Source organism: Kitasatospora sp. NPDC089797 (genome assembly GCF_040684795.1).
Taxonomy (GTDB): Bacteria; Actinomycetota; Actinomycetes; order Streptomycetales; family Streptomycetaceae; genus Kitasatospora.
The window spans coordinates 1-55,342 of the sequence record NZ_JBFBGS010000038.1; the positions used below are offsets into that span (position 1 = coordinate 1).

Here is a 55,342-nt window from a genome sequence, read left to right on the forward strand (position 1 = left end):
GGTGGGGAAGAGGAGGGCCGGGCCGGAGGGGTCCTTGGAGTCACGGACCGGCATGACGCCGACGAACCCTTCGGCAACTTCGATGCAGGCCCCGCAGTTTGCGCTGCTGTGTGAGCTCTTGCGCCAGGAAGCGTTGGTCAGGTCGAGATCCATTCCAGGTCCCTCCTTGCTGCGCGGATGGAAGGCCGGAGATCCGGCCTGGTCGAGCGCATCGATCGCCGGTCGATCGTAGCTCTTGAGCACGGTGGCAACCGACTTGGTGCCGCGATCGACGAAGCTGCGCTGCAACTCCCGGCCGTCGAGCCGTATGAGCGGGCCCCTACCCGATGGTTGCGCAGGAAGTCGGCGGAGCTGCATGTGTATCGGCCGGGGTTGTGGCTGACCGTGCCTGGTGGTTGGGGGAGCGGAGTCGGCGCCGCCGCCCCGGGGGCCGGGGCGGCGGCGTTGCCAACTGTGCTCAGTGGGTTCCGAGTTCGCCGGTTCGGATGGCGGTGACGAAGGCCTGCCAGGCGTTGTTGGGGAAGAGGAGGGCCGGGCCGTGAGGGTCCTTGGAGTCGCGGACTGGCATGACGTCGACGAAGTTGTCGGCGACCTCGATGCAGGCGCCGCCGTTCGCGCCGCTGTACGAACTCTTCCGCCAGGAAGCGTTGGTCAGGTCGACATCCACTCCAGGTCCCTCCTTGCTAGCGGATGAAAGCCAGTGATTCGGCCAGGTCAAGAGCCTCGATTGCAACCTGCCATGTCGGCAAAGGAGGCAGAACCATGGGCTGGGTCAGTGGGTGTCGAGTTCGCCGGTGCGGATGGCGGTGACGAAGGCCTGCCAGGCGGCGGTGGGGAAGAGGAGGGCCGGGCCGGAGGGGTCCTTGGAGTCACGGACCGGCATGACGCCGACGAACCCTTCGGCAACTTCGATGCAGGCCCCGCCGTTTGCGCTGCTGTGTGAGCTCTTGCGCCAGGAAGCGTTGGTCAGGTCGAGATCCATTCCAGGTCCCTCCTTGCTGCGCGGATGGAAGGCCGGAGATCCGGCCTGGTCGAGCGCATCGATCGCCGGTCGATCGTAGCTCTTGAGCACGGTGGCAACCGACTTGGTGCCGCGATCGACGAAGCTGCGCCGCAACTCCCGGCCGTCGAGCCGCAGGAGCGGGCCCTTACCCGATGGTTGCGCAGGAAGTCGGTGGTGCCGACTTCCTGCGCGGAGCCGCATGTGCATCGGCCGGGGTTGTGGCTGACCGTGCCTGGTGGTTGCGGGAGTTGAGGTCGGCGGCGCCGCCAACTGCACTCAGTGGGCGTCGAATTCTCCGGTTCGGACGGCGGTGACGAAGGCCTGCCAGGCGGCGGTGGGGAAGAGGAGGGCCGGGCCGGAAGGGTCCTTGGAGTCACGGACCGGCGCGACTCCGGCGAAGTTGTCGGCGACCTCGACGCAGTTTCCGCCGCCTCCGCCGCTGTATGAACTCTTCCGCCAGGAAGCCTCACTCAGGTCGACATCCACTCCAAGTCCCTCCTCGTTGCGCGCATGAAGGCCAGTGACTCGGCCTGGCCATGGGCCTCGACCGCAAGCCGATCGTAGCTCCTGGTAAGTGCGGCAACCGACTTGGTGTCGCGATCGATGAACCCGCGCTGCTCAACCTCGCCGTATGCGAGAACTTTGCGGTTCGGCATGGTAAGGAGCGTCGCCATGTGGGTGAACGGCCGGTGCTCTCCCAGAGAGTACGGGACAACCTGAATGACCACATTGGGGCGCATGCTCATCTGTTCAAGATGGAGCAACTGTTCGATCATGACGTCTCGTCCGCCGATGATCCTCCTGAAGCAGCCTTCGTCCATCGCCACGTGCAGGAGCGGGGGAGCGGCCCGCTCGAGGATCTTTTGGCGGGCGAGTCGGAATTCGATGCGTTCTGCGGCGAGCTTCTCGCTCCCGCCGGTTTGCCGGGCGTGGCCCATTTCGATCGCTGTTGCGTAGGCCCGGGTTTGCAGAAGCCCGTTGATGACGTTGATCTCGATGGTCCGAATCTGCTCCGCGAGCGCCTCATAGTGGGCGAACTCCGGGAAACCCTCCAGGATCGCTGCGTTCTTCAGCTGATACCACATCAGCAGCATGGTGCCGCCGGTGTCGAGCGCGATGTCGGCCAGCTCGGCGAGCTTGCGACTCGGGGGCCGGTGCGCAAGTTCGACGTAGGACAGGTGCGAGGGGGAGCACTCCAGGAGGGGTGCGAGGTCGTCCAGCAGCAGGCCTCTGGCCTCGCGGAAGTTGCGGAGTTGGATCCCGAAGGGGGCCCACGGGCTGGACTCCGGGTCAATCTTTTTCTTGTTCATGGCAGTTCTCAACTTCCGGTGAACCCCGAGGCATGAAGCAGGCCACTTCCGATGCTAGGTGACTCCGGGCCACCATATGCAACAGAACGTGAAACTCCGATCGCAGAGAGTTCGACTGCCATGGCTCATGCCCAAGTCCCCCGTCTCCACGGCTACGGCGTCCTGTGGGACGCCGGTGACCGCTGCTACCGGGTGCGCAACGAGATGACCGACGAGTGGCTGCTGGACGCCGCCACCGGCGAGCGTGCCTGCTACTCCTCCTTCAACGCGGCCTTCAGCGCGTGGCGTTGCTTCGAGGTCCACAAGCGGCCGGGGGAGCGGTGACCCTCTCGCGGATCACGGCCGAGCAGCGCCGGCAGGCCGCCGCCGTCCTGGATGACCTGACCACCGTCCTCGCGCTCGGCCGGGTCCAACTCCCCACCCTCGAGGTCGACTGGGACACCGGCCGCCAGAGCTGCGAGTACCTGCTCCACCTCACCGCCCGGCCCCTCGATCTGCTGCGCGTCGTGGACCTGCTGCGCAAGGGCCTGCGCTACGAGCGCCTCACCTATGACGACTGAACTCCTCGCGCGCATCGCCTGGTTGGCCGCGTTCGGCGTCGTCCTCCTCTGTGCCCTCAGAAAGTGAACCCCCTCATGCACGACCCCCGTCTGCTCGCCAAGCCCCCGATCTGCCGGCTCGGCTGCCTCGTCCTGCTGCGCAACCAGCGCGGTGACGTCCTGCTCGTCGACCCCGACTACCTGGACGGCATGATCCTGCCCGGGGGCCCGGGCAAGGCCAACGAGCCCCCGCACCGCGCGGCGGCCCGTCACCTGCACGCCCAGACCGGCATCATCGCCCGCCTGACCCACGTCACGGCGCTGGACTACAACCCGGCCGACCGCAACCTGGAGCGCCTGGCCCTGGTCTTCGACGGCGGCACCGTACGCGACGAGCACCCGATCACCGTCCCCGCCCAGCACCGCAGCCGCCTGCACGGCGCCCGCTTCGTTCCGGTGCGCGAACTCCCGCGCCAGATGGCCCCCTCCCAGGCCGCCCGCGTCACCGAGGCCCTGGCCGGCCGCACCCTGCCCCTCCTCCAGCACGGCCAACGCCCCGACTGACCCGGCCGTCAGACACCCGCACCCGAACCGGAGGCCGGGGCCGGGTGCTGCGCGCCCAGCGCACTGCTGGTGGGCACCGGGTCGGGCCGCCCGTCGTCGCGCTGGCCGCAGGAACGGGCCAGGAACAGGCCCAGGCCCGTCGCCACGACCGCCACCGCGAGGACCGCGGCCAGCACCCGCCCCCCACCGCCCCGCCCGCCCCCGCCCTGCCCGCCCCCGCCGGACCCCGCACCCGAGGCACCGGACGCCGTCACCCCCGCCGCCCCCGCCGACGGCGCGGCGGGCCAGCGTGCCGCCAGCGCCCGGCCCAGGTCGGGGTCGATCGCCAGCAGCTCCTCCAGCGCCTCGGCCGCCTCCCGCCGCGCCCCCTCCTCGCCCGGCGCCTCACCCAGGCGCCGCAGCGCCCGCCGCCAGCGGGGCAGGCGCCCCAGCCGCTCCCGTACCGGCCCCAGCAGCGGCCCGAACGCCGCCTGCTCCGCGCCCGCGGCCCCCGCCGCCTGCTGCGCCAGCGCCGCCACCACCGCCCGGGCGAGCCCGCAACAGTCCCCCTTGGACATCCAAATCCCCCTGGAATAAACCGAGTTGGACCAACCCCCTACCCACCGTGCCCCGCCCCCGCACCCCGGGTGGCCGGTTTCGCCCTCTCGACAGATACCTCTCAATGAGAGCTAAAATCGGATTATGACAACGGGAACGAGACCAGAGCCCGAACCACCCGGGGACGACGCCCTCGCGGACGACTTCTCCACCCTCCTCATCGGCATCCAGCGCATGCTGCGCCGCCGCCTGCGCCAGGGCATGGAACAGCCCCGCCTGCGCGGCGCCCAGGTCGAACTGCTGCGCCTGGTCACCGCCACCCCCGGCCTGCGGGTCTCCGAGGCCGCCGAGGAACTGTGCCTGGCGGGCAACTCCGTCTCCACCCTGGTCAACCAGCTGGTCGCCCAGGACCTGCTGCGCCGCGAGGTGGACCCGGGCGACCGGCGTGCGGCCCTGCTCTACGCCACCGAGGCCGCCGAGCAGCGGATCGAGGCCTGGCGCGTGCGCCGACGTGCCCTGATGGGCGAGCTGGTCGCCGGCCTGCCCGCACCGGAGCGCACCGCGCTGGCCGCCGCCCTGCCCGCGCTGCGGGGCCTGGCCGAGGGCCTGCGCGCCCTGCCGGAGGAAAGCGCCCTGCCGGAGGAAAGCGCCCTGCCCGGGGAAAGCGCCCTGCCCGGGGAAAGCGCCGTGCCCGAAGGAAGCGCCCTGCCGGGGCAGCGCGCCTTGTCCGAGGAGGAGTGATGGACCCCAACGACCAGGACGCCGTGGTGTGCCAGGGCCTGGAGTACGTCTTCACCCACGGCCGCGGCAAGGCCACCCGGGCGGTGGACGGCATCGACCTGACGGTGCGCACCGGCGAGGTGTTCGGCCTGCTGGGCCCCAACGGCGCGGGCAAGACCACCACGATCCGCGCGATCACCACCCTGCTGCCGGTGGGCGCCGGCATGGTGCGCGTCTTCGGCCACGACGCCACCCGCCGCCCGATGGAGGTGCGGCGCCTGCTCGGCTACGTGCCCCAGCAGCTGTCCGCCGACGCCGGGCTGACCGGCCGCGAGAACGTGGCCCTGTTCGCCCGGGTCTTCGACGTCTCCCACGCCGAGCGCGCCCGGCGCGTGGCCCAGGCGCTGGCGGCCGTCGACCTCACCGAGGCCGCCGACCGGATGGCCGCCACCTTCTCCGGCGGCATGGTGCGCCGCCTCGAACTGGCCCAGGCCCTGGTCAGCGCCCCGCGCCTGCTGGTGCTGGACGAGCCGACCATCGGCCTGGACCCGATCGCCCGCACCGGGGTGTGGGAGCGGGTGGACGCCGTGCGCCGGGCCACCGGCATGACCGTGCTGGTCACCACCCACTACATGGACGAGGCCGACCGCCACTGCGACCGCATCGCCCTGATGGACCGCGGCCGCATCCGCGCCCTGGGCACCCCCGCCGAGCTCAAGGAGGAGGTCCGCCGCGACGGCGGCGCCCCCGACGACCCCGCCCAGGACGTGACCCTGGACGACGTGTTCCGCCACTTCGCCGGCCGGGACCTGGCCGACGCCACGGAAGGAGACTTCGGTGATGTCCGCCGTACCCGCCGCACGGCCAACCGCGTCGGCTGACCCCGTGCCGGCCGCCCCCGCCCCCCTGCCGGACCTGGACCTGCTGCTGATACCCCCGCGCGCCCGCACCGGCTGGCGCGTGGTGCCCGCCCGGGTCGCCGCGATGTGCGCGGTGGAACTGCAGAAGCTGCGCCACGACCGCACCGAGCTCTACACCCGCGCCGTCCAGCCCGCGCTGTGGCTGCTGATCTTCGGGGAGACCTTCACCCGGCTCAAGGCGATCCCCACCGGCGGCATCCCGTACCTGGACTACCTGGCGCCGGGGATCATCGCGCAGTCCGCGATGTTCATCGCGATCTTCTACGGCATCATGATCATCTGGGAGCGGGACTCCGGGGTGCTCACCAAGCTGCTGGTCACCCCGACCCCGCGCGCCGCCCTGGTCACCGGCAAGGCCTTCGCCGCCGGGGTCAAGGCCGTCATCCAGGCGGTGGTGGTGGTGCTGATCGCCGCCGCCCTCGGGGTCGCGATGACGTGGAACCCGCTGCGCCTGCTGGGGGTGGTGGCGGTGGTGCTGCTCGGCTCGGCGTTCTTCTCCTGCCTGTCGATGGCGATCGCCGGGATCGTGCTGACCCGCGACCGCCTGATGGGCATCGGGCAGGCGATCACCATGCCGCTGTTCTTCGGCTCCAACGCCCTCTATCCGGTGCACCTGATGCCGGGCTGGCTGCAGGCCGTCAGCAAGGTCAACCCGCTGAGCTACCAGGTGGACGCGCTGCGCGGGCTGCTGATCGGCACCCCCTCCCACCTGCCGCTGGACTTCGGCGTCCTGGCGCTGTCCGCGGTGGCGGGCATCGCGGCGGCCTCCGCCCTGCTGGGGCGCCTGGCCCGCTAGCGGACGGGGCCGCGCGCGGAGCCCGGCGCCGACCGGGCTCCGCGCGCGTGGTGGGGGCGGCTGGTGGTGGGGGCGCCCGCACCAGGACCGCCGGTCCCGGGGGCCGGAGACGGCCCCCGGGGGTCAGACGGTCACGGGGCTGCGCGCGGTCAGGCCGGTGACGAGCTGGTCGCGGATGCGGGCGGGGACCTGCGGGGCGAACCGGGCCAGGTAGTGGGCCAGGTGGACCGGGTCGCCCAGGAGGAAGGGCAGGTCGAAGACCAGCAGCTTGCGCACGGCCAGCAGCGGGACCGGGGCGCGCAGCGGGCGGAAGGCGCCGTTCCACAGGCCCGGTTCCTCGCACACCGGGTGGAACTGGCCGATCATCAGGCCCTGTTCGACGAACTCGTCCTTGGCGCTGCGCTGGAGGTCGTCCAGGACGGTGGAGTCGGTGCGGTCCAGCCGGGGCAGCACCAGCAGCACGGTGAGCAGCTCGCGGTCGCCCTCCTCGGTCAGGCCGGCCAGCAGGCGGTCGTAGTGCGCGCGCAGTTCGCCGACCAGGGCGGGCAGGCCGGCGCCGGGGCCGGTGCCGGTGCCAGGGACGGTCCCGGTGGCGGCGTCGGTGACGGCGAGGTGGAACAGGCCGCGGCGCAGCGAGGGCTGGGTGTAGGGGCAGACCGGGCCGCTGCGGCCCAGGTCGGGGTGGGCGGTGGTGAGGAAGCGGCGGGCCCAGTGCAGGACCTCGGCGGCCTCGGGGTGGGCGCGGGCGGCGCCGGCGTCGACCTGTTCGGCGCTGAACAGGCGCAGCGCGCCCGGCCCGGCGGCGGTGGCGGTGGCGGTGACGCGGGCGGGTGCGGGTGCGGGTGCGGGCGCCGTGCGGGCCGGGGGCGCGGGGGCGAGGGCGGCGGGGGCGGTCATCGGGGCCCCCGCCACACCGGGTTGAGGCGCGGTCCGCCGCCGGGCAGGGCGATGGCCTCGCCGAAGCGGGTGAAGCCGGCGCTGGCGCACAGGCGGGCGCCGCCCGTGGAGCTGGTCTCGGCGTAGGCGGCCTGGCCGTGCCGGTCGACCTCGGTGGTCAGGGCCTCGATCAGGGCCCGGCCGGCGCCGGTGCCGCGGGCGTCGGGGTGCACGCCGACGAAGGCGAGGTAGAAGTGCGGGCGGTGGCGGGGGTGTCGGCGTTCCTGGCGGCGGGTGATGGCGGCCAGCCGGCGGGCGCAGTCGGGGTGGCGGGCGGTGTCGATGGCCCGGTCCAGGGCGCGTTCGGCGGCCCGGTCGGCGGCGCGGTCGTGGTGGCCGGGGTCCTCCCAGGCCCCCGGCGGCAGGAACAGCAGCGCCCCCAGCGGGGCGGCGGTGGCGTCGGCGCCGTCGCGGGCGGTGAGCACGCCGTGGTGGGGCAGGCACCGGTCGAGGTGGAGGCGGAAGAAGGCGGGCAGCACCCGGGCGCGGTGCTCGGGGTCGGGGAAGGCCCAGCGGGTGAGCGGGTCCTCCTGGAAGGCGGCGGCCAGGACGCGGGACAGCGCCCCGGCCTCCTCGGCGCGGGCGGGGCGGGCGACGGCCCGGGCGGGCGGCGCGCCGGCGGGCGGTGCCGCGGCGGGTCGCACGGGGGCGGGGGCGGTGGTCAACGCGGGCTCTCCTCGGCAACGGACGGCGGGGCGGCGGCAACGGCGGTGGCGGCGGTTTCGGGAACGGCGGTGTCGGATCCGGAGGCAGCAGCGGAGGCGGAGGCGGAGGCGGAGGCAGCGGCAGTGGCGGCAGTGGCGGCAGTGGCGGCGGTGGCGACGGCGGCGGTGGCCTCGGCCGCCAGGGCGGCCACCCGCTCGTGCAGCCGCGGCACCCACCCCTCGGCCTCCGGCTTGATCAGCACGCTGCGCAGCACCCGCGCCCCGTCGGCGTCCGCGCGCAGCCCGGGGTGGCGGCGGGCGAGGTCGGCGGCGTCCACCCGCAGCGTGCTCAGGAAGACCGGGTCCTGTTCGTCGGCCATGCCCGCGCGCAGCACCCGCTCCACGGCCGCGTCCACGCCCGACAGCGCGGCGTGCGGGGCGCGCGGGGTGGGGAAGTAGGTGACGATGTCCAGCTGCGGCACCTGGTCGAGCGTCAACTCCTCGCTGGTGTCGATCAGTTCGGCCCAGGCCAGGGCGGCCCGGCGGCCCGCCGCCAGCACCCGGCCCAGCCCGTCGGCGGTCAGCGGCAGCAGTTGCAGGGTCAGCCACAGGGCGGCGGCCGAGGCGCCGGCGCGCGAGCACTCCAGGCTGATCTCGCCCAGGTGCAGTTCGGCGTCGGTGAAGTAGGTGTACGGGGAGTCGTGGGCGAAGTGGCGCCCGATCGCCGGGTCGGCGAACAGCACCGCCCCGCACCCGTAGGGCTGGAGGCCGTGCTTGTGGGGGTCGACGGTCACCGAGTCGCAGCCGGCGATCGCCCGCCACGGCGCCGGGTCGATGCCCAGCTCGGCCGCCTGCTGCGGGTCGCGGCCCAGCAGGGCGAAGAACCCGCCGTAGGCGGCGTCCACGTGCACCCGCGCCCCGTGGCGCCGGGCCACCTCCAGCACCTCGTGCACCGGGTCGACGGCGCCCTGCCCGGTGGTGCCGCAGGTGACCACCACCGTGCCCACCCGCCCGGTGCGCAGCAGCTCCTCCAGGGCGCCCACGTCCATCCGCCCGTCGGCGCCGGCGGGCACCGGGTGGCCCTGCAGGCCCAGCACGTGGCACATCCGGCTGTGGGTGTAGTGGGCCTGCGCGCCGTAGGCCACGCCCCGGTCGGGGTGGCACTGGCGGGCCACGTACAGGGCCTCCAGGTTGGCGATGGTGCCGCTGGAGGTCAGGTGGCCCACGTGCGCGGGCAGGCCGAACATGCCCGCCAGCGCCGCCACGCACTCGCGCTCCATGTCGTTGGTGGCCGGACCGCCCTCGTAGGCGTGGTTGTTGGGGTTGAAGCGCATCGCCGTCAGGTAGCCCACCACGGCCGCCGGGTGCGGGGGCTTGACCATCTGCCCGGCGTAGCGCGGGTGGAAGAACGGGTAGTTGCGCTCCAGGCGCCCGGCGAAACGCTCGAACGCGGCGGCGAACTGCGCCTCGTCCACCGCGTTGGCAGGGTGCGGGGTGTACGGCCCGAACCGCTCGCCCCACCGCTCGGCCACCTCGGCCGCCCTGGGCAGCCAGTACCGCAGGTCCACGGGGACCCTTCCTTCGCATCCGGCGGACTCCCTCGCGGGGCCCGGCTCTTGAGGGTTCTTCGAGTGCGTCCCGAGCAACCGTGACCGCCCCCGCGCAAGCCGTCCGCAACATCCGCAGCTCACCCCCGCACCGCCCCCGCACCCGCCCGCACCGCCGCCGAGCACCCCATCCAGGCCCCAACGGCACGTGAGGAGGCGCTGCTGCAATCACCCCGGAGCACGCCCCCGACCGGAGGGGCCGCCCGGCCCGCCCGGGCCGCACGTGCCGCACGGGGAGGACCTGAGGCGATGGTGACCAGACGCAGGATGATCGGCGCCGCCCTGGCGACCGGGGGAGGGGTCCTGCTGCTGCGCGCCACCGCGCGCCCGGCCCCCGACCAGGGCGCCCGCACCGCCGCGGCCGCCCACACCGCCGACCACCCGGACACCATGGCCGGCATGGCGGGCATGGACGGCACCGCCGCGGCACCGGGCCCCGACCCGGGCCCCGACACCGGCCCCGCCCTGGCCCCGAAGTTCACCGCCGCGCTGCCCCTGCCCCCGGTGCTCAGCCCCGTCGACACCGCCGGCGGCACCGACACCTACAGCGTCACCATGCTCCGCTCCTTCGCCCGCATCCTGCCCGGGCACCGCACCGAGGTCCTCACCTACAACGGCGCCTTCCCCGGCCCCGTCATCCGGGCCCGCTCCGGGCGCCCCGTCGTGGTGCGCCAGCGCAACCTGCTCGACGACCCGGTCTCCGTCCACCTGCACGGCGCCGCCGTGCCCGCCGACTCCGACGGCGGCCCGATGAACCTGCTGGCCGCCGGCGCCACCCGTACCTACACCTACCCCAACGACCAGCCCCACGCGAGCCTGTGGTTCCACGACCACGCCCACGGCCTGGAGTCCGAGCACGTCTACCGCGGCCTGGCCGGCAGCTACCTGCTCACCGACGCCACCGAGGAGGCCCTGCCGCTGCCCGCCGGCCGCTACGACCTGCCCATCGCCCTGCGCGACGCCCGCTTCGACGCCGCCGGACGCCTCGTCTACCGCATGGACGACCCCGCCGGGCGCGCCACCATCCTCGCCAACGGCCGCCCCTGGCCCAAGGTCGAGGTCGCCGCCCGCAAGTACCGGCTGCGCCTGCTCAACTCCTCCAACCTGCGCTTCTTCTCCCTGCGCCTGGCCGACGGCGGCCCGATCACCTGGATCGGCTCCGACGGCGGCCTGCTGGAGCGCCCCCACACCACCGACACCGTCGACCTCTCCCCCGGGGAGCGCGCCGACGTCGTCGTCGACTTCTCCCGCTACCCGGTGGGCTCCAGCGTCGTCCTCACCAACGCCATGCCGCCCGGACCCGCCGAACACGTCGGCGTCGTGCTGCGCTTCGACATCACCCGCGCCGCCCACGACCCCAGCTCCGTACCGCAGCGGCTGCGCACCCTGCCGGCCCCGCCCGCCGCCGTCGCCCGCGAGCGCACCGTCGTCCTGGAGGTCGACGAGACCCCCGGCGCGGCGCCGCGCGGCATGATCGACGGCAAGGTCTACGACCCGAACCGCGTCGACGCGGCGGTGGCCTTCGGCAGTTCGGAGATCTGGACCGTCGTCAACGCCAACAAGGACACCCCGCACAACTTCCACCTGCACCTGGTGCAGTTCCGGGTGCTGGCCCGCAACGGCAGGGCCCCCGGCCCCGAGGAGGGCGGCCTCAAGGACACCGTGCGCCTGCTGCCCGGCGAGAGCGTGCGCCTGCAGGCCGCCTTCACCTCCTACCGCGGCCGCTACCCCTACCACTGCCACCTGCTGGACCACTCCGCGATGGGCATGATGGCCCAGATGGAGATCGCCTGACCCCGCCGCCCCCGACGCTGGACGGCGGCGGGGGCGGCGGGGTCGGCGGGGTCGGGGTGCCGGGGTGGGCGGCGCGTCAGGAGGCGTGGATGCCCTGCCCCGGGGTCAGGATCCCCGCCGGGTCGTAGCGCCGCTTGGCCCGCCGCACCCGCTCCCACAGCCCCCCGTAGTGCCGCGCCCAGTCCGCGCCCGTCATCCCCGGCACCGCCCCGATCAGGTACCGCTTGCCGCCCAGCTCCACGGCCCGCTCGTACAGCCGCCGGTTGCGCTCCAGCATCCCCGCCACGTCCGCGCCCGGCGCGGGGAAGGCCAGCAGGTCGAAGTGCCAGCCCACCGCCTCCCCGGGCAGCACCGCCAGCGGCGTGCGCACCCGCTCGCGCGCGTACGGGTAGAACAGCAGCAGCCCCGCCCCCAGGTCCGCCGCCGTCAGCAGGGCGGCCGCCTCGCGCATGAACACCCCCGCCGTCGAGGCCGGCAGGAACAGGCTCAGCCACGGCTTGGGCAGCCCCCAGAACCCGGCCGAGCGCAGGTAGCCCGCGAACGCGTCCACCCGGAACGCGTACTCGCGCCAGCTCTGCTCCACCACCGACGTCTCACCCGCCACCGGCGACAGCCCCGCCAGCAGGCGGGCCCGGTCCACCGGGGCGCCGTCCGCCTGCCCGTACGCCACCAGCTCCGCCGTGTAGCGCCACCGCCCGCCGTCGGGGCTGCGCACCACGTTGCCGACCTGGAGGTCGAAGCGGCCGTCGGCCAGCACCGCCTGCTGGTCCGCCAGGTAGGCGTCCAGGTCGTCGTAGGCGAGGGTGAAGACGGTGGCGCGGGCGGGGGCGGGCACCAGGTCGAGCGTGGCGCGCACGATGATCCCGGCCTGTCCGCCGCCGGCCAGCACCGCCTCGAAGAGGTCCCGGTTGCGGGTGCGCGAGGCCGTCACCAGCTCGCCGGTGCCGGTGACCACCTCCAGTTCGCGCACGGTGTCCGTCTGCAGGCCGTGGTGCTGGACCGCGCCGCCGATGCCGCCCACGCTCAGCGTGCCGCCCACCGACAGGTGCAGGTAGTCCGTCAGCACCGGCGGCACCCAGCCGGCGGCCAGGCCCGCGTCGGCCAGGCGCGCCCAGGTGACGCCGGCCTCCACCACGGCCCGGCCCGGGCGCACCGAGACGATCCGGTCCAGGCCGCGGGCGTCGATCGCGATGCCGCCGCGGGGGTTGGCCTGGCCGTAGCTGGAGTGCGACTCCAGCCCCGCCGCGCCGAGCACCGCCGCGTCGCCGCTCTGGCCGTTGACCGCCACCGGGATGCGGTGGCGGCGGGCGAAGGCGAGGGCCTTCTGCACGTCCCGCACCGAGGCGGGGCGCAGCACCGCGCGGGGCGCGGCGCTGACCAGGTGCCCGAAGTCGCCGGAGAACCGCTCCAGGCCCCGGCCCGTGAGGGTCATGCTCCCCTCCAGGGCGGGCAGTTCGGCGACGTCGGCGCCGCTGTCGGCGGCCCAGGCGCCGGTGGCGGTGTTCCAGCCGACGACGGCGGCGCCGGCGCCGGCGATCAGGGCGCGGCGGGACAGGCCTGACCTGCTCATCTCGGGGTTTCTCCGATCAGTCGTCAAATAGGGATTGTTGTACCGCAACCATCGTGCGGGCGCCTACTGGTCCGTACGGCGCCGCCGGCCCTGCGGGCGCACGTCACCTCCCGTTCGCCCGCAGCCGCCGGGTCCCGCCCGGGGCGGCCCCGGGCGAACGGGAGGCGGGGGCTCAGCGGTCGCTCTGGCCCAGGCGGCGTTCGATGTGGCGCAGTTCGGCCATCGTGTGGTCCCACATGTGCCGCTGGTAGGCGGGCGCGTCGGCGGGGATGCGGGCGGCGACGGCCCTGGCCTCGTCCAGCAGGGCCTGGCGCGCGCCGGGGCGGCGGGCCGCGCGGGGGTCGGTCTCGCTCAGCTCGCGCAGGACGTAGGCGAGCCGGTAGGCGTGGACGCGGGGGCTGACGGTGTACAGGATCCGGTAGACCCACAGCCCCTCCTCGCCGGTGAGGATCCGCTCGTTGTGTCCCATCAGCCGCATCCGGGCCTTCAGTACCAGGTCCTTGTGAACGCTCAAGTCCCGTGTCCCCCTTCATCGTTGTGCTGTGTTCGGCCCGCTCCCCGCGGTGGCGCCGGGGCGCGACGGCGCGCGCGCCGGCCGCCCGGGCGAGCGGGCGGCGGCGCGTGGGCCGCGGAAGGGGAGGGGGTGTTGCACGAGTGTGCGGGGTGCGCGGGGCAGCGGGCAAGGCGCAGAAAGGGTGTGCTGCGTCCTACCGCAACCCTTGCCTGACCTGGCAGGATTGGGGTCGGCACCCTCCCGGGCCGGGCCGGCAGGCCGCCCCCGGGGGCGCAGTGCGCGCCCGCCGTCGCCGCCCGTGCCGTCCGCCCGCCGCCGCCGGCCCCCGGCCGACGCCGCTCCGCGCCGCGCCGCTCCGGTCCGCGCCGGTCCGCGCCGCTCCGGGCCGGAAAGCCCTCCCCGGCGCCCCGCGGCGGCCCGTACGGTTCGGGGCACCGCCGTGTTCTGGCTACGATCGGTCAGCGCGGGGCGAGGACGTATCGCGCGTTTCGGGAATTCGGCGGGAGTAAACGGATGGCACACGCACGGGCCGGGCAGCCGGCGCAGCCCGGGGACCTGGTGGACGTGGCGCGGCTGGTGACGGCCTACTACGCGCTGCGGCCGGACCCGCAGGAGGTGGCGCAGCGGGTGGCGTTCGGCACCTCGGGGCACCGGGGTTCCTCGCTGGACGCGGCGTTCAACGAGGACCACATCGCCGCGACCACGCAGGCGATCTGCGAGTACCGGGCCGAACAGGGCGTCGCGGGCCCGCTGTTCCTGGGCGCGGACACCCACGCCCTCTCGGAGCCGGCGAAGGCCACCGCGCTGGAGGTGCTGGCCGCCAACGGCGTGCACGTGCTGATCGACGCCGCGGACGGCTACACCCCCACCCCGGCGGTCTCGCACGCGATCCTGGCCCACAACCGGCGCAGCCCCCGGGCGCTGGCGGACGGCATCGTGGTCACCCCCTCGCACAACCCGCCGCGCGACGGCGGCTTCAAGTACAACCCGCCCAGCGGCGGCCCGGCCGGCTCGGCGGCCACCGGCTGGATCCAGGACCGCGCCAACGAGCTGATCCGCGAGGGCCTGCGCGGGGTGAAGAAGGTCCCCTACGCGCGGGCGCTGGCCGCCGCCACCACCGGGCGCCACGACTACCTGGGCGCCTACGTCCAGGACCTGCCCTCGGTGCTGGACCTGGACGCGGTGCGGGCCGCGGGGCTGCGCATCGGCGCCGACCCGCTGGGCGGGGCGTCGGTGGCCTACTGGGGGCGCATCGCCGAGGCCCACCGGCTGGACCTGACGGTGGTCAACCCGGTCACCGACCCGACCTGGCGCTTCATGACGCTGGACTGGGACGGGAAGATCCGGATGGACTGCTCCTCCCCGGCCGCGATGGCCTCCCTGATCGGCCGCAAGGACGAGTACGCGATCGCGACGGGCAACGACGCCGACGCCGACCGCCACGGCATCGTCACCCCCGACGGCGGCCTGATGAACCCCAACCACTACCTGGCGGTGGCCGTCGACTACCTCTACCGCCACCGCGCCGAGTGGCCCGGCGACGCGGCCGTGGGCAAGACCCTGGTCTCCTCCTCGATGCTCGACCGCGTCGCCGCCGACCTCGGCCGCCGGCTGCTGGAGGTCCCGGTCGGCTTCAAGTGGTTCGTCGACGGCCTGCTGGAGGGCTCGATCGCCTTCGGCGGCGAGGAGAGCGCCGGCGCCTCCTTCCTGCGCCGCGACGGCGGGGTGTGGACCACCGACAAGGACGGCATCCTGCTGGCCCTGCTCGCCGCCGAGATCACCGCCGTCACCGGCACCACCCCCAGCGCCCGCTACCGCGAACTGACCGGGCGTCACGGCGCCCCCGCCTACGCCCGCGTCGACGCCCCCGCCGACCGCGAGCAGAAGGCCCGCCTGGCCCGCCTGGCCCCGGAGCAGGTCGGCGCCGCCCAGCTGGCCGGGGAGAAGATCACCGCGGTGCTCTCCCACGCCCCCGGCAACGGCGCCGCCATCGGCGGCCTCAAGGTCTGCACCGACAACGCCTGGTTCGCCGCCCGGCCCTCCGGCACCGAGGACGTCTACAAGATCTACGCCGAGTCGTTCCTGGGCGCCGAGCACCTGGCGCGGGTCCAGCAGGAGGCCCGCGCGCTGGTCGGCGAGGTGCTGGACGCCTGACGGCCGAGGTCTGACGGCCTCCCGCTCCCGGTGCCCGGCCCCCGCGCGGGGGGCCGGGCACCGGCGTCTCAGGCGCCGGTCCGCGCCCGCCCCGAAGACCCCTCCCGGACCAGGGTCTCAACCTCAGGTTTAGGGTGAGACATGGCTCGGGATCCGGCCCCGGCCGGGGCGCCCGCGCGCCCGTCGCGGGTGGTCGCCGCCGCCGTCGCCCAGGCCACCAGCGCCAGCACCGCCGCCGCCAGCGGGAACCACCGCCCGCCCAGCACCGCGATCGCCGCCGACCCCGCCACCCCGCCCGCCGCCGTCCCCAGGTACAGGGCACTGCTGTTCAGCGAGATCAGCAGCGGCGCGTTCGCCGGGTCCAGCGAGGCCAGCCGGTGCGGCAGCGCCACCGACACCGCCCACCCCGCCAGCGGCACCACCGCCGCGTACCCCAGCGCCCCCGGCATGCTGCGCCCCAGCCAGGGCAGCGCGGCGAAGGCGCAGGCGGCGACGGCGGAGCCGGTCAGCAGCACGGCGCGCACCCCGGCCCGGTCGACCAGGCGCCCGCCCAGCCAGCTGCCGGCCACCGACATCACGCCGGTGGTCAGCAGGACCAGGCCGAGCCGGCCGGCGTCGCCGCCGGTGGCGCCGTGGACGGCGGTGGCGAGGTAGATGTAGACGCTCTGGAAGGCGAGGAAGAAGGCGAGGGTGGTGGCGGCCGCGCCGAGCACCCCGCGCCGGCCCAGCGGGGCCAGGCGGGCCCGGAGGGTGGGCGCGGCGGCGGGGGCCGGCAGGTCGCGCAGCAGGGCGGCGAGGCCGGCCAGCGCGGCCAGGCCCAGCCCGGTGACCAGCCACATGGTCAGCCGCCAGTCGGCGCGCCCGACCCAGGTGCCCAGCGGCACGCCCAGGGCGGTGGCCACGGTCATGCCGCCGAGCACGGTGGCCAGGGCGCGCCCGCGCCATTCGGGGGCGACCAGGGTGGTGGCGACCGCGTTGGCGGTGGGGGTGTAGAGGGCGGCGCCGGCGGCGGCCAGCACCCGGGTGGCCAGCAGCAGTTCGTAGGTCGGGGCGAGGGCGCTGAGGGCGTTGGCGGTGCTGAAGACGGCGAGCGCGGTCAGCAGCAGGCGCCGGCGCGGCCAGCGGGCGGTGGCGGCGGCCAGCGGCGGGGCCAGCAGTGCGTAGCCGAGCGCGAAGACGGTGACCAGCTGGCCGGCGGCGCCCACCGACACCCCCAGGTCGGCGGAGACCGGGCCGAGGATGCCGGCCACGACCATGGCATCGGTGCCCATGGCGAAGGTGCCGAGGGCGAGCAGGAGCAGGCGTACGGGCACGGGAGGCCCCCCGGGAGATTGTTGGACGGACATGCAACGGTTTGATGCTCGCCAAACAATCGAGGATGGGTGGATGATTGTCAAACCATCCCCGCCGCCGACCGCCCCCCAGCCCCAGCCCCCAGCCCCAGCCCCCAGTAGCCAGTAGCCCAGGACCGGAGCCGCCCCCATGACCGACGACGAGCGCCTGCCCCAACCCGCCACCGCCGACCTCGACCTCGTCACCGTCCTGCACGCCCTCGGCGACCCCGTCCGCATGCGCCTGCTGCTCAGCTACGCCGACGGCGCCGAACACTCCTGCGCCCCCCGCGACCTCGGCCTCGAGCACCTCCACAAGTCGACCGTCTCCCACCACATGCGCGTCCTGCGCGAAGCCGGCGTCACCACCACCCGCGTCGCCGGCCGCAACCGCTTCGTCCGCCTGCGCCGCACCGACCTCGACACCCGCTTCCCCGGCCTCCTCGACGCCCTCCTCGCCGCCGCCCCCACTCAGTAGGGGGACCACCGATGCCGATCAAGGGCGTGCTCTTCGACATCGACGACACCCTCTTCGACTACACGGGCACCGAACGCGCGGGCATCCTCGCCCACCTGTACGACACCGGCCTGCTCGACCTCCTCCCCGCCCCGCAGGACGCCGCGACCCTGTGGCACACCGTCATGCGCACCCAGTACGCCCGCTACCTCGCCGGCGAACTCACCTTCCACGGCCAGCAGTACGAACGCACCCGCCGCTTCCTCGCCCACCTCGGCCGGCCCGGCGCCGACCACCTCACCGACGCCCAGGCCGCCACCTGGTTCGCCGGCTACGCCGCCCACCGCGACGCCGCCCGGCACGCCTTCCCCGACGCCCTCCCCGCCCTCACCCGCCTCGCCCCCCACTACCGCCTCGGCGCCGTCTCCAACGCCGACACCGACCAGCAACGCCGCAAACTCGCCGCCGTCGGCCTGCTCGACCACCTCGGCGACGCCCTCGTCTGCTCCGACCGGCACGGCCAACCCAAACCCGCCCCCGGCATCTTCCACGCCGGCTGCGCCGCCCTGGGCCTGCCCCCGCACCAAGTCGCCTACGTCGGCGACGACTACGCCCTCGACGCCGAGGGCGCCCACGCCGCCGGCCTGCACGCCTACTGGCTCGACCGCGCCGCCACCGCCGCCCCGGTCGCCGAGGGCATCCGCGTCCTGCACACCCTCGACGCCCTGCCCCGGGCCTTCGCCTCCTGAGGGCTGCCGGGTGCCTGCGCGGGAAGTCGGCGGGGTCGACTTCTGGCGTGCGGGGGCGGGGGGTTCGAGGGCGTAGGCCCGGGCGGCGCGCACTCTCCGAGGGCTGCCCGGGCCCGGCCGACTTCCCGTGCGGGGGAGTGGTTGCCGTGCGCGGGCGGGGAGTTCGGCCGTTGCCCCTCCCGGCCGCGGGCTGTGTGCGTGGGAAGTCGGCGCAGCCGACTTCCCACGCACCGGGGGCCGTTACGGCGCCGGGGCGTCGGCGCCCAGGAGGGTGCGGCAGGCCGGGGTGAGGCCGTGGACCGCTACCGGGAAGGGCGGGCCCGCCCAGTGCTCGCGCGCCAGGCACAGCCGCCGGGTCTCCACCACCCGCCCGTCCAGGACGTCACGGCTGATCCCGTCCGGCAGGTAGCCCAACTTGCGGGAGACCGCCAGCGAGGCGTGGTTGTCCGTGAACGCCGCCGACGCCGCCGCGACCGCCCCCAGCTCCGCGAACGCCAGGTGCAGCATCGCCGCCCGCAGCACGGTTTCCGGCACCCGTGCACGGCCCAACTCCCCACCGCGCGGCCGACCGTGGGGCTAGGGTGGAACGATGGTTGCACCCTGCACACAAGAAGTGGCCGTGCCCGACCAGGAGTTCGTCAGCGCGCCCGCCCTGATCCTGCGCTCCCTCGCCTCCGACCCCGACCGGCGCGCCCTCACCACCGCCGACGGCGTCGAGATCACCGCCGGTGAGTTCGCCGCCGCCACCTACCGGCTCGCCCACGAGCTGATCGCCCGCGGCGCCGGCCGCGGCGCCACCGTCACCCTGCTCACCGGCAACACCCCCGAGGCGCTCAGCGCCCGCTACGCCGCGGGCCTGGCCGGCGCCCGGGTGGTCAACCTGTACGACGGCATGAGCGCCCCGGTCCTGGCCGAGATCACCACCAGCGTCGACACCACCGTCCTGCTCGTCGACGCAGAACGCCACGCCGACGCCCCCGCCCTGCTGTCCCTGCTCGACGGAGCGCAGCGCCCGACCGTCCTCACCCTGGGCCCCGGACCGAAGGAGCACGCCGAGGACTCCACCGAGGAGTCCGCCGGGGGCCTCGGCGAGGACGTCCTCGCCGCGTTCGCCCACCACCCCGCCGAGGACCCGGGCGTCCCGGTCGGCCCCGACGACGACCTCGGCATCCGCCACACCGGCGGCACCACCGGAATCCCCAAGGGCATCCTCAGCCTCCACGGCCCCTACCGCCGCGCCTTCGACGTCCCCTTCGGCGACGCCCGTCCCGGCGCCGGGCGGCCGCGCTTCCTCGCCGCCACCCCCCTCGCCCACCTGGCCGGCGTCCTGGCCGACCTGACCCTCCAGCACGGCGGATCCGTCGTCCTCCAGCGCTCCTTCGACCCCGGCCGCGTCCTCGCCGCGATCGAGCGCGAGCAGATCACCGACCTGTGGGCGCTGCCCCCGCTGCTCTACCAGCTGCTGGACCACCCGGACCTCGCCCGCACCGACCTGTCCAGCGTGCAGCAGGTCGCCTACGGTGGCTGCGCCGCCTCCCCGGCCCGCATCCGTGAGGCGATCGAGGTGTTCGGGCCCGTCCTGGTCAGCGGCTACGGCATGTCCGAGGCCCAGAACATCGCCGTCCTCGGCCCGCGCGAGCACGACCGCGTCGGCCCCGACGGCCGGCTCCCGGTGGGCCGCCCCCTGCCCGGCGTCCAGGTGGCGATCCGCGCCGCCGACGGCACCGACCTGCCCGCCGGCGAGCAGGGCGCGGTGCACGTGCGCTCGGCCACCATCATGGCCGGCTACTGGAAGCGCCCCGACCTCACCGCCCAGGTGCTGCACGACGGCTGGCTGGACACCGGCGACGTCGGCTACCTCGACGCGGACGGCTACCTCTACCTCGCCGACCGCCTCAAGGACCTGATCATCGTCGTCGGCGGCCACGTCTACCCCACCGAGGTCGAGGAACTGCTCCTCACCCACCCGGGCATCGCCCAGTGCGCCGTCTACGGCGTCCGCGACGAGCAGCAGGCCGAACACGTCCACGCCGCGGTCGTCCCCGCCCCGGGGCAGCGGCCGCAGCTGGAGGAGGTCCGCGCCTTCGTCACCGCCGCCAAGGGCCGCATCTTCGCCCCCGAAGCCCTCCACCTGGTCGACGCCATCCCGCTGACCGCCGTCGGCAAGCCCGACCGCAAGCGGCTGCGCGAGGGCCTCCCGCACTGATCCCGCGCCCGGCCCGCAGCGCGACCGCCCGCCCGTGCCGGGCGGGCGGTCAGGCGCGGGTGAAGGCCACGACGGCCGCCAGCGGCGGGTCGTAGCCGTGCCCGGTGTCCACCCGCAGGCGGGGGACGTCCAGGGAGAGCGGGGTGAAGTCGTCCAGGAGGTTGCCGGGGCCGGGCGGGGCGGCGAGCAGGGCCCGGTCGGCGTGGGCGGCCCGGTGGGGGTCGGCGGCCAGCCGCTCGGCGATCCGGCGCCGGGCCAGCGCCGGCTCCACCCGGCAGTGCACCACCCGCAGTTCGGTGCGCCCGGCCAGGGGCTCCAGGCCGGAGCGCCAGAGCCGGTCCTGGTAGGCGGCCTCGGCGACCGCGCTCACCCCGGCGTCCACCAGCACCTCCAGGACGCCGAAGAAGGCGGTGCGCACCCGCTCGTCGGGGGCCGGGGTGCGGGTGCCCGCGTGCCGCAGGCCCTCCTTCACCTCGTCACGGCTGACCGCCGGGCAGCCGAGCGCCCGGGCCAGGGCGTGCGCCAGGGTCGTCTTCCCGCTGCCCGGCCCGCCGCTCACCACGATCAGCACCGCCCCCACCCTCCCCTTGCGCACCGCAGCGGGGGCGCAACCCGCCGCACCGCCAACCCTGTTGGGGACGTTGTACCCGAAACCTCCGCCGCTCGGGGCTCGTTGGACCCCGTACGGACCAAACGGCCCGGGCGGCGCCGCGCCGGCCGGGCCCGGACGGAGGGGAAGTTCATGACCGACACCGAAGCGGGCCCCACCACGCGCAGCGGCAGCCCGGACTCCGCGGTCGACCGGGTGGCCGACTTCTACGGCGCCTACATCGACGCCGTCTCCGACGGCACCGACGACCTGTCGGACCGTCTGCGCGCCCACTACCTCACCGAGGACCTGCGCCAGCGGCTGGCCGCCTGGGAGGAGGCCAACCACGCCGACGGCGTGCTGCGCGCCCAGGACGTGCCGACCGCCTGGGAGGTGCAGTACCACGACTCGGGCGCCGGGCACCTGTTCACCACCGTCACGCTGACCTGGGGCACCGGCCCGGACGCCGGGCACACCCGGCTGGCGGTGCAGAGCGACCTGAGCACCAAGCTGCTCTCGGACATCGAGGACGCCCCGGCGGCCTAGCGAGGGAGCCTCGGCCGCCGCTCAGTCCAGGGCGGCGGCCAGGCGGGCGGGCAGGGTGGCGTAGGGCAGGCAGTCGACCACGGGCAGGTGGTGGGCGCGGGCGCCGTCGGCGAGCCAGTCGGAGTAGCGGGCGCTGACGGCGGCGCGGGCGTGCTGGGGGCCGGCCCCGGGTTCGCGCCGGGCGTAGTTGGCGGCGATGGCGGCCGGGTCGCCCTGGTGGAGGAAGAGCGCGCGCACCCGGCGGCCCAGGGCGGCGGCCTCGGCGGCGGCGCGGGCGGCGGCCCGGGGGGTGAGGTAGTCGCCCTCGACGATCGCGGGCACGTCGACGCTCAGCCGGTTGCGCACGACGCCGAGCAGGGCCTCGTCCAGGGCGTGGGCGGTGGCGATCTGGAGCTCCAGGACGCGGTCGGCGCCCAGCTCCCGCTCCGGGTCGCCGTGGGCGGCGAAGTGGTGCAGCCCGGGGTGGGTGGCCGCGGTGGTGGCGGCCTGGAGGGCGGCGACGACGTCGTCGAACTCGACGGTGAACGCGCCGTGCTGCGCGGCGAGGTGCTCGGCGGCGCGGCTCTTGCCGAGGCCGGAGGCGCCGCCGATCAGCAGGACGTCCCAGGGGCGGTGGTCGGTGTGCATACGGTCACATTACGGGGGCGGCGGGCAGCGGTTTCCGGGCCCAGTGGGCTCTGTGGGGTGAGGGAGGCGCCCGGTGGGCGGCGCCTCCCGGCCTGGCCCCCGGCGCCGGAAGCCGGTCCACGGCCCGGTCCCGGCACCGCCGGGCGCCCCTGCCCGGCAGGGGCGCCCGACGGCCACGGGAGCGTGCGGGCCGGTCAGCCCGTGGACAGCTGGAGGGTCTTGACGGCGATCAGGGCGACGGCGAGCAGCAGGTAGCCGCGCAGGGTGAGCAGTCCGGCCGTGCGCTGGGCGGACATCCGCGGCCGGGGGAGGGTCTCCAGGGCGGGGGTGCGCCAGCGGGTGCGGTCCTGGGCGAGGGCGGTGCGGCGTTCGGCGCGGTTGAGGGCGGAGCCGTCCGGGTGCTGGACCTGCATCAGCCAGGCCTCGCCGGTGGGGCCGGGGGAGGCCTTGGCGTGGCGGGCGAGGAAGGCGTCGATGCGGGCGGTCTGCTCGGTGTACTGGGCGTGCAGGGCGATGAGGGTGCCGCCGACCAGGCCGAGGAACGCGCCGGCGGCGAAGCCCCAGGTGAGTTGGGCGGTGGTGAGGTCGGGGAAGAGGGTCGCGGCGGTCAGGGCGAGGGAGAGCAGGACGAGGGTCCACACGATGACGCCGGCGGTGATGTTCTGGCGGCGGGTGTTGACCCAGGGGCCGAGCACCGGGCGGTCGTTGCACAGCAGGAGCAGGAAGACGGTGGCGGAGGGCAGCAGGACGCCGGCCAGGGCCTGGACGCCCTGGGTGATCAGGCCCTGGAGGTGGGCGTCGGCGCTGAGGCAGACGGCGGCGGCCAGGGCGATCGGGACGGCGTAGCCGGCGTAGAACAGCGGGGCCCGGAGCGGGTTCCAGTGCAGGGAGTGGCGGTGTCCGAAGGCGTCGCCGAGGGTGTAGCCGGTGGCCAGGCCCACGGCGTTGGCGCCGATGAGGGAGGCGTTGAGCAGGACGAGGGCGAACAGCACGCCCAGCGTGCGGCCGCCGTGGCGGCTCAGGCCCTCGGCGACGGCGCCGGCGTCGGTGAACTGCCCGGCGAGCTCGGTGGGGTGCAGGACGGAGGCGGCGGTGGCCATGAGGGCGACCGCGCCGCCGATGACGACGGCGATGCCGATGGCCAGGTCGGCGCGGGCGTAGCGGATCCAGCGCGGGGTGATGCGCTTGTCGACGACGTTGGACTGCTGGAAGAACAGCTGCCAGGGGGCGACGGTGGTGCCGACGACGGCGACGATGACCAGCAACAGGGTGGAGTCGAGCCCGCCGGGGAACCGCGGTACCAGGCCGGCCGCGCTCTCGTCGGCGCGGGGGTGGGCGAGCAGGGCCATCGGCAGCACGAGCGCGTCGAGGGCGATCAGGGCGAACAGGAACCGTTCCCAGCGCCGGAACGAGCCGCCGGCGACGACGGCGAGCAGCAGGACGGCGGCCAGCGGCACCGCCGCGGCCCGGGGCACGCCCAGGTGGCCCAGGGCCTGGGAGACGCCGATGAACTCGGTGACCAGGGTCAGGGTGTTGACCAGCAGCAGGTCGGCGACGCTGAACACGCCCCAGAACCGGCCGAAGCGCTGGAAGATCAGCCGGGCGTGGCCGGCGCCGGTGACCGCGCCCAGGCGCACCACCATCTCCTGGTTGACGTAGAGCACCGGGATCAGCAGGGCCAGCGTCCACAGCAGTGCCATGCCGTAGTTCTGGCCGGCCTGGGTGTAGGTGGCCACCCCGCCGGCGTCGTTGTCGCCGACCATGACGATCAGGCCCGGGCCCATCACCACCAGCAGGGCCCGCAGGCGCCGGCGCAGGCCGCGGGGGCGGGCGGGGTCGTCCCGGCGGATCGTGCCGAGGGCGCCGACGATGTCGCCGAGGTGGGCGCTGTCCGCCACCGCGCCGGCGGGGTCCGCACGGTGCGGGGGGTGCGGGGCGGGGGCCGGCGGCGGGGCGGGGGCGGTGGGGCGGAAGGCCATGGCGCCTCTCCTCGGGTGTCCTCGGTCGCGGGCAGGCCGAGGACGCGCCGGTGCCCGGGGCGGGGCGGCGCGGGGAGCGCGGGAGCGTGTCCGGCCTGGCCGTACGGGCGGTCAGGGTGCAGGTGCGCGGGCGCTCCCGGTGGGGCGGTGGCGCCGCCCCCGGGGCTGCCGGGCAGCGCCAGTATGCCCCTGACCGGCGGTGACCTGTCAATTTGTCAACTCGGCGCCTCCGGCTCGTCGACGGCACGTGAACGGCTCATCAACTCGGCCGTGGCGGAGGCGGGTTGGCGGCCCCGGCCGGAGCGCGGCCGGGGCGGCCGGGAGCGGTCAGGGGCGGTCAGGGGTGGTGGCGGGCGGCGCGGCGCAGTGCCCAGGGCAGGACGAACCACAGCACCGCGAAGACCAGTGCGACGACGGCGGTGACCGCGACGGCGGGCACGGTGCCCAGGACGACGTCCAGCACCAGCAGCACGGCGCCGGTCAGCGCGCAGGCGAGCAGCAGCAGGCCGTACTGGGCGATGCGGGCGGACACGTGGACGATGCGGGCCTTGCCGGGGTGGCGGTACAGGCCGCGGTGCAGGGCCACCGGGGTGGCCAGCACGGCGGCGGCCACGACGGTCAGCAGCAGGGTGGTCACGTAGATGTCCTGCTGGGCGTCGGAGAGTTCCGCGAAGCGCGGGGTGAAGGCCACGCCCAGCAGGAACGCGAAGACGATCTGCACGCCGGTCTGCAGCACCCGCAGCTCCTGCAGCAGTTCCACCAAGCGCCGGTCGGCCCGCACCGCCGGGTTCTCCCAGCCGGGCGGCAGCGGCGCGGACCGGCCGGGGTCGGGGCCGGGGTCGCCGGGGACGGAACCGGGGGCCGGGGCGGGGTCGGGCTCGGGCGGGGGAGGGGCGCTGCTGCTCATGGGTCACATTGTGCGGGTGCGGCGGCGGGCCGGGCCGGCGTGCGGTCAGTCGGCGGGGGCCGGGCCGTCCGCGGGGCCGGCGCCGTCCAGGCGGTGCTGCCAGGCGGCGAGCAGGGACTGCAGGGCGGCGGCCTCCGCGGGCTCCAGGAGGGCGAGCAGGCGGTGCTCGTTGCGCATGTGGGCGGTGAACGCCTCGTCGATCAGGCGCAGTCCGGCCCCGGTGAGGGCGACCACCCGGGCGCGCCGGTCGCCCTCGGCGGTGCGGCGGGTGACCAGGCCGGCCCGCTCCAGGCGGTCGACCCGCTTGGTCATCGCGCCGGTGGTGACCATGGTGTGCGCGGCCAGTTCCCCGGGGGCCCGCTCGTAGGGGGCACCGGCCCGGCGCAGCGCGGCGAGCACGTCGAACTCGCCCTCGCCCAGGCCGTAGTGCCGGTAGACGAGGGCGAGTTCGGCGCTCAGCCGGTCGGCGAGGCGGTGCAGGCGTCCGATCACGGCCTGCGGGGAGACGTCGAGGTCGGGGCGTTCGCGCCGCCACTCGGCCTGGATCAGCTCCACGCGGTCCCCGGGCCGCCCCGGCGCGGTGCGCTCCCCGGGGGCGGTGATCGGCCCGGGCTGGTTGTGCTCCATGGCCCCACCCTACCCGGACGGCTTCCCGGGAAGCTATATTGTCTTCCATGGAAGCCAATGTGCGGTGGGTGCTGCTGACCGCCCTCGCCCCGCTCGCCTGGGGCGCCAACTACTACGTCACCCACGCCTACCTGCCGGCCGACCGCCCGCTGTGGGGCGCCGCCCTGCGCGCCCTGCCCGCCGCCGTCCTGCTGCTCGCCCTGGCCCGCCGCCGCCCGCACGGGCCCTGGTGGTGGCGCAGCGCGGTCCTCGGACTGCTCAACACCGCCGCGTTCTTCGTCCTGCTCTACCTCGCCTCCCAACTGCTGCCCACCAGCACCGCCGCCACCGTCATGGCCGCCTCGCCGCTGGCCATGCTGCTCGCCGCCCGCCTCCTGGCCGGGCAGCACCCCCACCCCGCCCACCTGGCGGGCGCGGTGGCCGGGCTGGCCGGGGTGGCGCTGGCCGTGCTCGGCGCCACGGGCGCGCCCGACTGGGCCGGACTGGCCGCCTCGACGGGCGCGATGCTGGTCTCCTCGGTCGGCTACGTGCTCTCCGCCCGCTGGCGCGAGGGCGCCGAACCGCTGGCCGCCACCGCCTGGCAGCTGAGCGCCGGCGCCCTCGTCCTGCTGCCGCTGGCCGCCGCCGTCGAGGGGGCGCCCCCGCCGCTGGACACCCCCACCCTGCTCGCCTTCGGCTACAGCGCCCTGGTGGCCACCGCCCTCGCCTTCGCCTGCTGGTTCGCGGGACTGCGCCACCTGCCGGCCGGCACGGTCGGCCTGCTCGGGCTGCTCAACCCGCTGGCCGGGGTGCTGCTGGGCACCGCCCTGGGCGGGGAGGCGCTGGGGGCGCGCCAGGCGGTGGGGCTCGCGCTGGTCGCGGCCGGGATCCTGCTGGGCCGGCCCCGCAACCGCCCCGGCGCCCCGGCGGGCCCCGGCGAACCGGCCGACGGGGCGGCCGATCAGGCGGTCGATCAGCCAGCCGACGGGGCGGTCGGGGCGGTGGCCGTCCCGGCGGGGCCGGACTTGTCCGGGCGGCGCGGGCCGTGATCGGATGGGGCGCAGCATCGCGTGCCGGTGGCGGACCGCGCCAGACATGGAGGTGCGCAACCGAAGGGACCGCCCGCTCGTGGCCTCCCCCGTGACCAGCCGTACGGCCGCCCTCAGTCTCCAACTCGCCCAGGCCCACCGCGAACTGCGCCGCCGCCTGGCCGACGTCCGCGCCGCACTGGGCCGCCGCCCGCTGCCCGACGACGACCTGCCCACCCACTGCCTGGCCTTCTGCACCGCCCTGACCGACCACCACGAGGGCGAGGACAGCGGCCTGTTCGCCGCCCTGGTGCGGGAACGGCCCGACCTCGCCCCCACCGTCGCCAAACTCGTCGAGGACCACGGCATGATCGGCGGCATCCTCGCCCGGGTCCGCGAACTCGCCGAACAGGCCGCCCGGGAGGCCGGACACCCGGAGGCGGACCTGACGGCGATCGGACGCGAACTCGACGGCCTGGCCGCCATCATGGACTCCCACTTCGGCTACGAGGAACGCGCCATCGGCGCCGCCCTGGACGCCGGAGCGGCCGACGCGGGCGACGGCGCCTGGCGGGAGCCGGTGCTGCGCCTGCGCGCGCCGAAGACGCCGTGACGTCGAAGACGCCGTAGCGCCGTAGCGCCGTAGCGCTGTGACGCCGTAGCGGCGGGGCGGCGGGGCACTTCGGCGCCCCGCCGCCCCGGCGCGGGAAAACCCGTGGCCCCGCCGCCGCGGCCCTCCCTACACTCGCCACGCGGCCGCACCCCGGAGGTGCGGCACGCCCGGGCGACCGTACCGACGGCGCAGACGACAGGGAGAGGAGGCGGGCGGCCATGCCGAAGCACAGTGCCGCCGCCCCCTCGCCCGCCTCGCGCTACGAGGTGATCCTGGTGTCCCGCTCCTCCCGGTGCCCGCTGCGCGGCCGGCACCGGAGCAGCGCCGCCACCGCCTGAACCCGCCCGCCCCTCCTCGCAGGGGCCCTTCGCGGACCATCGCCTGACGCACCGTCAGAACATCGCGGCACTGTGCCAATCGCGCGCCCACCCCGCAGCAACCGCCTCGAAAGGCAACCGGGCCATGCGCACCCACACCACACCCGCCGGCACCACCACCGCCACGACCGCCGCCGCAACCGTCGCCGCTGACACCGCCGGCATCGCCGCCGTCCGCAACCTCGGCATCCTCGCCCACGTCGACGCCGGCAAGACCACCGTCACCGAGCGGATCCTCTACCTCACCGGTACCACCCACAAGCGCGGCGAAGTCCACACCGGCACCACCGTCACCGACTTCGACCCCCAGGAACGCGACCGCGGCATCACCATCTTCGCCGCCGCGGTCAGCTGCACCTGGGCCGGGCACCGCATCAACCTCATCGACACCCCCGGCCACGTCGACTTCGCCGACGAGGTCGAACGCTGCCTGCGCGTCCTGGACGGCGCCGTCGCCGTGTTCGACGCCGTCGCCGGTGTCGAGCCGCAGAGCGAGTCGGTGTGGCGCCAGGCCGAACACCACGGCGTGCCCCGCATCGCCTTCGTCAACAAACTCGACCGCGCCGGCGCCGACCTGGACGCCGCCGTCGCCTCCATCCGCGAGCGCCTGCACCCCCACCCGCTCGCCGTCCACCTGCCCATCGGCGCCGAGGACGCCTTCACCGGCGTCGTCGACCTGGTGAACCTGCGCGCCCTCACCTGGTCCGACGACGGCACCCCCGCCGAAGGCCCCGTCCCCGACCACCTGGCCGCCGAGGCCGCCGCCCGCCGCCGCACCCTGGAGGAGACCGTGGCCGAACTCGACCCGCAGGCCCTGGAGGAGTTCTGCACCCACGCCACCCTCACCCCCGCCGCCCTCACCACCGCCCTGCGCGCCCTCACCCGCACCGGCGGGGCCGTGGTCGTCCTGGCCGGCTCCGCCTACCGCAACCGCGGCATCGAACCCCTGCTGGACGCCGCCGTCGCCTACCTCCCCTCACCCCTGGACACCCCGCCCGTCACCGCCGCCGACGGCGCCCAGCAGCGCCACCCCGACCCCCGAGGACCCCTCACCGCCCTGGCCTTCAAGGTCACCGCCGCCCCCACCGGCCGCCTCACCTACCTGCGCCTGTACACCGGCACCCTGCGCAAGGGCGCCACCGTGCTCGACGCCGCCACCGGCCGCACCGAGCGCATCGCCCGCATCCTGCGCGTCCAGGCCGACCGCCACACCGAGACCGACCACGCCGCGGCCGGCGACATCGTCGCCGTCATCGGCCCCAGGGCCGCCCGCGTCGGCACCACCCTGTGCGACCCCGACCACCCGATCCGACTGGAGGCACCCGTGAGCGCCGAGGCCGTCGTCACCGTCGCCGTCGAAGCCCGCCGCAGCGCCGACACCGACAAACTCGCCGCCGCCCTGGCCAAGTTGACCGAGGAGGACCCCTCGCTGCGGCTGGCCACCGACCCCGAAACCGGCCAGCGCACCCTGTCCGGACTGGGGGAACTGCACCTGGAGGTCGCGGTGGAGAAGGTACGCCGCGACACCGGCGTCGAAGCGGTCGTCGGCGCACCGCAGGTCGCGCTGCGCGAGGCCCTGGTGGAGGGCGTCACCGGCTTCACCTACCGGCACGCCAAACAGGACGGCGGCTCCGGCCAGTTCGCCCACATCGTGTTCGACCTGGCACCCGCCGACCCGAGCCCGGGCGAGGGCCCCGCCCCCGCCCTGACCTTCACCTCCACCGTCACCGGCGGACGCGTCCCGCGCGAGTACGTCCAGGCCGTGGAGGCCGGCTGCCGCGACGCCCTCACCGAGGGCCCGCTCGGCGGCCACCCGGTCACCGGCGTCGCCGTCACCCTCACCGACGGCCTCACCCACCCCAAGGACTCCTCCGACCTCGCCTTCCGCACCGCCGCCCGCCTGGGCCTGCGCGAGGCACTGCGCGCCGCCCGCCTCCACCTGCTGGAACCGCTCGCCCAGGTGAGCGTCACCGTCCCCGACGACGCGCTCGGCACCGTCCTGGGCGACCTCGCCGCCCGCCGCGCCACCGTCCAGGCCACCCGGCCCGGCCACGGCACGACGGCACAGGTCACCGCCCTGGTACCGGTGGCCGAACTCTTCGGCTACGCGGGCCGCCTGCGCTCCCGCACCCAGGGCCGCGGCACCTTCACCACCCGCCCGGCCGGCTACGCCCCGGCCCCCGCACCGGCGCGCTGACGCACCACCCGGCCCCGGCCCGGTCCCGGTCCCGCCACGGGCCGGGGCCGGGCCGGGGCGCGGGTGGCCCTGTCCGGGCGTCCCGAGCGGGCGGCCGCCGACCTCCGCGGAAGCCCTCACGTGGGTACGCGCCGTCGTACCGGGCTTTTCCCGGTGGCGGGAGCGGCACGACGGTGGCCCGCGAGGGCTCGGAGCGTCCGTGCGCGCGGTCGTTGACGCTGCGCCGGCCGAGGTGCGTGGGCGCCGCCGACGCGCGGAGCCGTCTTGCCGCCCGCCTTTCGGCTGACGCCGCGACGGCGGCGCGGCTGTCCTGCCGTCGGCCGGATCTCCGGCGCCTGCCCGTGCGGCGGGCGGTCGGTCGGTGGGTGTGGTGGTCGGCAAGGGCTTCGCCCTTTCGCGCGCAGCGCGGCTGACGCTGCGCCGGTCGAGGTGCGTGGCCGCCTGCGACGCCCGGAGCCGTCTTGCCGCCCGCCTTTCGGCTGACGCCGCGACGGCGGCCCGGCCGCCCATGTCGCCGGACGTGGCGCACCTCGCCGTCGACGCCTTTCGAGGGGGTGAGCGCGGTGACGAAGCCGGGGAAGTCGTGGGGGACCGGCCGGAGGTCGAAGACCCGCGACCGCGCCTGCGTGGCGTCCGACGGCGGCCCGACGGGACCGGGAGCGGCCAACAGCACCGGGGAGGGCGCCGCGAGCAGGTCCGGCACCTGGCGGGGACGGCGGCCGACGGCCCCGATGGCGCGCGGGTCCCAGCGGGCGGGCGCCTCCGGCCCGGCCCTGCGGGCTCCGCCGGGCCGGGCCTCGCCCACCTGAACGGCGGACCAGTCCCTCCGGGCGGCGAAGGCGCGCACGACCCGCTCGTCGTCGGCGTTCCACGCGGGTCTCCTCGTCCACCGCACGGCCCGGCCGCAGCCGGGGGATGAGCGGGGGAGCGCAGACGGCCGCCCGGCCGGTGGCCGAGCACCGGCTCCGGTGCGACCGGCACCACCGCGGGTACGGCGTCGGCCGTCGCCAGCAGCCGGTAGCGCCGACTGCCCGAGTCCGCGGTGACGCCGTGCAGTAGAACGGCGCAGCGCTCGCCCCGGCCCGGGGGTATTACGGTTGTGAACCTCCCTACGTCTAAAGGGAGTTGATGAATGGGTGGGTCAATCCGGCGTCGCCGCTGCGCACTGCCCGCGCACGCGGGTCGGCGGCCGGTGAACGATGGCTCGGCCCGGCTCAGGTGTGGACGTGGCCGGGAGGCATCACGGTTGTGAACCTCCTGACGTTGACAGGGAGTTGGAGGAGAGGTGGGTCAGTCCGGCGTCGGCGCTGCGCACTGCCCGCGTACGCGGGTCGGCGGTCGGTGAACGGCGCGGCGCTCGCTCCGGCTCAGGTACGGATGTGGCGGGGAAGCGTCACGGTTGTGAACCTCGCGACGTCGGGAGGGAGTTGGAGGATGGGCTGGTCAGTCCGGCGTCGGCGCTGCGTACCGCCCGCGCACGTGGGCCGGTGGCCGGTGAACGGCGGCTCGGCCCGTGCGGCCCGGGGTCAGGGCGCGGGCCGCCGGGCGCGGGTGCGGCTCGCCAGGTGGACGCAGAGCGCGGTCAGCAGGGCCGCTCCGAACCCGTAGACCGGCAGCCAGAGCGTCGTGGTGGAGGCCAGGCAGTCGTTGACGGCCTGCCGGCTCTGGTCGGCCTGCGCGGCCGCCAGCGCGGTGCTGTCCTGGCCGGCGAGAGTGCCGAGGGCGGCCTGCGCCTTCAGTGCCGCGTAGCCGCCCAGGCGGGCGCACTCGGCGCGGGTGGCCGGCATCGGGAACAGCCAGGACCAGCGCTGCATCGCGGGGGCCAGCACCAGCGCCGTGCACAGGCCGACGACCAGCGCGTACGCCGCCAGGCTCCGCAGGCGGCCCGGGCCCGCGCCGGGCGTGCGCACCGGCGGGGCGGCGAAGGAGAACACCACGGCGAGCAGCGTCAGGCCGAGGTAGGTGGAGAACCACTGCCAGGAACCCGAGGCGAGTGCGGCCGCCAGCACCCCGGCCAGCGCGGTGCCCAGCACCCCGGCCTGCCCGACGGGGACCGTGCGGCCCGGGGCGCTCGGGTGGCTGGGCTCGTCCATGGCTCTCTCCTGCCTGCGTCCGGGCCCACCAGTGTCCGGCCCCGGCGTCGCGCGCACCCGGCGCCATGCCGGTCGCTACGCCGGTCGGCCGGTCCCCGGATTCCCGCCCGCGCCCGCCCGCGCCCGGCCGTGCCCGGTCGTGGTGGCCGGGTGGTAGTACCGCCGTCCCTTCGTGGGGCTCGGGGCGTCGAGCAGCAGGGGCCGATCCACCCGGTCGGGGTGGCCGCTCGGGCGGGGGTCAGGCGGCCCGTAGGAGCAGGTGGCCGCGGCGGAAGCGTTCGCCCTCGCCGGGTTCGCGCAGCATCCGGGCGTGCTCGGCCAGGCCGGCCCCGGCCGCGAGGGCGGCGAGGCCGTCGACCGGCCAGCGGTAGGCGGTGGCGACCTTGTGGTCGAAGGGGGCGACCGGAGCGCCCTCGGACTCGAAGAAGGCCAGCAGCGCGTACCCGCCCGGGGCGAGCACGCGGCGGAACTCGGCCAGGTAGGAGGGCAGTTGCTCCGGCGGGGTGTGGATGAGGGAGTACCAGGACACCACGCCGCCCAGCGTCCCGTCGCCCGCCGCCAGGGCGTCCATCGAGCCGACGTCGAAGCGCAGCCGCGGGTGGCTGCGGCGGGCGATGGCGACCAGGGCGGGGGAGAGGTCGAGGCCGTAGGCGTCCAGGCCCCCCTGCGCCAGCGCGGCGGTCAGGTAGCCGGGCCCGCAGCCCAGGTCCGCCACCGGTCCGGCGCCGGCGGCGCGCACCAGCTCGGCGAAGGCGGCGACGAAGCAGCGGTCCAGCGGCAGCCGGGCCAGGCCGTCCTTGACGAGGTCGGCGTAGCGCTCGGCCAGGGCGTCGTAGGCGGCGGCGGTGGCAGCGGGGCCGGAGGAGGAAGGGCCGGCGGCAGCGGGGGATGACGGGGTGTCGGGCACGGGCCACGACCCTAGGGCACGCCCCGGGACCGGCGCTCCCCGGTCGTCGCGCCGGCCGCCGCGGTGTGACGACGCCGTTGCGGCGCGTCAGGGCCCGCTGCCCGTAGGCTGGGCGGCGCCGCGGGCGGCACGAACCGTCACCAAAGCGACACCCAGACACACAGAGCCACACAGGCACGCCGACAGAGCGACACTCCGACGGACCGACAGAAGCGGGCAGGCACGGGCATGCAGTTCGACGACCAGGGCGACCTCGACACCTCGCAGGTGGACGACCGCCGCGGCATCCCGGGCGGGAAGGTCGCGATCGGGGGCGGGGCCGTGGGCCTGATCGCGGTGCTGTTCGCGGTCATCCTCGGGGTCGACCCGCAGCTGCTGGGCCTGTCCTCCGGCGGCGGCTCGTCCTCCTCCTCCTCCGGCGCGCGCACCGACAGCGAGGTGCAGCAGTCCTGCAAGACGGGCGCGGACGCCAACAAGCGCCAGGACTGCCGGATCACGGCCGTCACCAACAGCGTGCAGTCCTTCTGGAGCGCCGAACTGCCGCGCCGCACCAAGGTGGCGTACAAGCCGGCCCAGACGGTGCTGTTCACCGGCCGGGTCTCCACCGCCTGCGGCCCGGCGACCTCGGCGGTCGGCCCGTTCTACTGCCCGGGCGACCAGAAGGCCTACTTCGACCTCGGCTTCTTCGACGAGCTGTCGAGCCGCTTCGGCGCCAAGGGCGGCCCGTTCGCCGAGTCCTACGTCGTCGCCCACGAGTACGGCCACCACATCCAGAACCTGCTGGGCACCATGCAGAAGGTCGGCGCCGACCGCCAGGGCGCCACCAGCGCCTCGGTGCGCCTGGAACTGCAGGCCGACTGCTACGCCGGGGTGTGGGCCCACCACGCGACCACCACCCCGCAGGCCTCCACCGGCCGCCCGCTGATCGCCGCCCTCACCGACCAGGACATCGCCCAGGGCCTGGACGCGGCCGCGGCCGTCGGCGACGACCGGATCCAGAAGCAGGCCACCGGCCGGATCAACCCCGAGGCGTGGACGCACGGCTCCGCCGACCAGCGCAAGGCCTGGTTCACCACCGGCTACCGCACCGGCGACATGACCCAGTGCGACACCTTCTCCGGGAAGATCTGACCCCCGCCCCCTGCTTGACCGTCCCCTTGCACGCCCGGGCCGCCGAGGCCCGGGCGTTCACCTTTCCTCCACCAGGACCCGCCGCGGCCGGGCCCGGAACCCGCCCCCGCCGCCCCCTTCGAGACGGTTGGTCCGCTGATCCGACGATCTGTCGGACCTTCACCGCTCTCCCATCAGATGATCACCCGACCGCCCGGACCCGGACCCCTGCCGTACGGAGCGGTCCACTCCAATTTCCCTTCGCACACCCCCGGACACCCCCCGGGGGCCGGACGCCCTCCCCGGAACCGCCCGAGCAGCGAAAGGCCACCCGTCCCATGACCCGTCCCGCCGACCGCCCCTCGCCCGACCGGCTGCTGCGCGAGGCCGCCGCCCGCCTGGACCGGCGCCGCTTCCTCACCGTCACCTCGGCCGCCGCCGCCCTGGCCTTCACCGTCAACCTGCCCTCCGCCCACGCCGCCGACCCCGAGTTCGCCCCGCGCGTCATCACCGAGAACCCCTTCACCCTCGGCGTGGCCTCCGGCGACCCGCTGCCCGACGCCGTCGTGCTCTGGACCCGCCTGGCCCCGCGCCCGCTGGAGCCCGGCGCCGGCCTGCCCCCGGCCGGCTCCGTACGGGTCGGCTGGGAGATCGCCCACGACGAGCGCTTCCGCCGCGTCGAACGCCGCGGCTCCATCCGCGCCCACGCCGAGTTCAACTACGCCGTCCACGCCGACGTCCAGGGCCTGGAGCCGGCCCGCGGCTACTTCTACCGCTTCACCGTCGGCGCCTGGACCAGCCCCGTCGGCCGCACCCGCACCGCCCCGCCCGCCGCCCGCCGCCTGGAGCGCACCCGCTTCGCCGTCGTCTCCTGCCAGGCCTACGAGGACGGCTACTTCACCGCCTACCGCCACCTCGCCGACGAGGACCTGGACGCCGTCTTCCACGTCGGCGACTACATCTACGAGTACGGCATCGACGCCGCCGGCGGCGACCGCAAGTACACCGACCGCACCCTGCCCGCCGCCCTCGACCACGAGACCGTCACCCTGGCGGACTACCGGCTGCGCTACAGCCTCTACAAGAACGACCCCGACCTCCAGGCCGCCCACGCCGCCCACCCCTGGTACGTCACCTGGGACGACCACGAGGTGGAGAACAACTACGCCGCCGGCATCCCCGAGAAGAACCAGGACCCGGCCCCCTTCGTCGCCCGCCGCGCCGCCGCCTACCGCGCCTACTGGGAGAACCAGCCGCTGCGCCTGCCCCAGCCGCGCGGCACCGAACTCACCCTCTACCGCCGCGTCCACTTCGGCCGGCTGGCGCAGTTCGACATCCTCGACACCCGCCAGTACCGCGACGACCAGGCCAACGGCGACGGCTGGCAGTACCCCACCCCCGAGTCCGAGGACCCGCGCCGCACCCTGATGGGCGCCGCCCAGGAACGCTGGTTCGCCGACGGCCTGCGCCGCTCCCGGGCCACCTGGAACGTGGTGCCCCAGCAGGTCGTCTTCTCCCGCCGCAAGAACACCACCGCCGCCCGCTCCAAGCTCTCCATGGACGCCTGGGACGGCTACCCGGCCGCCCGCGAACGCTTCCTCGCCGACGTCGACCGCTCCGGCGTGCAGAACCTGGTGCTGCTCACCGGGGACGTCCACGTCGCCTACGCCATGGACGTCAAGCGGGACTTCGACGACCCCGCCTCGCGCACGGTGGGCGTGGAGATCGTCGGCACCTCCATCAGCAGCGACGGCGACGGCGAGCAGAAGCCCTCCAACTGGGCCGCCCTGACGGCCGCCAACCCGCACCTGAAGTTCTACGACGGCCGCCGCGGCTACACCACCCTGGACATGGACCGCCGCCGGGTGCGCGCCGACTACCGCGTCCTCTCCCACATCACCCGCCCCGGCGGCACCGTCTCCACGGCCGCCTCCTTCGTCACCGAGGCCGGCGACCCGGGCCTCAAGCCCGCCTGAGCCTGCGGCGCCTGACCGTCCGGCGCCGGACCGTACGGCGTCTGACCGTTCGTCGAACCCGGAGTCCCGCCGCCCCGCCGACCGCCGTCGGACCGGGGAGGCGGGACTCCGGAGCACAAGGGGCACCGCAGGCGCCGGCGGCACCAGCAGGCACCGGCGGCACCGGCGGCACCGGGGCCCGCGGCGTCACGGCCCGGACGGCTCCCGCCCGGCCCACAGCTGACGCAGGACCGCGGCCGCGGCCCGCCCGACGGCCTCCCGGACCTCCTCGGTGCGGTCCACCACCTCGAAGCCGTGGTGCCCCTGCGGGACGTCGACCACCTCCAGCGCCGCCCCGCTCCCGGCGGCCGCCGCGACGAAGCCGGCCACCGTCCGCGCCACGGCCGCCGCCTCCAGCCCCGCCCGCACCAGCACGATCGGCAGCCCGCCCGCCCCGGCCACCGCCCGCGCCGGACGGAACCGGGCCTCGACGGCCTCCCAGCCCGGCAGCGGGGCGAGCACCGGGTACGACGCCGCCACGCAGCGCAGCCACGGCGGCGGCGCGGCCAGCCAGTCGGCGGCCAGCAGGCCCCCGCCGGAGAAGAACCAGAGCGCGATCCGCCCACCGTCCACTCGCGGGTGGGCGCGCAGCGCCGCCACGGCCGCGGCCACCTCCCCGGCCGCCCGCGGGTAGGCGTAAAGGTCGTGCAGCCCGTGCGCCACCGTCGCACCCACCACGCCCAGGCTCGCCGCGTACCGGCCGTAGCCGACGTACAGCGGCCAGTCCCGCGGGCCCGGGCGGGTGTCGGCGGGCAGCGGACCGCCGTGGACGAACAGGACGGCGGGCACCGGCCCGGGCCCGGCATCCGGCGGCAGGTACAGGTCCAGGCTCCCGGCCCGCTCGTGCCCGCACGGCGGCAGCGGACGCTCCGGCGGGTCCAGGACGCTCGCCCGCGTGAACGCGCCCGCCACGGCCGCCGGCGGCGGGGCGATCCGGCGCCCCTCGCCGGCCGCCGCCCGCAGCAGGACGTCGGCGAGCTCCCGCGGACACGAGAGCATCGGCCAGTGCCCGGTGTCCAGGTCGAAGAAGCCCACCCGGGGATCGGCCAGGAAACGCAGCCGCTCCAGGCCCGAGTGCACCATCGCCTCGACCGCCTCGGTGCTCAGACCGCCCGCGGTGCACAGGATCCCGCTGGTCGGCACCGACCGGAACGCACCGCTCAGCCGCAGCGGCTCGACCAGCGAGGCCACGGGCTGAGCGGTCGCCAGGTCGCTCAGGCGCCCCAGCTCCGCCCGGCCCAGGCCGGCGGTGCTGCCCCAGCGCCGCCACTGCTGGCGGCCCGGGGCCGGCAGCAGACCGTCCGCGGGGCGGGTGCCCGGGTCGGCCAGCAGCTCGCGGGCCCGCCGGTCCGGGACCAGCTGCAGCGCCCGGTCGCCGTCCACGGGCAGCCCGGCGTCCAGGTGGACGACCCGGCTCACCCGCCCGGCCCGGCGGTCGGCGGCACCGACCACCGGGTGGATGCCGTAGTCGTGGCCGACCAGGACGAGTTCGGGGTCCGCCACCGCGTCGACCAGCCGCAGGACGTCCCCGATGTGGGTGCCCAGGCCCGCGCCGGGCCGGGCGTCGAGCGTCGCCCCGTACACCTCGGCCCCGGCCGCCCGCAGCCGCTCGCCCGTCTCCCGCCAGATCCAGCCCCCGGTGAAATGGCCCGGCACCAGCACGAATGCGACCATCATCCCCTCCCGCGCGTCGTCCGGGCCCGGCGGCCCCAGTGGTGATCGCCCGCCCGACCCCCGTGCGGGCGGGCGATGCCGGTACCGTAGGAACTCCCCCTGAGGGAGGTTCAACCCCGTGCCACCTGCCGTCCTGTGGAGCATCGGAGAACTCGCGGAACACGCGGGCGTCACCGTCAAGACCGTCCGCTTCTACTCCGACCGCGGCCTGCTGCCCGAAGCCCGGCGCAGCTCCGGCGGACACCGCCGCTACGGCCCCGAAGCGCTCGAACGCCTGCTGCTGGTCCGCTCGCTGCGCACCCTCGACCTGCCCGTCCCCGAGGTCGGGCGGCTGCTGGAACAGGACGAGGCGCTCGGCAGCGCGCTGGAGGACGCGGTGGCCCGCCAGTTGAGCGAGCTGGGCTCCCAACTCGCCGCGCTGCGCTGGCGGGAGGCCGCCCTGCGGCTGCTGCACGAGTGCCCGCCCGCGGAACGCGCCGAGCGGCTCGCCCTCGTCGGCGCCCTGGGCACCCCGCCCGACACCACGGCGCTCGCCCGGTTCTGGCGGCGCGCCCTGCCGCCCGGCCTGCCCGCCCGGCTCACCACCGCCATCCTGCACGCCGCCGTCCCGCAGCCCCCGGCCGACCCGGCGCCCGCCCAGGTGCTCGCGTTCGCCCGGCTGACCGCGCTCGCCACCCGGGGCCGCCCCGCACCCGCCCGTCACCCGGGCGACCAGACCCCCTGCCCGGCCACCCCCGCCCGCACCGCGGAACGCGACCACCGCCCGGCGGTGCTCTACGAAGGCCTCGCCGAGGCCTACGACCTGGCCTCGGCCGACCTGCGCGCCGGCCGCGCCCCGTGCGAGGGCGAGGCGCTCGACAGCTTCGTCGCCGCCCACGCCGCCTCCCGCTCCACCCGGGACACCCCCGCCTTCCGCCGCCGGCTGCGCGCCCTCCTCGACGCCACCGACGATCCGGTCGTCGCCCGCTCCGGGGAGCTCGCCGGCGAGCTGAGCGCGCCGGGCGAGCCGACCCTCGGGCACTGCCACGCCTGGCTGCGCGCGGCCCTGGACGGGCGGGGCCCGGGGGAGCCCGGCGGGGGCGGTGAGTTCGGCGGCTCGGGCGGCTCGGGTGCGTTCGGCGGGTCCGGCGGGTCCGGCGGGTCCGGTCGGTCCGGTGGCGGTCCGCGGGGCGCCCGCTACGTCCCGGCCTGCCGGTAGAGCGTCACCAGCAGGCCGTGCACCGGCTCGCCCTCCGCGTCCTCCTCCGCCCCGTCCACCAGGGCGGCCAGCGCCTGCGCCAGGCGCGCCGCCTTGGCCGGGCCCAGCCGGATGTGGCGCAGCGTCAGCAGGTGGTCGACCGGGGAGCGGTCCAGCTCCTGGGCGACGGCGCCGAACAGCGCGGCGGTGCCCTCGGGCTGCGGCTCGGCCACCGACAGCCGCTCGGCGGTGCGCCGGTAGTACCTCTCGGTGCCGCCGCGCACGCGCCGTGTTCCCGCCTCCCGGACCAGCCCCGCCGCGCACAGCACCCGCAGGTGGTGGGAGACGCCGCCCTTGTTCACCCCCAGCTGCGCGGCGAGCCGGCTGATCGTCGAGGGGCGGGCACCCAGGGCGAACAGCAGGCGCTGGCGCACCGGGTGGGCGAGGGCGGCGTGCTGGGCCGGGGTGCTGATCCGCTGGACGTCTTCGTCGGGTGGCTGGCTCACACCGTCAAGCGTTAAGTGTGTTTGACGCTTTGGCAAGCCGCTGCTCTACTCCCAGCCATGACCTCCACCACACCGCCGTCCGCGCCGTCCGTGCCGTCCGTGCTGTCCGCACCGGACACCGTCGTCCCTGACGGGTCGACCGCCGGCCTGGTCGCCTCGATCGCCGACCTGGTCGCCGAGCACTACGTCTTCCCCGACACCGCGCGGGAGCTGGCGGACCTGCTGCGCCGCCGCGACGGTGAGGGTGCCTACCGGGGCGCCGGCGTCGAGGAGTTGGCCGAGGCGGTCACCGCGGACCTGCGCTCCGTCAACGGTGACCTGCACCTGGCGCTCAAGCACCATGCGGCGGCGGTGCCGAGCGAGCGGGGCGCGGCGGTGCTGGCCGCGATGCGGCGGGAGTTCGACACCTCGCTGGGCGGTGTGCCGCGGGTGGAGCTGCTGGCGGGCGGGGTCGCGCTGCTGGAGATCGGGCCGAAGATGTTCCCGCTCGACTGGGCGGCGCAGCCGCTGGCCGCAGGGCTCTCCCTGGTGGCCCCGGCCCGCGCCCTGATCCTGGACCTGCGGCGCAACAGCGGCGGCGACCCGGACACGGTCGCCTTCGTCTGCGGCTACCTGCTCGACGGGCGCACCCACCTCAACACCCTGCTGTCGCGCCAGGGGGAGGTCGCCGAGCAGTCCTGGACGCCCCCGTTCGTCCCCGGCGCCCGCTTCGGCGCCGACAAGCCGGTGTACGTGCTGACCAGCGCGGCCACCTTCTCGGCCGGCGAGGAACTCGCCTACGACCTGCAGCAGTTGGGGCGCGCGCAGGTCGTCGGGGAGGCCACCCGGGGCGGCGCGCACCCGCGCGACGGCTGGACGGTGCACCCGAACCTGGAGCTCAGCGTGCCCGTCGCCCGGGCGCTCAACCCGGTCTCCGGCACCAACTGGGAGGGCACCGGCGTGCTCCCCGACGTGCCCTGCGAGGCCCCGGCGGCGCTCGAGCGCGCCCTCGCGCTGGCCACGGCCCGCCTGGCCTGAGGCCGTTGCGGGCGGCCCGGCCCCGGGTCAGGTGCGCGCGGCGGCGCCCCGGGCGGTGTGGTGCTGCCAGGGGGCGAGGGCGACGTCGGTGGCGGTCTGCAGGGCGGTGCGCACGGCCTGGGCGTCGGTGACGGGCCCGGCGAGCAGGACCTGGAGGGCGCCGGTGACGGCGCCGACGAACGCGCCGGTGAGGGCGGCGGCGGTGACCGGGTCGAGCCGGTCGGGGAAGGCCTCGGCGAGCCGGTCGGCGATCACCCGCTGGGCGTCCAACTGGATCTGCAGTGCGCGGCCGCGCACGGCCGGGACGGTGCGGATCAGTTCGATCCGGCGCGCGGCGATCGGGCTGAGCAGGTCGGTGTCCCGGGCGCTCGTGCGCAGCGCGCGGAGCAGGACGTCGGCCGGCCCGTCGTCGGGGCCGCGGGAGGCGATCGCCTCCTCCGCCGCCCGGATGCGCTCGTCGGCGTCGGGGAAGAGCAGTTCCTCCTTGCTGGCGAAGTAGCTGAAGAAGGTGCGGGTGCCGATCTCGGCGGCGGCGGCGATGTCGGCGACCGTGGTGCCGTCGTAGCCCTGGCGCTCGAACAGTTCGGCGCCGGCGTCGATCAGGGCCTGGCGGGTGCGGGCCCGCTTGCGGTCGCGTAGGGACATGCGCCCACGCTATCGCGCGCCGTGCCGGCCGGCGCCGGGTGCCGCTCTGCCCGCAGCGCGTACTTGCATCCATTGCATATCTGCACTGAGTGCAGTTATGGTCGGTGGTATGACACCCCCAAGTGTTCTGGTGGTCGGGGCCGGAATCGCCGGCCCGACCCTCGCGTACTGGTCGGCCCGGAACGGAGCGCGGGTCACCGTGGTGGAGCGGGCCCGGAGCCCGCGCTCCAGCGGCAACCCCGTGGACGTGCGCGGGCCCGCGCTGCCGGTGGCCGAGGCGATGGGCGTGCTGCCCGCGCTGCGCGCCCGCGCCACCTCCGTGCGGACCCTGCGGGTGCTCGGCCCGTCCGGACGCACCGTCGCCCGGGTGCGGTCCTCCCCGGAGCCCGGCTCGCTGGAGCTGCCGCGCGCCGACCTGGCCGCCGCGCTCCACGAAGCGGCCCGGCACGAAGCCGAGTTCGTCTTCGGCGACACCGTGACCGGGCTGCACGCCGACGGCGCCGGAGTGGACGTCGTGTTCGAGCGCGCCGCACCGCGCCGCTTCGACCTGGTCGTCGGCGCCGACGGGCTGCACTCGACGGTGCGCCGGCTGGCCTTCGGCCCGGAACGGGAGTTCGTGCGGCCCACCGGCCTGCTGGTGGCCACCCTGCCGCTCGGCGGGCCGGCCCCGGACCCGACCGAGGTGCTGCTGCACAACGTGCCGGGGCGGCTGGTCTCCGTCCACCCGGGACGCGGCGAGGCGATGGCCGCGTTCATCTTCCGCCACCCCGGCGTCACCGCCGCCGACCTGCGCGACGTCGCCGCCCAGCGCCGGATCGTCACCGAGGCCTACCGGGGCGTCGGATGGCGGGTCCCGGACCTGCTCGACGCGGTGCGGGCGGCCGAGGACCTCTACTTCGACGAGGTGAGCCTCGTCGACCTCCCCGGCTGGTCACGCGGCCGGATCACGCTGCTGGGCGACGCCGCGTCCTGCCTCTCACTGCTCGGCGAGGGCTCCAGTCTCGCGATCGCCGGCGCCCACACTCTCGCCGACGCCCTCGCGCAGCGGCCCGGCGACCCGGCGGCCGCCCTCGCCCACTACGAGCAGACCCACCGCGCCCGGGTCACCCCCCGCCAGCGCGCCATGCGGCGCTCCGCCGCCCTGCTGGTCCCCGCCACCACCCTCGGCCTGACCACCCGCAACCTCGCCGCCCGCCTCCTGCCCACCCGGGGCTGACTCGCCCGCCCCGGGGCCGGAGACCGCCGAACCCGCCGGAGCGGCGTCGGCCGGGACTTCCCGGCGCTGTTGCCCATGCGCAGGCGGATGGGGCGGCCGGCGCAGGAAGTCGGGCCCGCCGACTTCCTGCGCGCCCACGGCCTGGGGAGGCGGGGCCTGCGCCGTCGGTTCAGACGTCGCCGAACTCGCCGGTGCGGACGGCGGTCAGGAAGGAGCGCCACGCCCCGGCGGGGAAGGCGAGTCGGGGACCGTTGGGGTCCTTGGAGTCACGTACGGGGACGAGGCCGGGGAAGCCGGGCGCCACCTCGACGCAGTCGCCGCCGTTGTTGGAGTACGAGGACTTGACCCAGGAAACACTGGACAGGTTTACACGGTCGGTCATGATCGGAGTTCCTTTCGGGCCTTGCGGACCATTTCCTGGGATGAGGCCGTCGGCGGCGCTTCCACCAGTAGCTGATCGTAGTCACGTTCCCATCCCGCAACCGTTGCCCGTGACCGTTCAAGATGGCCCCTGGCCGTCGATTCCGCGTACGCCACGACCGTATGGTCCGGGAGATCCAGCAGAACCACCGGAAGTGTGAAGGAGAGGTGCTCTCCCATGCTGAAGGGAGCGATCTGCACCGTGATGTTCGGGTGTTCGGCCAACTCCTCGATATGCCGCAGTTGCCCGGCCATGACCTGTGGGCCGCCGACGGGGCGCAGCAACACCCCCTCCTCAAGGACCGCGTGAAGCGTAGGCGGGCACTTCCGCCTGAGGATCTCCTGGTGCAGAGCCAGATAGTCGGTGCGTTCGTCGGCCTCGGCAGCGGTGATCGCGCCCCGCCGCAAACCCTCAGAGGTCCCCTGCCATGCTCGAATCCCGCCGCCCCCGCGCGTTCGCCGCCCGTCTCGACTTCCGGGTCGAATCCGCGCCGCTGGCCCGGCACTTGCTGCGCGCCTACCTCGCCGGCCACCCCGCCGGCGAGTGCTACCGCGATGTCGCCGAACTCCTCCTCGGCGAACTCTTCGCCAACGCCGTCCAGCACGCGGGCGCCCCCGACGACCGGCTGATCGAGGTCCGCTTCGCCCTCGCCGGCGGCCGGCTGCGCATCGAGGTCCACGACGCCGGGGCCGGGCGGCCCTCCGTCCGCTCCTCCTCACCGGACGAAGAACACGGCCGCGGGCTGTTCCTCGTCAACGAGCTCGCGGAGCGCTGGGGTTGCTGTCCCCGTGCGGGGGGCGTCGGCACGTTCGTCTGGGTCCTCGTCACCCCCGCCCTCGTCGCCGCCTGAGCACGGGAAGTCGACCCCGCCGACTTCCCGTGCTCAGCACCGCTACCGGCGGGTGACCGGCACGCGATGCGCCTGACAGGGCCTCGGCCCGGGCGTCACCCTGGGGAGCGCGCGGAACCCGATCCCTACGCACCGGGCGGGCGGGCCCCTCCGGGTGGACGGAGGGGCCCGCCCGTGGAAGACGGGAGCCGGGGCATGGAACCCCTGCAGCGGTTCGCGCTCTCCTACGAGATGCGCCACTTCGCCGAGGCGAACTGGGCACGCAAGGCCGAGCGCTGGTCGGTGACGTTCTACCTGCCCGACGAGCGCGTCGGCACGGCGGAGATCACCCGGGTGATCCCCGGAGTGACCCCGAACCCCCACGCGGCACTGGAGGCAGACCCGGGGCTGCTGGACCGCATCCCCCGCGTGGTCTTCACCGACACGGGGGAGCTGAGCGCGCCGGTGGCCGCGCTGCGCCCCACCCTGCTGCTCCTGCTGGAGTCGGTGGAGGTGAAGGCGAAGTGGCGCGGCACCGGGGTCGGGACGGGGCTGGCCGTCACCGCGCTGCGCCGCCTGGCGGTGCCGGGCGCCGTCGCGGTCTGCTACCCGGCGCCGATCCACGACCACGGGCCGGACGAGCCGTGCAGCTTCACCTCGCAGGACCCGGAGGTCCGCAGGCCCGACGAGGAGGCCATGGCCAGGCTCCGGCGGGCCTGGGGGCGCCACGGGTTCGCACCGATCGGCGAGGGGGTCCACGCCCGGCGGATCGATCCCTGAAACCGCAACAGGAGTGGTTCGGGCCGCGCTCCGGGGCGACGCAGGACGTCGGGCCCGCCGACTTCCTGCGCCCGCGCTCCGGGAGCCCGGGGTGGAAGGCAGGTGAGCGGGCGGGCTGTTGCGTGCGAGGATGCCGGTTCGCGAACGGGGGGTGGGGCGGCATGGGGCTGGACTACAGCTACGAGGTCTTCGTGCCGGCGGGGAACGTGGCCCGGGCGCTGGCCCGGGTGGCCGAACTCGCCCCGCAGGACCGCGAGGGGCCGCAGACGCCGGTGATCCTGCCGGGTGGGGAGCGGGTGGTCGTGCCGTTCACCTCGCACTTCAGGAGCGATCCGGTCGACTGCTCGGCGGGCGGCACGTTCAAGCTGGACACGTCGATCGCCTTCCCCGTGGACGACGTGGTCCGCGCGTTCCACCACGGGGACTTCGACCGGGTCGACGAGCAGGGGCGGGTGCCGGTCGGGTACATCTACCTGACGGTCAGGCTTGCGCCCGCGTGGCACCCGGACTTCGCGTCGCTGCAGTTCACGGCCGCCACCTCGGGCATGAGCCGGATGTTCGAGCGGTCCGCGAGCGTGCGGAAGGTGTTCACCGACCTCACCGCCGCCGTCGGGGGAGTGTGCTGCCTGCTCGACACCGAGACCGGGGTCTTCGACCTGTGCTGGCTCGACGGCCGGGCGCTCCGGGGGGAGAGCGTCCCGGGCGCCCGCTTCCCGCGCCTCCACGACCTCGTCGCCGCCTGGCGCGGGCCCTGCGACGCCGGGGCCCCGCCGGCCCGGGGCGGCGGGGCGGCGGGGCGCGGGGGAGGGGCGGGCGGGCTATCGGTGGGTGGCGCGGGTGCGGCGGGTGACGGAGTCGAGGACGACGGCGGCCAGCAGCACCGCGCCGGTGATCATGTACTGGATGGCCTGGGCGGCGTGGACCATGTCCAGCCCGGTGGTGATGGACTGGATGACCAGGATGCCCAGCAGCGCCGACCAGGCGTTGCCGCGGCCGCCGAAGAGGCTGGTGCCGCCGATGACGGCCGCGGCGATGGCCATCATCAGCACGTTGCCGCTGCCCAACTGCTTGTCGGCGGAGCCCTGTTGGGAGGCGTAGAAGAGCCCGCCGAGGCCGGCCAGCAGGGCGGACAGCAGGAACACCGAGATGCGGACCCGGGCGACGTTGACGCCCGCGCGCCGGGCCGCCTCCACGCTGCCGCCGACCGCGAACACCTGGCGCCCGTAGCGGGTGCGGCGCAGCGTGAAGTCGGTGGCGACCACCGCGCCCAGCAGGACGACCAGGGACAGCGGCAGGCCGCGGTCCTGGTTGAGGGCGTACGCGCCGGCCAGGCCGAGGACGGCCAGTGCCCCCGCCCGCAGCAGGACGTCGGTGAGCGGGCGGGCGGTGAGGCCCGCGGCGGCGCGCCGGCGTGCGGTGCGCAGTTGGACGAGCAGGTACAGGGCCGGGGCGAGCAGGGCCAGGCCCCAGGCGTAGGCGACGTCGCCGTCGCCGAGGAAGGTGGAGTCCAGGCCCGCCACGATGCCGTCGTGGCGGTTGTTCACGGTGCCGCCGTCGCCGAGCACCCATTCCTGCAGGCCGCTCCAGGCGAGCATGCCGGCCAGGGTGACGACGAAGGCGGGCACCCCGACCCGGGCGAACAGCAGCCCGTGCAGCAGGCCCAGGACGCAGGCCGCGCCGAGCGCGGCCACGATGGCCAGCCATTCGGGCCAGCCCTGGCGCACCGCCAGCACGGCGGCGATGGCGGAGGTGGCGCCGGCCACCGAGCCGAGCGAGAGGTCGATCTCGCCGAGGATGAGGACGAAGACGACGCCCACCGCGATCAGGCCGGGGCCGGCGATGAAGCGGGTGATGTTGGTGAGGTTGTCGGCCTGGAGGAAGTGGTGGGTGACGGACTGGAAGACGACGGCGATCACGACGAGGCCGACGACCACGGGCAGCGAGCCCAGTTCGCCGGAGGCCAGGCGGCGCCGGGCGGCCTCGGCGCGTCCGGCCCAGGTCGCGGCGGGCACGTGCAGGCGGGGGTCGGGGGCGGGAGCGGTCATGCGGTTTCCTCCTCCTCGGCGCGCCGGGCCCGGCGGCGGGCGTGGGCGTTGTCGTCGGCGCCGGTGATCGCGGCGACGATCTGTTCCTGGGTGGTGGCGGCGACGGGGAACAGGCCGTTGTTGCGGCCCAGGCGCAGCACGGCGACGGTGTCCGCCACCGCCCGCACGTCGGCCATGTTGTGGCTGACCAGGATCACCCCGAGGCCGCGTTCGCGCAGCCGTTCCACCAGGTCCAGGACCTGCGCGGTCTGCTCGACGCCGAGCGCCGCGGTGGGCTCGTCCAGCAGGACCACGGACGGCTCGCCGACCAGGGCGCGGGCGATGGCCACCACCTGGCGCTGGCCGCCGGACAGGGCGGCGACGGGCGCGCGCACGTCGGGGATGCGGATGGCCAGGGTGTCCAGCAGCTCGCGGGCGTGCTGCTCCATGGCGACCTCGTCGAGCAGCGCGCGGCGGCGCTTCTCCCGGCCGAGGAAGAGGTTGGCGATGACGTCCAGGTTGTCGCACAGGGCGAGGTCCTGGTAGACGGTGGCGATGCCCAGGGCGGTGGCGTCCTGGGGGCGGGTCAGGCGCACGGTGCGCTCGTGCCAGGTGATGGTGCCCCCGTCCACGGGGTGCACGCCGGCGATGGTCTTGACGAGGGTGGACTTGCCGGCGCCGTTGTCGCCGACGAGGGCGAGGACCTCGCCCGGGTGGACGGCGAGGTCGACGTCGGTGAGGGCCTGGACGGCGCCGAAGCGCTTGGAGACCGAGCGCAGCTGGAGGACGGGCGCGCCTGTCACATGAACCATCCTGAATGTCCGGGGGAGGCGGGCTACTGGGGGCGGGTCACGCGGGGCGCGCTACTTGAGGCCGGCCGCGGCGCAGGCGGCGGCGTAGTCGGCGGTGCAGATGTCGGAGACCTTGTAGAGGCCGTCGGCGACCACCGTCTGGGCGATGTCGGCCTTGGTGACGACCTTGGCGTCCAGCAGCTTGGCGGGGATGTTCTTGTCGGTGGAGCTGTCCACGGTGCTGGTGGCCAGGGACTTGATGTCCTTGCCCTGGAGGAGGTCGACGGCCAGCTCGGCGGCGGTGTCGGCGAGCGGCTTGTAGGCCTTGTAGATGGTGTAGGCCTGGTCGCCGTTGACGACGCGCTGGATGGCGTCCAGGCCGGCGTCCTGGCCGCCGACGGGGACCTTGATGCCGGAGCCCTGGAGCTGGGTGATGATGGCGCCGGCCATGCCGTCGTTGGCGGAGTAGACGGCCTGGAAGCCGTTCTTGCCGAGCTGGGTGACGGCGGCGGCGGCCTTCTGGCCGGCGATGATCGGGTCCCACTGCCCGGACTGCTCGTAGACGACCTTCTTGATCTTGCCGTCGAGGACCTTGTGGGCGCCGGCCTTGAACTGGGCGGCGTTGGGGTCGGCCTCGTCGCCGTTGATCATGACGATGTCGGCGTCCGGGGCCTTCGGCCCGAGCGCGTCCAGCAGGGCCTGGCCCTGGAGTTCGCCGACCTTCTCGTTGTCGAAGGAGGCGTAGGCGGCGACCGGGCCGGTGGCCAGGCGGTCGTAGGCGACGACCTTGACGCCCTTGGCGGCGGCCTCCTGCACCCAGCCCTGGGTGGACTCGGCGTTGTAGGCGTCCAGGATGATCACCTTGACGCCCTGGGCGAGGAGGGTGTCGAACTGCTGCTTCTGCTTGGCGGCGCTGCCCTGGGCGTTGTTGTAGAGCACCTTGCAACTCGCGCACAGGGACTTGACCTTGGCCTCGATGAAGGGCTTGTCGAAGGACTCGTAGCGCACCGAGGAGGCGTTCTCGGGCAGCAGCAGGCCGATGGAGGTGCTGTCGCCGGAGGCGGTGGCGGAGTCCTTCTTGTCGCCGCCGGCCTTGCCGCAGGCGGCGGTCATGGAAAGGGCCAGCGCGAGGCCGGCGGTCGAGACGATGACGCGACGCAGTCGTGCGTTCATGCGGGATGCCTCTCCCTGGTGGCCGCCGCGGCGGTGCGGCGGGGGTGGGGGGAGTTAAACCTGACCGCGTACATGGCGTCAAGAAGTAAAACCAGACTCGGAGGCATGCGCCTCTATTCGTTATCTTCGTGAACGCTTTCCGATCTGACGGCGTGTGCGCTTGCCCTGGTGGGCCGCGCTGCGGTAATGGCCGGGTGCGGTGGTGGCGGGCCCGCCGGTGCGGGGTGCGGGGGTGGACGGCCGCGGGCCGGGGCGTGTTCCGCCCCGGCCCGCAGTGGTGACTCCCGTGGGGGCGCCCGCCGACCCCCCGATGCGGCGGGCGCCCCCGGCTCTGGTGCGATCATCCTTGACGGTCCGTCAGGGACGGTCGAGGGTGATGGAGTTGATCGGGCCCAGGTCGTAGTAGACGCCGTTCTGGGCGGGGATGTCGTACACGCAGTCGCCGCCGCCGGAGGCCCGGCACAGGTGCGCGTGGGCGCCGCCGGTCTGGTTGTTCAGCACCCAGTGGTTGCCGTACTGGCCCTGCAGGTTGTGGGCGCCGTAGCTCCAGTACACGGCGGAGGGGGAGGAGGCCGGGTTCTGGTCCTGCGGGTAGACGCACACGGCGCCCGACGGGCAGCCCGCCCAGGAGCCGTCGGCGGCGCCGGCACTGCCGACGCCCACCGTGGTCAGCGCGGCGGTCGCGATCCCGATCGCGGCCAGGGCACGGGTGATCCTGCGCATGGGTGGTTCTCCCTTGCTGGTGGAGGCCCCGACGTGGGGTCGGGGCCCGGTGCTCGCCAGCCTAGGAACGCGCGGGCGGCCACGGTCCCTGACATCCGACAGGGGCGTGCCGCCGCGCCGCGGGCGCCGGGGTGGGGTAAGGGCGGCTGCTACGGGTGCGGCCGCCCCCGGGCCGCGCTCACGGCTTCGGGGACCGGTAGTCGGCCCCCGCGGCCTCGATGTGCGCGAGCAGGGCCGCCCCGGCGAGGTTGACGAACAGGTCGACGACGACCTCCTCGCCCTCCCAACGGCCGCGCTCCGAGACGGCCAGGCCGATCAGGGCCAAGTCGCCTGCCTGGCCGCGCAGTTCGTACTGCTCACGGGTCTCCTCGTCGAGGTCGCCCTCGTCGTCGCGGTCCCAGGCGGCCACCGCGGCCCGGGCCAGCGCCCCGGGCAGGCGCACCGTGACCCGGTCGACCTGGGCGTCGACGTGCTCGCCGATCGCCGCCAGCAGCTTCGCGTCCTCCCGGTACAGGGCGTACCGCGGCGGATCCGCCACGGGGACGCAGTCCGCGCACTCCCCGCAGCCGGCCGTCCCCGGCTCCATGGGCTCCACGGGACCGTCGCCCTCCGCCCGCGCGCTCACAGCGCCACCCCCGGGGCCAGGCGCAGCCGTTCGGGGCGGGCCGGGGCGCGCCGGCGCTCGGGCGCCAGCCGGTCGCGGCGCTCCTGCCAGGCGAGCAGCCGGGCCCGGTCCTGCTCCTCCCCGGCCGCGTCCGGCGCGGACGCCGGGCCGGCCTCGCGCAGCAGCACCCGGGCCGGGCGGTCCTCGCCGGCGGGCAGCACGTCCAGCACCGTGAAGCGGGTGCCGGGCGGGAACACCACCTCCGGGTCCCCGTCCTCGGCGATCGCCGCCGTCCGGCGCCCGGTCGCCGACCACACCAGGAACTCCGCGCACGTGCCCGGCACCACCTCCGCCTCCGCCGTCCCCACCACCGGCGCGGGCTCCACCAGCAGCGCGCCGGGCACGTACTGCCGCAACGCCTCCTCGCCCGCCTCGGCGCCCAGCAGCACCGCGCCCCGGTGGTTGGGCAGCCGGCGCAGCCCCGAGCCCAGGCAGGCCAGGTACGGGGCCAGCGCTCCGGCGCCGGGGCCGCGGCGGGCCGCCTCGACCAACTCGGCGCGGTGCACCGGGATCCCGGTGTCGGTGTGGTGCAGGTAGACCGCCGTGAGGTCGTCCTTCAGCTCCTCGCGGTCCTGGGCGCGCAGGGCCGGCATCCGCAGCGCGGCCTGCTCGGCGCGGCTGGCGTAGCGGTGGAAGCGCTCCCCGAGCAGGGCCCGGAAGGCCGCCCGCTCGGCGGCCGTGGACACCCGCCCGGCGGCGGCGGGGGCGGTGGCGGACGGGACGAGGAGCCGGGGCGGGGCGGGGGCGGCGGGTGGGGTGGGTGCGGCGGGGACGGCTTGCGGGACGGGGGAGTCGGGCGCCTCGGGGACGTCCGGCCTGGGGGAGTCGGGCGCCTCGGGGGTGGCGGGCGTGCCGCCGTCGCCGGCCGTGCTCGCCGGTGGCGCGGCGGTCGGCGCCTCGGTCGTCGGCGCCTCCGCGGCCGGTGGCGCGCCCGCCGGTGCTACGGCCGCTGGCGGCAAGGCAGTTGGGGGCAAGGCCGTTGGGGGCACGGCCGTCGGCGTCGTGCTCGCCGGTGCCACGGCCTCGGGGGTGGCGGCCGCGGCCGGTGGGGCGGGACGGGGGCCGGCCGGGGCGGCGGGCAGGAGCAGGCGCGGGGCCGGGGTGCCCGGGTCGGTGAGGGCGGAGAGCAGGTCGTCCAGGAGGTCGAGGACCTCGGCGGGCGGCGTCCGGTCGGCCGAGCCGGCGATGAGGGTCGGGCGGTCCGGGTCCGGGTCGAGCAGTCGGGGGCCCCGGTCGAGCGGCGTCCGCTCGGGGCGCAGCCACACCCCGGCGGGGACCGCCTCCAGGCGCCAGCCCGCGACCGGGGCCTGGTGGAGCGCGGGGCCGCAGGGCGCGAAGCCCGCGGGCAGCGGGCGCCAGGCGGAGGCGATCACCCGGCCGAGGTCGGGGCAGGCGGTCAGTTCGGTCAGCCACGGTTCCCAGGTCTGGGTCCCGTCGGCGGTCAGGATGCGGGAGGAGCAGCCGTGCGCGGTGTGCGTCGGCAGGCCGACGGCGGCCCGCACCTCGCGGCCCAGTCCGGCCGCGAGCTCGCCGGCCAGGGCGACGAGCGCCGGGGTGGCCGCCCACGGCGCGCTGATCAGCAGCTCGGCCGGGCCGGCCCCGGGAGCGCCCAACCGGGCCGCGGCGTGGGCGACTTCGGCGGCCGGTGGCAGCGGGGCGCCCGGGCGGCCGACCACCAGGACCGGCGTGCCGGGCGCGGACGCGGCGAGCAGCAGCGCGGGCGGCGGGACGGCCGGGGCGGGCGCGCCGTGGAGCCACCGGCCGTGCGGCAGCGCGGTCGTCGGCGGTTCGGCCGGGCTGTCCGGTGCAGCGGGTCCAGTCGGTGCAGCGGGTGCAGCCGGTTCGACCGGTTCGACCGGTTCGGCCGGTTCGGCCGGGCCGTCCGGGGGCGCGGTCGCGCCGAGCGGTGCGACGGGGGCCCCGGCCGGGGCCGGGGCCGCGGCGGGGACCGTGGGGACCCCGGCGACGGCCCGCACCGCGCCGCTCCCGGGCCCGGCGGGCGCCGCGGCTGACGCCGGATCGGGAGCCTTCGGCGCGGCGCCCTCCGTCGGCACAGCGCCTTCCTCCGGCGCGGGGCCCGCCTCCGCTGCCGCCGGAGCAGAGGCACCGGCAGCCGCCCCCGCCGTCCCGCCCGCCCGGCTTTGGGCCGCGCCCGTCCCCGGCAGCGGCCACAGCGCCCCGAGCCGGCGGGTGCGCCCGTCCGGGGTGCACAGCCACCAGGAGGACGGCTCGGCATCCGTGGCGCCCGAGGTCAGCAGGGTGCCGTCGGGGCGCAGGGTGACCACCCCGTCCGGGGCGACGATGCTGGTGGCGGCCAGTTCGGCGATCCGCTGGGCAGGCCGCCGCCCGGCCCCGCCCCCGGCCGAACCCCCGCCGCCGGCCGAGTCCCCGCCCCCGGGCGCCGCCGCCAGGCCGGAGGCGGCCAGCACCAGGGTGGCGGCCTTGCGGCGGGCGGCGGTGCGGGCCAGGTCGTCGAGCCGTTCGAGCAGCACGGGCTGCGCGTCGGCGGCCGCCGCCAGCACGGTGACGGTGCCCACCACGGGCGCCAGCGCGGCCAGCGCGTCGGTGAGCGCGGCGGGCAGCCCGGCCGGTCCGGACCCGCCGGCGGTGCCGGGTGCGATGACGAAGTGCGGTCCCACCTCGTGCAGTTCCGCCGCCGCGGCCACGGCACCGGAGCGCCGGCGGCCCAGCCAGCGCCGCGCCGTGCCCGTCTGTTCGGTGGTGCTCATCGCCCCGTCCCCCCGCCGCCCGTGCCGTTCCCGCCGCCCGTGCCGCTCCCGGTGTCCCCGTCCTCCAGCAGCGCGGTCTGCACCAGCACCGTGCGCCGCCGGGTGACGTGCAGCGCCCGCCCCGGGGGCAGCACCCGCGGCTTGGTGCTGCCGAACAGGAAGCCCTCGCTCGGCGGGCAGGACAGCAGCACCGCCGGGGAGTTGACCTCCTCCAGCTTGCGCAGCAACTGGTCCGAGGAGGCCCGCCCGATGCCGTTGGCGCTGCGCGCCACGACCAGGTGCAGGCCCAGCTCGGCGCCCTGCGCCAGGTAGTCCAGCAGCGGCGCGAACGGGTGCGCGCCCGTGCCGCCGGAGGAGCCGGCGACCAGCTCGTAGTCGTCGACCAGGATGAACAGCTCCGGGCCCTCCCACCAGTCCCGCAGCCGCAGCCGCTCCGGCGGGATGTCCGCCCCGGGCAGCCGGTTGGCCATCGCCCGCGCCGCGCCGTCGACGATCTGGCGCAGCACGTCCACCGCGACCGCGTGCCCGAGCCGGTACTCCTGCGGCACCGCGCCCTGCAGCACCCGCCGGTAGTCGACCAGCATGATCCGCGCCTGGTCGGGCCGGTAGGCGGAGGTGATGCCGGCCGCGACCAGCTTCAGCAGGTTGGTCTTGCCCGCCTCGCTGTCACCGACCACCACCAGGTGCGGCGACTCCTCGAAGTCGTGCCACAGCGGGGACATCGACACGTCCTGCAGGCCCAGCGGCACCCGCAGCCGCCCCTCGGCGGCGGGCAGCGCCGCCGCCGGCAGGTGCAGCGGCAGCATCCGCACCTCGGGCGCGCGCGGGCCCCGCCAGTGCTCGGCGACGGCGTCGACCAGGTCCGCGACGCCCTCGCCGAGGTCCTCGGTGCCGCCGCTGCCGTCCAGCCGCGGCAGCGCGGTCAGGAAGTGCAACTGCTCACCGGTCAGCCCGCGCCCGGGGATCTTGGGCACCGTCGCCGCGATCCGCATCCCGATCGCGGAGTCCACCGGGTCGCCCAGCCGCAGCTCGAAACGGGTGCCCAGCAGGTCGCGCAGCGCGCCGGTGATCTCGCCCCACCGGGTCGTGCCGACGACCAGGTGGATGCCGTAGTTGAGGCCGCGCTGGGCGATCAGCGTCAGCGCCGGCGCCAGGTCCGGGAACTCCTGGCGCACGGTGTTCCAGCCGTCCACCACCAGGAACACGTCACCGTGGGTCTCCCCGGGCAGCGCGTCCTCGGCCAGCGCCCGCCGGAACGCCGCCACCGAGTCGATGCCCAGCTCGGCGAAGCGCTGCTCGCGCCGGGCCAGGATCGCGTTGACCTCCGCCACCGTGCGCACCACCCGCTCCGGGTCGTGCCGCCCGGTCACCCCGCCCACGTGCGGCAGGGCCCGCAGCGAGGACAGCGTGCCGCCGCCGAAGTCCAGGCAGTAGAACTGGACCTCGCGCGGGGTGTGGGTGAGCGCCAGACCCGCGATCAGGGTCCGCAGCAGGGTGGACTTGCCGCTCTGCGGCCCGCCCGCCACGCCCACGTGCCCGTCCGCCCCCGACAGGTCGGCGCTCAGCAGGTCGCGCACCTGCTGGAACGGCCGGTCCACCACGCCCACCGGCACCCGCAGCGTGCCCCGGGCCGGATCGGCCTCCGTGGTCAGCCCGTACACCGCGTCCGGCGCCAGCGGCGGCAGCAGCTGGTCCAGGGTCGGCGGCACGTCCAGCGGCGGCAGCCACACCCGGTGCGCCGGCGGCCCGGCGTCCACCAGCTTCTCGGCCGCGATCGCCAGCAGACTGCGGCTCTCCACCGCCTCCTCGGCCTCCGGCTCCGCCGGCACCGCCACGGGCTGACGCGGCGCCACGTACCCCGTCCCGTACACCGCGACCTGCCCCGCCGCCGCCTGCCGGCGCACCGCCGCCGGGCGCGGCGCCCGGTAGGACCCCGACACGTACGCCGCCTTGAACCGGGTCAGCGTCGCGATGTCGCTGCGCAGGAACCCGTTGCCCGGCTGCGAGGGCAGGTGGTACGCGTCCGGCACCCCCAGCACGCCCCGGCTCTCCATCGCCGAGAACGTCCGCAGCCCGATCCGGTACGACAGGTGCGACTCCAGGGCGTGCATCCGCCCCTCGTCCAGCCGCTGCGAGGCCAGCAGCAGGTGCACCCCCAGCGAGCGCCCCAGCCGGCCGATCATGATGAACAGCTCCATGAAGTCCCGGTGCGCGGCCAGCAGTTCGGAGAACTCGTCGACCACCACGAACAGCGTCGGCAGCGGCTCCAGCGCGACCCCGCCCGCCCGGGCGCCCTCGTACTCCAGCAGCGAGCTGTAGTTGCCCGCCGAGCGCAGCAGCTCCTGACGGCGCACCAGCTCCCCGTGCAGGGCGTCGCGCATCCGGTCCACCAGCGCCGCCTCGTCGGCCAGGTTGGTGATCACCGCCGAGGTGTGCGGGAGGCGGTCCAGCCCCAGGAACGTCGCCCCGCCCTTGAAGTCCACCAGCACGAAGTTCAGCGTCTCGGAGGAGTGCGTCAGCGCCAGCGCCAGCACCAGCGTGCGCAGCAGCTCCGACTTGCCCGAGCCGGTCGCCCCGATCAGCATCCCGTGCGGCCCCATGCCGCCCTGCGCCGACTCCTTGATGTCCAGCTCCACCGGCGTGCCGTCCCCGGCGATCCCCAGCGGCACCCGCAGCCGCCCGCCCGCCCCGCGCCCCGCCCAGCCCAGCGCCACGTCGTGCCCGTGCAGATCACGGATCCCCAGCAGTGACGCCAGGTCGAAGTCCCCGGCCAGCGGCTCCCCGGCCTCCGCCTGGTCCCCGATCCGGTACGGCGCCATCAGCCCCGCCAGCCGTCGCGCCGCCGGCAGCGACAACGCGTCCGCCCGCCCCAGCGCCGTCTCCTCCTCCCGGTGGTTGCGGTCCACCCCGACCATCGCCAGCCGGCCCCCCTCCAGCCGCAGCCGCAACCGGTGCCGCAACGGCTTCCACTCCAGCGCCCCGCCCAGGTCCAGCAGCACCGCGTTGCGCCACCCCGCCAGCGCCGCCC

General features: G+C 75.7%; 54 protein-coding genes and 1 pseudogene (1 of these 55 cut by a window edge). 22 read left to right on the forward strand and 33 right to left on the reverse strand.

Annotated elements, in window-relative coordinates:
- The 5 genes from AB0O91_RS27620 to AB0O91_RS27640 form a co-directional block, all read right to left on the reverse strand.
- A partial coding sequence (locus tag AB0O91_RS27620) for a DUF397 domain-containing protein (protein ID WP_363438299.1) occupies nt 1-288 on the reverse strand: 288 nt, incomplete at its 3' end.
- 169 nt (nt 289-457) lie between these two features.
- Entirely contained in the window at nt 458-667 is a 210-nt protein-coding gene (locus tag AB0O91_RS27625; RefSeq protein WP_363438302.1) for a DUF397 domain-containing protein, read from the reverse strand.
- A 105-nt stretch (nt 668-772) separates the two neighbouring features.
- Nucleotides 773-1,117, reverse strand: a complete 345-nt coding sequence (locus AB0O91_RS27630; protein WP_363438305.1) for a DUF397 domain-containing protein — start codon at nt 1,115-1,117, stop codon at nt 773-775.
- A 162-nt stretch (nt 1,118-1,279) separates the two neighbouring features.
- Nucleotides 1,280-1,489, reverse strand: coding sequence for a DUF397 domain-containing protein (locus tag AB0O91_RS27635; RefSeq protein WP_363438307.1), 210 nt, complete (start codon nt 1,487-1,489; stop codon nt 1,280-1,282).
- Nucleotides 1,474-2,313: a DUF5753 domain-containing protein gene (locus AB0O91_RS27640; protein WP_363438310.1), complete on the reverse strand. Its 840-nt coding sequence runs from the start codon at nt 2,311-2,313 to the stop codon at nt 1,474-1,476. Before AB0O91_RS27640 ends, AB0O91_RS27635 begins: the two co-directional genes overlap by 16 nt.
- A gap of 120 nt (nt 2,314-2,433) precedes the next feature.
- Between AB0O91_RS27640 and AB0O91_RS27645 the strand changes: the two genes are divergently transcribed.
- The 3 genes from AB0O91_RS27645 (at nt 2,434) to AB0O91_RS27655 (ending at nt 3,416) form a co-directional block, all read left to right on the forward strand.
- Entirely contained in the window at nt 2,434-2,637 is a 204-nt protein-coding gene (locus AB0O91_RS27645; RefSeq protein WP_363438313.1) for a hypothetical protein, read from the forward strand.
- A complete protein-coding gene (locus AB0O91_RS27650; protein WP_363433040.1) occupies nt 2,634-2,873 on the forward strand; it encodes a hypothetical protein in 240 nt (79 codons plus the stop codon). The genes AB0O91_RS27645 and AB0O91_RS27650 overlap by 4 nt, the downstream gene beginning before the upstream one ends.
- A gap of 75 nt (nt 2,874-2,948) precedes the next feature.
- Nucleotides 2,949-3,416 (forward strand): NUDIX domain-containing protein, encoded by a 468-nt coding sequence (locus AB0O91_RS27655; protein ID WP_363438316.1) that lies wholly within the window; start codon nt 2,949-2,951, stop codon nt 3,414-3,416.
- 8 nt (nt 3,417-3,424) lie between these two features.
- On the opposite strand, the gene AB0O91_RS27660 is transcribed toward AB0O91_RS27655, so the two are convergent.
- On the reverse strand, nt 3,425-3,973 hold the full coding sequence (locus tag AB0O91_RS27660) for a hypothetical protein (RefSeq protein WP_363438319.1): 549 nt from the start codon (nt 3,971-3,973) through the stop codon (nt 3,425-3,427).
- A gap of 124 nt (nt 3,974-4,097) precedes the next feature.
- Here AB0O91_RS27660 and AB0O91_RS27665 point away from each other — a divergent pair, with 124 nt between their 5' ends.
- Genes AB0O91_RS27665 through AB0O91_RS27675 form a run of 3 tightly spaced genes read left to right on the forward strand, consistent with a single transcriptional unit; the run spans nt 4,098 to nt 6,389 of the window.
- Complete coding sequence (locus tag AB0O91_RS27665; RefSeq protein ID WP_363438321.1) at nt 4,098-4,694, forward strand: MarR family transcriptional regulator; 597 nt, start codon at nt 4,098-4,100, stop codon at nt 4,692-4,694.
- Nucleotides 4,694-5,554: an ATP-binding cassette domain-containing protein gene (locus AB0O91_RS27670; RefSeq protein WP_363438324.1), complete on the forward strand. Its 861-nt coding sequence runs from the start codon at nt 4,694-4,696 to the stop codon at nt 5,552-5,554. Before AB0O91_RS27665 ends, AB0O91_RS27670 begins: the two co-directional genes overlap by 1 nt.
- Complete coding sequence (locus AB0O91_RS27675; protein ID WP_363438327.1) at nt 5,514-6,389, forward strand: ABC transporter permease; 876 nt, start codon at nt 5,514-5,516, stop codon at nt 6,387-6,389. Before AB0O91_RS27670 ends, AB0O91_RS27675 begins: the two co-directional genes overlap by 41 nt.
- Before the next feature lie 123 nt (nt 6,390-6,512).
- Here the strand turns inward: AB0O91_RS27675 and AB0O91_RS27680 are convergent, their stop codons facing one another.
- Genes AB0O91_RS27680 through AB0O91_RS27690 form a run of 3 tightly spaced genes read right to left on the reverse strand, consistent with a single transcriptional unit; the run spans nt 6,513 to nt 9,537 of the window.
- Nucleotides 6,513-7,286: a DUF6875 domain-containing protein gene (locus AB0O91_RS27680; protein ID WP_363438330.1), complete on the reverse strand. Its 774-nt coding sequence runs from the start codon at nt 7,284-7,286 to the stop codon at nt 6,513-6,515.
- Nucleotides 7,283-7,990, reverse strand: coding sequence for a GNAT family N-acetyltransferase (locus AB0O91_RS27685; RefSeq protein ID WP_363438333.1), 708 nt, complete (start codon nt 7,988-7,990; stop codon nt 7,283-7,285). Before AB0O91_RS27685 ends, AB0O91_RS27680 begins: the two co-directional genes overlap by 4 nt.
- Complete coding sequence (locus AB0O91_RS27690) at nt 7,987-9,537, reverse strand: aminotransferase class I/II-fold pyridoxal phosphate-dependent enzyme (RefSeq protein WP_363438336.1); 1,551 nt, start codon at nt 9,535-9,537, stop codon at nt 7,987-7,989. Before AB0O91_RS27690 ends, AB0O91_RS27685 begins: the two co-directional genes overlap by 4 nt.
- Nucleotides 9,538-9,825: 288 nt before the next feature.
- Between AB0O91_RS27690 and AB0O91_RS27695 the strand changes: the two genes are divergently transcribed.
- The gene (locus AB0O91_RS27695) at nt 9,826-11,370 is read left to right on the forward strand and encodes a multicopper oxidase domain-containing protein (protein ID WP_363438339.1); all 1,545 of its coding nucleotides are present in this window, start codon (nt 9,826-9,828) and stop codon (nt 11,368-11,370) included.
- 76 nt (nt 11,371-11,446) lie between these two features.
- Here the strand turns inward: AB0O91_RS27695 and AB0O91_RS27700 are convergent, their stop codons facing one another.
- Together AB0O91_RS27700 and AB0O91_RS27705 are read right to left on the reverse strand one after the other, a co-directional pair.
- Nucleotides 11,447-12,940: an FAD-binding protein gene (locus AB0O91_RS27700; RefSeq protein WP_363438342.1), complete on the reverse strand. Its 1,494-nt coding sequence runs from the start codon at nt 12,938-12,940 to the stop codon at nt 11,447-11,449.
- A gap of 172 nt (nt 12,941-13,112) precedes the next feature.
- Entirely contained in the window at nt 13,113-13,454 is a 342-nt protein-coding gene (locus tag AB0O91_RS27705) for a hypothetical protein (RefSeq protein ID WP_363438345.1), read from the reverse strand.
- 513 nt (nt 13,455-13,967) lie between these two features.
- Here AB0O91_RS27705 and pgm point away from each other — a divergent pair.
- Complete coding sequence (gene pgm / locus AB0O91_RS27710) at nt 13,968-15,608, forward strand: phosphoglucomutase (alpha-D-glucose-1,6-bisphosphate-dependent) (protein WP_363438348.1); 1,641 nt, start codon at nt 13,968-13,970, stop codon at nt 15,606-15,608.
- A gap of 68 nt (nt 15,609-15,676) precedes the next feature.
- Here pgm and AB0O91_RS27715 read toward each other — a convergent pair whose 3' ends face one another.
- A complete protein-coding gene (locus tag AB0O91_RS27715; RefSeq protein ID WP_363438350.1) occupies nt 15,677-16,921 on the reverse strand; it encodes an MFS transporter in 1,245 nt (414 codons plus the stop codon).
- 169 nt (nt 16,922-17,090) lie between these two features.
- Here AB0O91_RS27715 and AB0O91_RS27720 point away from each other — a divergent pair, with 169 nt between their 5' ends.
- Both AB0O91_RS27720 and AB0O91_RS27725 read left to right on the forward strand, forming a co-directional pair.
- Nucleotides 17,091-17,417: a transcriptional regulator gene (locus tag AB0O91_RS27720; protein WP_363438353.1), complete on the forward strand. Its 327-nt coding sequence runs from the start codon at nt 17,091-17,093 to the stop codon at nt 17,415-17,417.
- Between the two features lie 11 nt (nt 17,418-17,428).
- On the forward strand, nt 17,429-18,145 hold the full coding sequence (locus AB0O91_RS27725; RefSeq protein ID WP_363438356.1) for an HAD family hydrolase: 717 nt from the start codon (nt 17,429-17,431) through the stop codon (nt 18,143-18,145).
- 240 nt (nt 18,146-18,385) lie between these two features.
- Here AB0O91_RS27725 and AB0O91_RS27730 read toward each other — a convergent pair whose 3' ends face one another.
- On the reverse strand, nt 18,386-18,679 hold the full coding sequence (locus AB0O91_RS27730; RefSeq protein ID WP_363438359.1) for a GNAT family protein: 294 nt from the start codon (nt 18,677-18,679) through the stop codon (nt 18,386-18,388).
- 85 nt (nt 18,680-18,764) lie between these two features.
- Here AB0O91_RS27730 and AB0O91_RS27735 point away from each other — a divergent pair, with 85 nt between their 5' ends.
- Nucleotides 18,765-20,351: an AMP-binding protein gene (locus AB0O91_RS27735; protein ID WP_363438362.1), complete on the forward strand. Its 1,587-nt coding sequence runs from the start codon at nt 18,765-18,767 to the stop codon at nt 20,349-20,351.
- Between the two features lie 49 nt (nt 20,352-20,400).
- Here the strand turns inward: AB0O91_RS27735 and AB0O91_RS27740 are convergent, their stop codons facing one another.
- Nucleotides 20,401-20,922 carry an AAA family ATPase gene (locus AB0O91_RS27740; protein WP_363438365.1) on the reverse strand — a complete coding sequence of 174 codons (522 nt, stop codon included), beginning with the start codon at nt 20,920-20,922 and terminating at the stop codon, nt 20,401-20,403.
- Between the two features lie 171 nt (nt 20,923-21,093).
- On the opposite strand from AB0O91_RS27740, the gene AB0O91_RS27745 reads away from it, so the two are divergent.
- The gene (locus AB0O91_RS27745) at nt 21,094-21,486 is read left to right on the forward strand and encodes a hypothetical protein (protein ID WP_363438368.1); all 393 of its coding nucleotides are present in this window, start codon (nt 21,094-21,096) and stop codon (nt 21,484-21,486) included.
- Between the two features lie 21 nt (nt 21,487-21,507).
- Here the strand turns inward: AB0O91_RS27745 and AB0O91_RS27750 are convergent, their stop codons facing one another.
- The 4 genes from AB0O91_RS27750 to AB0O91_RS27765 form a co-directional block, all read right to left on the reverse strand.
- A complete protein-coding gene (locus AB0O91_RS27750) occupies nt 21,508-22,113 on the reverse strand; it encodes an AAA family ATPase (RefSeq protein WP_363438371.1) in 606 nt (201 codons plus the stop codon).
- Nucleotides 22,114-22,307: 194 nt separating this feature from the next.
- Nucleotides 22,308-24,092: an NRAMP family divalent metal transporter gene (locus AB0O91_RS27755; protein WP_363438374.1), complete on the reverse strand. Its 1,785-nt coding sequence runs from the start codon at nt 24,090-24,092 to the stop codon at nt 22,308-22,310.
- Between the two features lie 337 nt (nt 24,093-24,429).
- Nucleotides 24,430-24,999, reverse strand: a complete 570-nt coding sequence (locus AB0O91_RS27760; RefSeq protein ID WP_363438376.1) for a DUF6328 family protein — start codon at nt 24,997-24,999, stop codon at nt 24,430-24,432.
- Nucleotides 25,000-25,044: 45 nt separating this feature from the next.
- A complete protein-coding gene (locus AB0O91_RS27765; RefSeq protein ID WP_363438379.1) occupies nt 25,045-25,626 on the reverse strand; it encodes a MarR family transcriptional regulator in 582 nt (193 codons plus the stop codon).
- A 47-nt stretch (nt 25,627-25,673) separates the two neighbouring features.
- On the opposite strand from AB0O91_RS27765, the gene AB0O91_RS27770 reads away from it, so the two are divergent.
- The 3 genes from AB0O91_RS27770 to fusA all read left to right on the forward strand — a co-directional run bounded on the left by AB0O91_RS27770 (nt 25,674) and on the right by fusA (nt 29,820).
- On the forward strand, nt 25,674-26,654 hold the full coding sequence (locus AB0O91_RS27770) for an EamA family transporter (protein ID WP_363438382.1): 981 nt from the start codon (nt 25,674-25,676) through the stop codon (nt 26,652-26,654).
- A gap of 79 nt (nt 26,655-26,733) precedes the next feature.
- Nucleotides 26,734-27,246, forward strand: coding sequence for a hemerythrin domain-containing protein (locus AB0O91_RS27775; protein ID WP_363438385.1), 513 nt, complete (start codon nt 26,734-26,736; stop codon nt 27,244-27,246).
- Nucleotides 27,247-27,708: 462 nt separating this feature from the next.
- Entirely contained in the window at nt 27,709-29,820 is a 2,112-nt protein-coding gene (gene fusA, locus AB0O91_RS27780; protein WP_363438388.1) for an elongation factor G, read from the forward strand.
- A 1,526-nt stretch (nt 29,821-31,346) separates the two neighbouring features.
- On the opposite strand, the gene AB0O91_RS27785 is transcribed toward fusA, so the two are convergent.
- Both AB0O91_RS27785 and AB0O91_RS27790 read right to left on the reverse strand, forming a co-directional pair.
- Complete coding sequence (locus AB0O91_RS27785; protein WP_363438390.1) at nt 31,347-31,913, reverse strand: hypothetical protein; 567 nt, start codon at nt 31,911-31,913, stop codon at nt 31,347-31,349.
- Nucleotides 31,914-32,151: 238 nt separating this feature from the next.
- On the reverse strand, nt 32,152-32,820 hold the full coding sequence (locus AB0O91_RS27790) for a class I SAM-dependent methyltransferase (RefSeq protein ID WP_363438393.1): 669 nt from the start codon (nt 32,818-32,820) through the stop codon (nt 32,152-32,154).
- A 228-nt stretch (nt 32,821-33,048) separates the two neighbouring features.
- On the opposite strand from AB0O91_RS27790, the gene AB0O91_RS27795 reads away from it, so the two are divergent.
- Both AB0O91_RS27795 and AB0O91_RS27800 read left to right on the forward strand, forming a co-directional pair.
- The gene (locus AB0O91_RS27795; RefSeq protein WP_363438396.1) at nt 33,049-33,951 is read left to right on the forward strand and encodes a neutral zinc metallopeptidase; all 903 of its coding nucleotides are present in this window, start codon (nt 33,049-33,051) and stop codon (nt 33,949-33,951) included.
- A gap of 317 nt (nt 33,952-34,268) precedes the next feature.
- Complete coding sequence (locus AB0O91_RS27800; RefSeq protein ID WP_363438399.1) at nt 34,269-35,906, forward strand: alkaline phosphatase D family protein; 1,638 nt, start codon at nt 34,269-34,271, stop codon at nt 35,904-35,906.
- 186 nt (nt 35,907-36,092) lie between these two features.
- Here AB0O91_RS27800 and AB0O91_RS27805 read toward each other — a convergent pair whose 3' ends face one another.
- Entirely contained in the window at nt 36,093-37,619 is a 1,527-nt protein-coding gene (locus tag AB0O91_RS27805) for an alpha/beta hydrolase (RefSeq protein WP_363438500.1), read from the reverse strand.
- A 118-nt stretch (nt 37,620-37,737) separates the two neighbouring features.
- Between AB0O91_RS27805 and AB0O91_RS27810 the strand changes: the two genes are divergently transcribed.
- Nucleotides 37,738-38,817, forward strand: coding sequence for a MerR family transcriptional regulator (locus AB0O91_RS27810; protein WP_363438401.1), 1,080 nt, complete (start codon nt 37,738-37,740; stop codon nt 38,815-38,817).
- Here AB0O91_RS27810 and AB0O91_RS27815 read toward each other — a convergent pair.
- On the reverse strand, nt 38,796-39,302 hold the full coding sequence (locus AB0O91_RS27815; RefSeq protein ID WP_363438403.1) for a helix-turn-helix domain-containing protein: 507 nt from the start codon (nt 39,300-39,302) through the stop codon (nt 38,796-38,798). The genes AB0O91_RS27810 and AB0O91_RS27815 overlap by 22 nt on opposite strands.
- A gap of 57 nt (nt 39,303-39,359) precedes the next feature.
- Here AB0O91_RS27815 and AB0O91_RS27820 point away from each other — a divergent pair, with 57 nt between their 5' ends.
- Nucleotides 39,360-40,319, forward strand: a complete 960-nt coding sequence (locus AB0O91_RS27820) for a S41 family peptidase (protein ID WP_363438406.1) — start codon at nt 39,360-39,362, stop codon at nt 40,317-40,319.
- Nucleotides 40,320-40,346: 27 nt separating this feature from the next.
- On the opposite strand, the gene AB0O91_RS27825 is transcribed toward AB0O91_RS27820, so the two are convergent.
- A complete protein-coding gene (locus AB0O91_RS27825; protein WP_363438409.1) occupies nt 40,347-40,964 on the reverse strand; it encodes a helix-turn-helix domain-containing protein in 618 nt (205 codons plus the stop codon).
- Between the two features lie 109 nt (nt 40,965-41,073).
- Here AB0O91_RS27825 and AB0O91_RS27830 point away from each other — a divergent pair, with 109 nt between their 5' ends.
- Entirely contained in the window at nt 41,074-42,180 is a 1,107-nt protein-coding gene (locus AB0O91_RS27830) for an FAD-dependent monooxygenase (protein ID WP_363438412.1), read from the forward strand.
- Nucleotides 42,181-42,349: 169 nt separating this feature from the next.
- Here AB0O91_RS27830 and AB0O91_RS27835 read toward each other — a convergent pair whose 3' ends face one another.
- Together AB0O91_RS27835 and AB0O91_RS27840 are read right to left on the reverse strand one after the other, a co-directional pair.
- Complete coding sequence (locus AB0O91_RS27835; RefSeq protein WP_363438414.1) at nt 42,350-42,562, reverse strand: DUF397 domain-containing protein; 213 nt, start codon at nt 42,560-42,562, stop codon at nt 42,350-42,352.
- Nucleotides 42,559-43,008 (reverse strand): DUF5753 domain-containing protein, encoded by a 450-nt coding sequence (locus AB0O91_RS27840; RefSeq protein WP_363438417.1) that lies wholly within the window; start codon nt 43,006-43,008, stop codon nt 42,559-42,561. The genes AB0O91_RS27835 and AB0O91_RS27840 overlap by 4 nt, the downstream gene beginning before the upstream one ends.
- A 20-nt stretch (nt 43,009-43,028) precedes the next feature.
- On the opposite strand from AB0O91_RS27840, the gene AB0O91_RS27845 reads away from it, so the two are divergent.
- A complete protein-coding gene (locus tag AB0O91_RS27845; RefSeq protein WP_363438420.1) occupies nt 43,029-43,451 on the forward strand; it encodes an ATP-binding protein in 423 nt (140 codons plus the stop codon).
- A 195-nt stretch (nt 43,452-43,646) separates the two neighbouring features.
- Nucleotides 43,647-44,210, forward strand: a complete 564-nt coding sequence (locus tag AB0O91_RS27850; RefSeq protein ID WP_363438423.1) for a hypothetical protein — start codon at nt 43,647-43,649, stop codon at nt 44,208-44,210.
- A gap of 178 nt (nt 44,211-44,388) precedes the next feature.
- Here the strand turns inward: AB0O91_RS27850 and AB0O91_RS27855 are convergent, their stop codons facing one another.
- The 8 genes and pseudogenes from AB0O91_RS27855 to eccCa form a co-directional block, all read right to left on the reverse strand.
- Nucleotides 44,389-44,583, reverse strand: coding sequence for a hypothetical protein (locus AB0O91_RS27855; RefSeq protein WP_363438426.1), 195 nt, complete (start codon nt 44,581-44,583; stop codon nt 44,389-44,391).
- Nucleotides 44,584-45,028: 445 nt separating this feature from the next.
- A pseudogene (locus tag AB0O91_RS27860) lies at nt 45,029-46,183 on the reverse strand (sugar ABC transporter permease); the annotation flags it as partial.
- A 68-nt stretch (nt 46,184-46,251) separates the two neighbouring features.
- Nucleotides 46,252-47,046: an ATP-binding cassette domain-containing protein gene (locus AB0O91_RS27865; protein WP_363438429.1), complete on the reverse strand. Its 795-nt coding sequence runs from the start codon at nt 47,044-47,046 to the stop codon at nt 46,252-46,254.
- Between the two features lie 51 nt (nt 47,047-47,097).
- Nucleotides 47,098-48,198, reverse strand: a complete 1,101-nt coding sequence (locus AB0O91_RS27870; protein ID WP_363438432.1) for a substrate-binding domain-containing protein — start codon at nt 48,196-48,198, stop codon at nt 47,098-47,100.
- Nucleotides 48,199-48,555: 357 nt separating this feature from the next.
- Nucleotides 48,556-48,921 carry a hypothetical protein gene (locus AB0O91_RS27875; RefSeq protein WP_363438435.1) on the reverse strand — a complete coding sequence of 122 codons (366 nt, stop codon included), beginning with the start codon at nt 48,919-48,921 and terminating at the stop codon, nt 48,556-48,558.
- Nucleotides 48,922-49,099: 178 nt separating this feature from the next.
- On the reverse strand, nt 49,100-49,507 hold the full coding sequence (locus tag AB0O91_RS27880) for a hypothetical protein (RefSeq protein ID WP_363438437.1): 408 nt from the start codon (nt 49,505-49,507) through the stop codon (nt 49,100-49,102).
- A gap of 35 nt (nt 49,508-49,542) precedes the next feature.
- Nucleotides 49,543-52,314, reverse strand: a complete 2,772-nt coding sequence (locus tag AB0O91_RS27885; RefSeq protein ID WP_363438440.1) for a hypothetical protein — start codon at nt 52,312-52,314, stop codon at nt 49,543-49,545.
- Nucleotides 52,311-55,342, reverse strand: the 3' portion of a protein-coding gene (eccCa, locus tag AB0O91_RS27890; RefSeq protein ID WP_363438504.1) for a type VII secretion protein EccCa. 943 nt of this gene lie beyond the right edge of the window; only the last 3,032 of its 3,975 coding nucleotides appear in the window; its start codon lies off the right edge, out of view; the stop codon is at nt 52,311-52,313. The genes AB0O91_RS27885 and eccCa overlap by 4 nt, the downstream gene beginning before the upstream one ends.

Bases quoted from the DNA above. Each gene is read 5' to 3' on its own strand.
- AB0O91_RS27760 (WP_363438376.1), bottom strand. From the start codon at position 24,999: ATGAGCAGCAGCGCCCCTCCCCCGCCCGAGCCCGACCCCGCCCCGGCC.
- AB0O91_RS27675 (WP_363438327.1), top strand. From the start codon at position 5,514: ATGTCCGCCGTACCCGCCGCACGGCCAACCGCGTCGGCTGACCCCGTG.
- AB0O91_RS27765 (WP_363438379.1), bottom strand. From the start codon at position 25,626: ATGGAGCACAACCAGCCCGGGCCGATCACCGCCCCCGGGGAGCGCACC.
- fusA (WP_363438388.1), top strand. From the start codon at position 27,709: ATGCGCACCCACACCACACCCGCCGGCACCACCACCGCCACGACCGCC.
- AB0O91_RS27645 (WP_363438313.1), top strand. From the start codon at position 2,434: ATGGCTCATGCCCAAGTCCCCCGTCTCCACGGCTACGGCGTCCTGTGG.
- AB0O91_RS27670 (WP_363438324.1), top strand. From the start codon at position 4,694: ATGGACCCCAACGACCAGGACGCCGTGGTGTGCCAGGGCCTGGAGTAC.
- AB0O91_RS27660 (WP_363438319.1), bottom strand. From the start codon at position 3,973: ATGTCCAAGGGGGACTGTTGCGGGCTCGCCCGGGCGGTGGTGGCGGCG.
- AB0O91_RS27800 (WP_363438399.1), top strand. From the start codon at position 34,269: ATGACCCGTCCCGCCGACCGCCCCTCGCCCGACCGGCTGCTGCGCGAG.
- AB0O91_RS27870 (WP_363438432.1), bottom strand. From the start codon at position 48,198: ATGAACGCACGACTGCGTCGCGTCATCGTCTCGACCGCCGGCCTCGCG.
- AB0O91_RS27640 (WP_363438310.1), bottom strand. From the start codon at position 2,313: ATGAACAAGAAAAAGATTGACCCGGAGTCCAGCCCGTGGGCCCCCTTC.
- AB0O91_RS27750 (WP_363438371.1), bottom strand. From the start codon at position 22,113: ATGCACACCGACCACCGCCCCTGGGACGTCCTGCTGATCGGCGGCGCC.
- AB0O91_RS27825 (WP_363438409.1), bottom strand. From the start codon at position 40,964: ATGTCCCTACGCGACCGCAAGCGGGCCCGCACCCGCCAGGCCCTGATC.
- AB0O91_RS27785 (WP_363438390.1), bottom strand. From the start codon at position 31,913: ATGGACGAGCCCAGCCACCCGAGCGCCCCGGGCCGCACGGTCCCCGTC.
- AB0O91_RS27805 (WP_363438500.1), bottom strand. From the start codon at position 37,619: ATGGTCGCATTCGTGCTGGTGCCGGGCCATTTCACCGGGGGCTGGATC.
- AB0O91_RS27850 (WP_363438423.1), top strand. From the start codon at position 43,647: ATGGAACCCCTGCAGCGGTTCGCGCTCTCCTACGAGATGCGCCACTTC.
- AB0O91_RS27745 (WP_363438368.1), top strand. From the start codon at position 21,094: ATGACCGACACCGAAGCGGGCCCCACCACGCGCAGCGGCAGCCCGGAC.
- AB0O91_RS27755 (WP_363438374.1), bottom strand. From the start codon at position 24,092: ATGGCCTTCCGCCCCACCGCCCCCGCCCCGCCGCCGGCCCCCGCCCCG.
- AB0O91_RS27665 (WP_363438321.1), top strand. From the start codon at position 4,098: ATGACAACGGGAACGAGACCAGAGCCCGAACCACCCGGGGACGACGCC.
- AB0O91_RS27835 (WP_363438414.1), bottom strand. From the start codon at position 42,562: ATGACCGACCGTGTAAACCTGTCCAGTGTTTCCTGGGTCAAGTCCTCG.
- AB0O91_RS27885 (WP_363438440.1), bottom strand. From the start codon at position 52,314: ATGAGCACCACCGAACAGACGGGCACGGCGCGGCGCTGGCTGGGCCGC.
- AB0O91_RS27845 (WP_363438420.1), top strand. From the start codon at position 43,029: ATGCTCGAATCCCGCCGCCCCCGCGCGTTCGCCGCCCGTCTCGACTTC.
- AB0O91_RS27795 (WP_363438396.1), top strand. From the start codon at position 33,049: ATGCAGTTCGACGACCAGGGCGACCTCGACACCTCGCAGGTGGACGAC.
- AB0O91_RS27720 (WP_363438353.1), top strand. From the start codon at position 17,091: ATGACCGACGACGAGCGCCTGCCCCAACCCGCCACCGCCGACCTCGAC.
- AB0O91_RS27875 (WP_363438435.1), bottom strand. From the start codon at position 48,921: ATGCGCAGGATCACCCGTGCCCTGGCCGCGATCGGGATCGCGACCGCC.
- AB0O91_RS27695 (WP_363438339.1), top strand. From the start codon at position 9,826: ATGGTGACCAGACGCAGGATGATCGGCGCCGCCCTGGCGACCGGGGGA.
- pgm (WP_363438348.1), top strand. From the start codon at position 13,968: ATGGCACACGCACGGGCCGGGCAGCCGGCGCAGCCCGGGGACCTGGTG.
- AB0O91_RS27700 (WP_363438342.1), bottom strand. From the start codon at position 12,940: ATGAGCAGGTCAGGCCTGTCCCGCCGCGCCCTGATCGCCGGCGCCGGC.
- AB0O91_RS27655 (WP_363438316.1), top strand. From the start codon at position 2,949: ATGCACGACCCCCGTCTGCTCGCCAAGCCCCCGATCTGCCGGCTCGGC.
- AB0O91_RS27680 (WP_363438330.1), bottom strand. From the start codon at position 7,286: ATGACCGCCCCCGCCGCCCTCGCCCCCGCGCCCCCGGCCCGCACGGCG.
- AB0O91_RS27880 (WP_363438437.1), bottom strand. From the start codon at position 49,507: ATGGAGCCGGGGACGGCCGGCTGCGGGGAGTGCGCGGACTGCGTCCCC.
- AB0O91_RS27830 (WP_363438412.1), top strand. From the start codon at position 41,074: ATGACACCCCCAAGTGTTCTGGTGGTCGGGGCCGGAATCGCCGGCCCG.
- AB0O91_RS27820 (WP_363438406.1), top strand. From the start codon at position 39,360: ATGACCTCCACCACACCGCCGTCCGCGCCGTCCGTGCCGTCCGTGCTG.
- AB0O91_RS27770 (WP_363438382.1), top strand. From the start codon at position 25,674: ATGGAAGCCAATGTGCGGTGGGTGCTGCTGACCGCCCTCGCCCCGCTC.
- AB0O91_RS27725 (WP_363438356.1), top strand. From the start codon at position 17,429: ATGCCGATCAAGGGCGTGCTCTTCGACATCGACGACACCCTCTTCGAC.
- AB0O91_RS27865 (WP_363438429.1), bottom strand. From the start codon at position 47,046: ATGGTTCATGTGACAGGCGCGCCCGTCCTCCAGCTGCGCTCGGTCTCC.